Source organism: Pseudogracilibacillus auburnensis (genome assembly GCF_003201975.1).
Taxonomy (GTDB): Bacteria; Bacillota; Bacilli; order Bacillales; family Amphibacillaceae; genus Pseudogracilibacillus; species Pseudogracilibacillus auburnensis.
This window is the reverse complement of record NZ_QJJQ01000004.1, coordinates 264,684-316,629: the sequence shown is the minus strand read 5'-3', so window position 1 is coordinate 316,629 and position 51,946 is coordinate 264,684. Positions and strand designations below refer to the sequence as shown.

Genomic DNA, 51,946 nt, shown 5'->3' with positions numbered 1-51,946 from the left:
TGTAGCTCTGTTTTGGTAGTTTGATTTTTTAATATTATTACCAAATTAATCTACGTTGTTACGAAGATGGGGCTAGTTTCGTTCATGATAACTCCAGTGGGAAAAGCACGAGTCTGAAGACCCCACAGCGGTGGTCTTCCGCGAGGAGGCTGAAGCCGTGCCCACGGAAAGCGAAGTATTCTACCGAAGCGATTTTTCAGTACTAAATTTAAAAAGAATGAGAAGGTAATCTCTTATTAATCTTATTGACCAGTCTATATCTTATATGTAAAAAACAATAAATGCTATTTGGTAGAAGAATTCGCAGTCCCAATCTTTTGGAAAACTGTTTATCTACCAAGGTTGTCAAGATATCATTCGAAGCATCCTAAAGCTTAACCAAGCGAACTGTTTGAACGCCTTTTATTGGTCCGAAAATTGAGTTATTTACTTAAAAAACTGATGCTATACTCACTTCATTCTAATAAGAAAATGAAGTCACTTTTTAAACCTTTAATCTTTTAGGCTCTCGACATCAATTTGTTCCTTGGCAAGTTTTACAGGAGGCTTGCCATCAGCTAATAAATTACTTTTTATTTCCTCCATCAATCTCATTCGTTTTTCGGTAGTGACATCTTCTCGTTCGTTTTCTTTCAACTCAAATGGATGGGTGGATAATGTTGCCAACTCACTCAATTTTGTTCTCTTTTTATTAACATTAAAATCATTTTGTTGTAGAGTGAATGAACCAATTGCTGCTTTTCCAACCTTTTCATTATTCCTCACAAAATAAGCAGGTGGAACTACTGATAATAGACCCCATCCCACTGTTTCGAGCCATTCATTAACATGTAATTTTTCTCCTGTGAAAGGATTTTTTCCACCGCAAGCATGATAGAGTTCATTCAAACCGGTTATATTTACATTTGTAGCAGTGGTGTCCATCGTTGCTTTTTTTACTTTTGTTGTACGATTAAAAGGTTGAATCTCCCGAATAGCCCGATTACGTTCAGGAATATTTTGTTCACGTATAAACTGTTGAATATTAAAAATCGCTTCTTCATAAGGATGAACTGGTTTTGTTCGTAACAAAACATCATGTACATGTGGCATTTTTTTATGAAGAAATTCATTTCCCTTTACTTCTACTTCTTTAAGCTCAAACTGTAATGCGGTAAGGTCTTCTAAAGCAAGAAGGTCATGGATGTCATCAATGAAGGATAAATGTTCCGTAATCGTTTCCTCTTGATTTTCATAATGTTTATATACTTTTTTTAAATAACTTTCAACCTCATCCGTATGAACTGTAATTTTCAAAAACTTGCCACCCTTTCCAGACTTGTAAATTACATCCCATATTCCTTCTATTTTTGCTTCTTTTCTAAAAAATGATCACTTGTTAATTCCGTACATTGATGCCAGTGATTGATCAGTCGTAGAAAATTCTTGTGCAATTTTCATTGCATTTTCTTGCAGTGTAACCATATTACTAGATAGTATTTCCATTACACTTATTAAAGAATCTAAAAAAAGATATACTTGTTCCAAACTGCTAGATTCAAATTGTTGCTCCCTGATTGTTTCTTTAAACTGGGTAAGCACATTCATCATTTCTTCGACACTATTTTGCTCTTTTGACATAACCTTATATAACTCTTCTATTGTATTAAAGTCGATTTTTATATCACTCACTACGATCACTCCTAACAGCAGGACCTTCTGTCACTAATTATTCGTAAACATCTTTTCACTCTTTCTATCCGCTTCAATAATTTCTGTATCGACAAGGTGGATCAATTGAATAAATGTTTTTATAGATGTTTCAGCTAATTTGGCACTTTGGAAATAGTCACGTACTACTTTTTCATACTGTTGGATCGTTTCACCAGATAATTCACTAAATACATGTTGAAACTGGGAAGTTAAATGTTCCGTTGAATAGATAAAATCTTGGAGTTGTTTCTCTACTTGGGCGATACCTTCTAGCGTTCTTTGTGAATCATACTTAATCATTATTCCAGTACCCACTCTGCTATCATTCATATACTATTCACCTCACGTTAACATCTTTCTAACACTTGGGTCAATATTTGCATCCTTTAAATAATTCAGTCGTTCCTCTTCTGATAAACCAAATAACTCTCTACTGTAGTAATGATACAACTCCATTTTCAACTTTTCTAATTGTTGTTTACGCTGTTGTAATGTGTGTAAAAGTTCATCATATGCCGATTGATATCTTACTAATAATTGATCCATTTCAGCAAAAAATGCTTCAGACGCAACTTTCGCCTTACTATTTTCCCAAAATACATTTTCCAATGATTGCGGAGAATTTTTAGCAATAGAACTAGCATTAGTCATCCATTGAATGGCTGTTTCTAAACGACTAATGCGTGCATCATAATCCATATATATCCCTCTTTTCCCTCTTAACAATTATTCAATCAAAAACTTTTGATTAATTTGTCCTTTTGGAATCGGGGTTCGTTTCTCCCATTCTGTAATGAAACTAAGTAGTTCGGCATCTTCTTTATACCCTTTGAAACAGATCGTCTCAATATCTTCCTCATTAAAGAAAAACATTTCCTCATTTACCATGCCTACCGGATATAAACAAGCCATATAATCCATATAAACATTTTCATTCTGATGATTTTTTACGATCGGTTTCCTCCCTGTTATCATTAATTTCTCGTCCCCATCTTTTAACAAAACAACACTTCCAATTGGTAACACAAAAACTCACCTCATATTTTCTTCTCTCTATTTATAAATATGTCTAAGCTTGTATTGTATAACTTTATTCGATTCCATTAGAAAACTTGGCATTCACTAGTTCTTTACTCGAATGCCTTAGTAGACGCTTACGACGCACAATGATTATGCCGACAAGTAATCGCATTCGCAAAAGCTTCTCAATAAAACGAGCGAAGACACAATCCCAGGATGTCGCGCTTAGCAGAAAATATGGATTAATATTTTCTTCTCTGCTAAAAATTTGTGATTACTTTTTATCCATTTCCTTAGCCCTATTGAAGTTATTGGTAGTCACACTAATGTAACGCTACTTTAATCAAACTTTTTTAAATTGTAAAGTCATTTTAATACTATTTTTTATAAATGATTATAATTACCCATCTTCAGATTGCCTCACCAACCTTTATACCTGAATATTTTATTGAATAAATCATTATTTATAAGTTATTTTTACGATGACTAAAGACCTTATGAAACAGTCTCTTTGAACTTGGAAATCATCGTATAAGTGTGATTTACATCACTGATTTTCTAATTAAAGATAATTACATTAAAGATAATGAAGAATGAAGTGAGCCGATTGAACAAAAACTTATTTATTGAACTGGATGTTCGGGACGATTTGCGACTTAAAAAGGAACCTTTTGATTAAATTATGAGCACTGTTAAACAGTTAAAAAAAGGACAGGCATTAATTTTACATGCTCCTTTTAATCCCATCCCCCTTCATAAAGTAATGAAAAGAAAAGGTTTCACATATGAAGCGGTAAAATTGAAACGAAGACATTGGAAAGTCATTTACGAAAAGGGGGATGAATAATGAAAGTGTTAGAATTTGAGAATCAGAATCACCAATGATGCGAACATTAAAAGTCACTTGGTTGTACTTTTCGTTCATATAATCGGATTAGATGATCCATGTTTTGGAGTTGGCTCATCTTCCTTTATATTAGTTTTAGGATACTTATATAAAATTGTCCCATTTCTTCGGTGGACATATCAATATTCTGGTCGAATTGGGAACATCTTACCAAATTAAAGGCTTTGCACTACATTATTTCATGCAAAGCCTTCCAATATTATTTTTGATTATACGCCCCATGCATTACTGGACCGACGTATTCATTTAATTTCCATCCATATTGAATAGCTGCAGTAACAAAGTCTTTAGCCGCAGTAACAGCTTGTTCCACTGTTTTTCCTAAAACAATATTTGCCGTTATTGCTGCCGCAAAAGTACAACCGGCACCATGATTATATGTGGTTGAAATTTTATTTGCTTCTAGCAAGGTAAAGTTTTCGCCATCATAAAAAAGATCAACTGCTTTTTCATGTTCCAGCGCTTTTCCACCTTTAATAACGATGTTTTTAGCACCTAGCTCATTAATTTTGACTGCCGCTTCCTTCATATCATCAATTGTTTTAAGAGATCCCATTTTTGCTAGTTGTCCCGCTTCAAATAAGTTCGGTGTGGTAATTGTAGCCCGTGGGATCAGTAAATCACGTAAGGCATCTGTATTTTCAGGTTGTAATACTTCATCTTCCCCTTTACATACCATCACAGGATCAATCACCACTGTTTTTAGATTAAATTCATCGATCTTTTTAGCCCCAAGTTCAATGATATCTACGGAACCGAGCATGCCTGTTTTCATCCCATCAATACCAACAGATAAAATAGTATCTAACTGCTTTTCCACGATATCTACATCTATAGGAAATACGCCATGGCTCCACTGATTATTTGGATCCATTGTAACGATCGATGTTAATGATGTCATTCCATAAACATCATGTTCCTGAAAAGTTTTTAAATCTGCCTGAATTCCAGCTCCTCCACTTGAATCAGAGCCAGCAAGTGTTAATGCTTTTTTCATTATTACCCAACCTTCTTTGTCGTATTTGTTCACATTACAAGAATAATAAATTTTACAGTAAATGAAAAGTATAATAGCTTGAACCTCTCATGACTAAAGTCATGAGAATCTTGGGAACAGAGCATACTTGAGGGAGGCGGTATACACTACCCACAGTGGTTTCTCTTTTACCCCAAGCTATCTCCGTAGTTCCTACGGTTCTTGATTATTTTTCTTTTTACGTTAGGGATGGGTTTCCTGCTTTTGGCGAATGTTACATGCCCAATTTTAGAAAATTTCAGGAGGTTACCATCAATAGAGATATTTTGATTAACGTATTTTGTTGTGTAGGACTGAAGGGCAATGCCATCAACTTCTTTTAACCACTCCATTTCTTCTACCCTTTTCATTTTAGGAACCATGGCCAAACATTGATTGTACGATAATCCCTTTCCAATCTCAGAGTATGCCATATGCCATAGACAAAGGAGATGATGATACACAAATCTTGCACAACCCATTGTGTAGTCATTTGCTTTTAGTGGGATAGACCGAAATTTATAGGCCTTGTGTTGCATTAATGATCGACCTCGTTTTTATTTCTTATTATATACTACAGTGTTTGTAAGTGGATTTATGATTAGATTACAGCTACAGACGTCGATTCATCCCACGATTGAAATCGCGAGTGTTCCAGACTATTTTTATAAAAAAGGAAAAGAGTTATTCAAATATTAATAGATCGTTCAATAACGATCCTTCGTTTTAAAGCTTCTTGACTTCTAGATGAAGGTGAATTATACTGTCTCTAATACGTCTTGTGGATTGTCGACATCCGAATGTATACCAAAATAAGGAAGGGATTATATAAGAATTTTTTTATTTACTCGCATTCATATTTTTATAAAAATAATGTAAACGGCTGAAATTATGGCCTTTTTTAATTGTCTACAATCGCAAACGCTTACAAATTTGTCATTTTATGAAACGGAGGAAATTGAATGTTAGAAACGATTGTGAAAATTTCAGATTGGATTTGGGGCCCACCAATGATTATTTTATTATTTTTAAGTGGGATCTTTTTAACCTTTCGCTTAGGATTTTTTCATATAAAACATGCAGGATATATTTTTAAACAGACTGTTGGTGGTATTTTCAAAAAACAAGATCCACTAGCGAAAGCAGAGGGTACAATCTCCCCATTCCAGGCTTTAACTTCGGCACTAGCTTGTACGATAGGTGCTGGTAATATCGTTGGGGTGCCTGTTGCCATTATGCTCGGTGGTCCTGGTGCAATTTTTTGGATGTGGGTAATTGCTTTACTCGCTGGCTGTATTAAGTTTTCAGAAGTTGTTCTTGCCGTTAAATATCGTGAGAAAAACGCAAAAGGAGAATATGTTGGTGGTCCAATGTATTACATAACAAAAGGCCTGAACATGAAATGGCTCGGTGTTTGGTTTGCAGCTGCTCTTATGTTTGAAGTTGCTGCCAGTAATATGGTACAAGCTAACTCGCTTGCATTATCGGTTAAAGAAACGTTTAATATAAATCCTGCTATTACTGGAATTATTGCAATGATTTTAGTCGGAGCGGTAATTATTGGTGGAATTAAGCGGATTGGTAGTTTCACAGAAAAGTTTGTTCCTATTATGGTGTTTATCTATTTAGCTGGTGCATTCATTATTGTTATTTCGAATATTAATATGATTGGAGAAGTCTTTGGATTAATTTTCACGTACGCATTTAAACCAATGGCGGCAGTTGGTGGATTTGGAGGTGCAGTCATTGCTCAGGCGATTAGACACGGATTTGCTCGTGGAGTCTATTCGAACGAAGCAGGGGTTGGTACCGCACCAATCGCTCATGCAACAGCAACAACAGATCACCCAGTTCGTCAGGGTTTATGGGGACTTGCAGAGGTAGTGATTGATACATTAGTAGTTTGTACTGCAACGGCATTTGTTATTTTATCTACTGGAGTATGGAAAGCAGAAGGTGCGGGTAATGATCCGTCAGCACTTACTTCCGTTGCTTTTGCTGAGGGCTTAGGTACTGTTGGCGGCTATATTGTAACCGTTTCTCTTTTGTTTTTTGTCGTTTCGACTGTTATCGTATTATCTTTTTACGGAGAAAAACAAGCAGAATTTCTCTTTGGTCACAAAGCAGTTTGGGTTGTCAAGGTCATCTACGTTCTTTCCATCTTTGTTGGTGCAATTGGTGGAGCAAGAGTCATGTGGAGTTTACTAGATATTAGTTTAGCAGCAATGGCAATTCCAAATATTATTGCATTACTATTATTAAGTAAAGAAGTGGTCCGGTTGAAGAACGAATACTTCTCTTCACCTGAATTTTATTTGAAAGATATCGGGAAAGGAAAATAATTGCTTTCTTTTACTAAAGTTAGTATAACTTGAATCGTAATGCAGTCGCTGACAAAGTTTTTGTCAGCGACTTTTTATGGGTAATGATAGGATAGAATTGTAAAGAACAGTCACTCGACTTATTGCAAAAATCGGTTGATCATTGAGATATGTTTTAAAAATTGCTCATTCTGATATCCCATTATTTATCACACCAATTAAACTTGTATGATAATGTGTTGGTAACATTGGTGTTCGGTATTGTACATACTGGCAATACCCTGATAAGTAATGTTCTACATCATCAATTCTTACACGAAACGAATGATGGCGAATGAAAAATCCATTTTCAATTAATCCCGGCTCCTTCATATACATGGCAAGCTCTGGATAAAAAAAGCCTACACGCTGGTATTCTGCTCGATGATCGATTGTCGCCTTCAAAAACTCCTCATCAATGTAATCTAATAAATAGTCTTTTTGCAATTCTTTTATTTTATTGGTCATTTTATAAGTTGCCATTGTCAACTCGAGGAATGTAGGGAATGTTGTATCCCGGTGATAAATAAACTCTAACTTCTCTTGGCAATTTTTTAAGCCAAAAATAAAATATTTATCTTCAGGTTCATAAATGGTTAGTTCATTCGTTGCATAGCTTAACCAATGATCATGATGCTTCCAATAATCGTTCTCGATAAAATAGTCAAATGATTTCTTTACTTCATCTAACCATCTATCTTGTTGATCCATCGCATACAATCGTAATAAACTAAAAATCGCTTCTCCCTCATAATAAATGATGCGATGCAAATCTTTTATTTCATATGTTGGATAGGTTAGCACATGCATAAACCCGCCACTTGGTGTCTTCATTTGCAATATTCCTCTTGCAAGTGCTTGGGCAAGTTGGAGATACTTGTTACTTCTCGTTACTTCCATATATTTTGTCAATGCTAAAATAGCTGTTGCATTGGAGCCTAACTTTATTTCCTTTTCATTGGCATGATCAACAACAAAGGCTATTTCCTCTTCTGGACCTTCTTTAAAGACAATTGCTTCTCGTATCAAATATTCAATTCCTTTTTCAACTGCTTTTATTATTTTTTCATCTTGAATCAATTCATACCCTTCCGCCATCGAATAAAGGGAACTTGAATGTCGCAATATGTTATACGTTCCGATACGTTTGGCAAAAGCAGAGAAATAACCATAAATAAATTTTCCATCGTCCTGTACTTGATTCATTAAAAAATAAGTAGCTTTTTTAATCAAGTGCCGCGATTCCGTTTCAATATTATCTATCTTTCGTATTCCATTGGACAAATCTCCATGATAAAGATCTACTATTTCCTGATTTTCACGATCTGAAAAAGAACTGACTGTTTTGAATAAAAATACTTGCTTATTTCTATAACGGTTTTTAACAAAAGGAAAACGAAAATTACTCACATTATATTTTAAGTAATGATTAATATTTTTTTCATTTAGTTGAATTGGACTTTTATTCAGACTACGTAACATTGCGTTTCCATTCAGTTCTTGTTCTAAAAAAGCTAGTCTAAACTCTGGATCAAAAGAAATTCCGTAACGAAAGTAGTTTCTTCTCGTTTTAGCAATTAAGTTTTCAAGTTGGTCAAAAGAAATCTTTTCTGCTTCCGAAACGACATCTATTTTAATCCATTTAGGATCAAGGTGATGTTTCCGAAAGAGTTCAATTGCTTTTCGGTGGAGATTTTGTAAAGCTTGTAGAAAGTTTGGGGAGGTTTCTTTGAATACACGTGCTCGGATAGTTGGATTACCAATCGATAGAAATACGATATACGTTAATTCATTTTCAATTTCAACTTTTTTAAGTTCTTTTCTTTCTATTTTTCCTTGAAAGTGATTGGCAAAGTCATTAAATACATTATTTATATAGCTCAATGATGTCATTTATATACCTCTCCTTTACTTTTTAATCAATCAAGCCTATATTCCCGAAGAAATATAGGCTGATTATTATGTTCATTTAAATGATATGTTTACTACTAATTGTTTTACTTAGACTCGTTTTCTTTTCTACGGGTAAAGAAACCAACGAGTCCAGCAATGAATGCCATAAAGCCACCCATTATCCAGTTAAATGTTGATGTCGCAGTTTTCGGTAGCACATCTCCGGAACCAGCACCTTTTTTAGTACCATCTCCACTTCCACCATCTGTAACAACTACTTTTACATCATCTGGGTCTTCTTCGTCATTATCATTATCAGCATCAGCGTCAGCATCAGCATCAGCGTCGGCATCAGCGTCAGCATCAGCGTCAGCGTCGGCATCAGCATCAGCGTCAGCATCGGCGTCAGCATCGGCATCAGCATCAGCGTCAGCATCGGCATCGGCATCAGCATCGGCATCAGCATCGGCATCAGCATCGGCATCGGCATCAGCATCAGCATCGGCATCAGCATCAGCGTCAGCATCGGCATCAGCATCGGCGTCGGCATCGGCGTCAGCGTCGGCGTCAGCATCGGCATCGGCATCAGCGTCGGCATCAGCGTCAGCATCAGCGTCGGCATCGGCGTCGGCATCGGCGTCGGCGTCAGCATCGGCATCAGCGTCGGCATCGGCATCAGCGTCGGCATCGGCATCAGCATCGGCATCAGCGTCAGCATCAGCGTCGGCATCGGCGTCAGTATCATCTTCTTCGTCAAAAACAATGGAAGTTTCATCTGCTAAACTTGACAGTAATTGAACATCAATTACTGAAGTACTTACACCCGCCGCATAAATAGGAACTTCTCCCGTTACTCCTGCAGGTTTTTCAACCGTTACATTTGCTGTGACCGATGTTTGACCTATTACTTGTACACCTGCCAAATCATTTGCCAGATCAATCGATCCATCAGCAAGCTCATTAAGAATTGGATTAGCCGTATTAACAACTGCAGATTTTAATGGATTCACAATAGGGTTAATAATTAAATTATTTAATAACCCACTTAAAAGCCCTGTTGGATCTCCTCCGAGTAACGTAATTTCCAACCCATCAATTGCGTCTAACAGATCAGTTATCGTAGCTGTCACTACATCTTTAACTGCTGTTTCTAAATGGTTTCCTATTCCATCCGAAAAATTAACAACAACAGAGCCATCAGGATTTACGACAACATCGACTTGGTCTTCATATACTAAAAGATCTGCAAGTGCTTGATCTATATTGTTCAAATTATCAATGGCTGTATTTAATTCATCAAGACCTTCCACTTTAACTAATCCTGCTAGTGGCGTATTGTTAATGGCATCATCAATACCAGATGTTAATCCAGCCAACAGATCAGTTGTGGCTCCGGTCAAATTACCTATTAAACCATTTATTACTGGTAAATCATCCATCGTGATCGGCAAAATTTCCACACGTACATTTGCTGGATCATTAGCTTGCATCTTTCCAGCTAAGTCGGGTATGTAAAATACCGCCACCCGCTCAGGTGTTAGTAGTTCCGCATCAGCTAATCCTGTTCCTGTCATATTTAGGGCGAGATCGTAGTAATCAGTCTGATCAATTAAGTCTGCTCCGACTGTGATATCCGTTAATAATTGAACTTCTGTAAGACTACTAGCAGAAACGTAAGGAGTGCTCAATACATTTCTAAAACTACTTTCTGTATGCTGATTAGCGCCTACTGGAATTGTACTAAATACGAGAGCAGAAGCAATTGCAGAAGTAGCGATTATTTTTTTCGTTTGATTCATTCTTCTTACTTGATTATGTTTAACCTTCTTCTTAAAATCGTAGTTTTTCAAAAGTATCCTCCTAACCTAATGATTTTGCAAATTTACTTTGAAGCTGAAACTGCTTACAAACCGATCTATGAACTCCTCCCTTTTGATTAGTTGTATAGAATTGGTATGCCAAGAAAAGCGTATTGTCTACTATCGCCAACATTTGCAGAAGATACTGATTATTATAAATGCAAAATAATCCAAATCTTCCCTTAAGTCTTTCTTTTCCGACATTTTCAATTCCTAATCTAAATGATAGGGAAGTTTTCATCCCAAAACAACCGCGTAAATTCCTATTTTTCCCACCGTAAAAACGACGATTTTATGTTTTTTTACCATTTACTTACTATTTCATATACCTAGGTATGAAACAAATGGTTAAAAGTTTTTCTTAATGACTTTTCAAATATTCCAATGCTAAAGAATTTACAAATTAACTTGGTAAACAAGAATAATAACTACTAAGTCAATTTCATCACTCGATTAAGCAAGGATGAATCCGAACAATAAAAAATCATCAAAAAACTGTTGCTTTTCTTCTACAAGGAGAATGCTTTCCTAAGGTGTGCTTGAGCCTCCGACGTACAATGTTTTTGAAACGGGTAATCGCAGTCCCATACGCGTTCCCACAAATGGTTTTGGATCGGATGAGCGAAAGGGCGGTCCCTGTACATGGCGTACTTAGTCTGCATTTCCCCTCTTGCTTTTCCCGTAGGAGTCGTCGTCTTTCACTCCAAACCACTGATTTAGCGTATTTACGGACACTCAAATATAAAGTGAGTGTTATCGTTCGGATAAATCACCCATTATGCTTTTTATGAAATTGAGTCCACTAGTAATACGATGAAAAGGGGGGCACTAAATAGCAAAGGGGAATTCGAACTGAATTCCCCTTTAAGCATTAGATAAAATTATCATTAATCTGTGGTAGATTTTTGTTTTCAAGTTGTACCCAACCATTGCGAAATGCTAGTACGACTGCATTTGTCCGATCATTTACATGCATTTTTCCTAATATGTTTCGTACATGATTTTTAACAGTTGACTCCGTAATACATAACTCATTTGCAATATCCTGGTTACTCTTTCCTTTTACTAACAACTCTAAAACTTCACATTCTCTCAACGTAAATAAATGTAAAGGTCTTTGAAACTCATTCTCTCGTTTAACCGTTTTTTCCTGAATAAATGTAATTAGTCTATGATAATCTTTAGCTAAATAATGACTTACATTTGGATGTAACCAAACCATACCACTGTAGATAGATTTGATGGCGCTAATAAATAAATCTACATTCATTTCTTTAAATAAATATCCTTGTACTCCTCTTTTTAAAGCAAGCGTTACACGTTGATGATTTAATTCTTGTTCAGATAAAATGACTATCCTAGTGTTAGGAGAATGTTTTGATAGTGTTTTTATTTCCAACATACTATTTGATTCAATTGCATTAATATCCAATAAGATCATATCTGGTCTATATTTTTTTACAAGCTTTAAAGCATCATGTCTAGTTTCTCCCTCTGCTACTACAAAAAATAAAGGATTATCTTCAAATATTCGTCTCATTCCTTCACGAAACAATTGATAATTATCAATTAAAACTATTTTAATTGGATTATTATTCATCATATCACCCTCTATTTTGTCATCATCAGGGGAAATTCATGTTAGTTTCCTTTACTTGGATGATGTACATTTTGTTTATTAGCTTACTCATGTTTCGCACTTAAACGTTCCATAAAGTAAAAAAAGAGGATTTACATACTAATATAAAATGACCATTTTATTTTATTGTAAAACGCACCATCTAAACAAAATTTCTGAATGAATAACTGGGAAGTCCCTCACTTTTAATATATGATTAATAAGATAATATTCTCTTTGTTGATTCATCTTCCCTATACTTAACACCTATATATAAATATATTATTTGATTACAAAGCTTCTAAAAATACTCAAAATATTTACCCCACTCTACCTCCTTTTATTACCTTCATATAGCATTTTCTATCGTTTGGAATTCTCCTAGCTCCCCGTTTGTCCTTCTGTTTAGATTCCAACTTCACATATTAGCTTCTCTTTTGTAACTTCATCTCGACTGTAAGAGTAATGGAACAATCGTGCAATATGTTCTTACACAATCATTAAATTTTTTTGTTTCTTGTTATGAATCTATCTTAGTAAAATTAAATGGTCAAAGCTAAAAACTTTATAAGTGAGGATAGACAATTTTAGCAATAACTAAAAATGACTATTATGTAAAATGACTATAATTATTAATTAAGTATATACTTAATTTATGTGATTGAAATCACCCCTATTAACTATTGATTACAAAATAATTACTATTCGACAAAATATGCAAGTTATTCCAGTAACATTCTTGTAAAAGAAAACGTATTGGACCAATAATGTGTGTGATTATTCACAAACTAAGTTTGCCGTAATATTTTTGTAAAAATAATTACTTTGGTTATTTAAATTTTCAATTTATTTGCAATAAAATAAACATATTGACCTGATTATTTAGTCTAGTATAAGGAGAATCCTTTATGCAAAACAGTCTATAAGAACTAAACAATTGATTACACTCTTAAATGACACGTTTGATATTTCCTTTTAAAATGGGAACATATTCTCTTAAGAAAGTTCTAATCATTTGGAAAGTTTCCGCTAATAAAATACTTACTCTAATAGTTCATCTGGTACAATAATCTGATGTACCGTTCCACGAACCACAAAAGCTAGTGTAAGGAGTGCTCCATCAGGAATAACCATTTTATAGACACATGATACAATTGCTACTTAATTACTGTCGAAAAAATTGGCATTAATGTGTTAAAAAACGGACTTTCCTTATTAATCTTCTCTATCCAAGACCTAAAAAATTAGTCGTTTATCCCGTTTTTTTTTTTGCCCTATCGTTTTCTGGTAGCATCCTAAACATTAGTAAGTAGATAATTGCACTTATTAAAGCACATAACATAATGAAGCTAAAAATTAACATTGGCGGCAGTGATACGGAAAGAATAACTGTTAGTGGTGCTATAAACCTCCCTAAGGAATACTGTAAATCAGATGCTCCCATATATTGACCTCTAGCATTCTTTGGTGCATATTTGCTCACAAAGTTTTGTACTACAGGGCCATGGATGATCTCACCTATTGTAAGAATTACGATAATTCCAAATAATAACCAAGCACTTTTTGTCAATCCAACTAAGAACATGCCAAATCCGGATAGAAAAGCGGCAAGTATTAACGAATTTCTGTCGCTCCAACCCTCAAACATTTTGGTTACTGGAATTACACATAATACAAACAATAGTCCATTTAAGCCAATCATCCACCCAAATACTTCCTCACTACTGAGCGAAATTGACCATTCCCCTATTGAGAACAGCTCCTGGGCTGGGACAAAATTTCGTACATATACAGCTAAATAAAGATCCAATTGCATAATAGAAATTGTGATGAAGATACCCCCAAGAATATATAGGAAGAACACTCTATCTTTTAATATAACAAAATAGTTGATACATTGCTTTTTTATAACCAATAATAGTGTCTTACTTTGGTCATCCTCTTGATCTTTTACCGGCATTGTTTCTCGAATAATAAATAATATTGCTACAGAATAAAATAATGTAACTGTTGCACAAGCCCACAGCAATTCACTACGGTATTGAAAAAATAATACTGCACCTATAACTGGACCGAATATAGCTCCTAAATTATTTGCGGATGCAAAAGTGGCAAAAACACTACGTCTTTCTTCATCGGGAACAAGGTCAGCCACCATGGCAGAACTAGCAGGTCTATAAAATGATTTACCAAGACTAACTCCAATAAATGCTAGATAATCCAACCAAGGAGAAAAGGAAAGTGCAAACAAAGCAAAAAAAATAGCTTGCATAAACGAACCGATAAGCATTATCTTACGTCTTCCAAGTTGATCAGTTACATAGCCTCCAATCATTCCACCAAAAATACTAATAATTGAAGGTGCAGTCATCATGATACCTGCTTCAACCATTCCTATTACATCACTAAAATAAATTGTAAGAAACGGAAAGTACATCCAAAACAACATGTTAAACAGTGTTTCACCTATAAGCCTTATTTTCAAATTAATATCCCATGAAAGCCACTTCAATATCATTAACTCCCCTCGGCTGGTATTTTTAGCTGGGTACTCTTTACAAAAAAATAAATTACAAAGGAAACATTTAGAAACGTTCAATTATAAATGTATAATAAGAAACAGTTCTATTGAATTGTCTTATAATTGGTATATTGGTACTAGTAACTGAATTTAGGAAAGACCTCTTTTTGAGATGGGTATTCAGTACAAAATAAATAAAAAAACACTTATAATTGTTGTCATGTCAACATTTATAAGTGTTTACCTGTATTTTAATCTATGTCAAATTAAATATATCTCGATATACCAGTGGTCGGTCTCGAACCGACACTCCTGTGAAGGAACGGGATTTTGAGTCCCGCGCGTCTGCCAATTCCGCCACACTGGCAATAAATCTATTGATTGGAGGCGGCAACCGGATTTGAACCGGTGATAAAGGTTTTGCAGACCTCTGCCTTACCACTTGGCTATGCCGCCAAAACATAAGCGGAAGACGGGATTCGAACCCGCGACCCTCACCTTGGCAAGGTGATATTCTACCACTGAACTACTTCCGCACAAACAAGCTGGGCTACTAGGATTCGAACCTAGGAATGACGGGACCAAAACCCGTTGCCTTACCGCTTGGCTATAGCCCAATGAGATAATAAATGGGGCGACCGGAGGGATTTGAACCCTCGAGTGCCGGAGCCACAATCCGGTGCGTTAACCACTTCGCCACGACCGCCATAATCATTAGGTCAAACAAATTAAATTTTATTGGCAGGGGTAGTAGGAATCGAACCCACATCAAAGGTTTTGGAGACCTTCGTTTTACCATTAAACTATACCCCTAAAACGTTAATGGTGGAGGGGGGCAGATTCGAACTGCCGAACCCGATGGGAGCGGATTTACAGTCCGCCGCGTTTAGCCACTTCGCTACCCCTCCATTATATCAATAATAGATCTAATATTTCATTAAATGTGGCTCGAGACGGAATCGAACCGCCGACACAAGGATTTTCAGTCCTTTGCTCTACCGACTGAGCTATCGAGCCGTTATCAAATTATAGTGGCGATCCGGACGGGACTCGAACCCGCGACCTCCAGCGTGACAGGCTGGCATTCTAACCAACTGAACTACCGGACCATCCTGAAATCAAAGCTTTCCAATAATAAAATACCATTTATAGTTGGTATTCGTCAAATTTAAAAAATATACTTTATCCCAAACCAAAGTTAGCTCATTCGTGTCAACACATTTCATTATTGCATAAGGACAAGTGTTGGTTACGCTAAAATACACCTGATTAAATATTTTTGGTTGCGGGGGCAAGATTTGAACTTGCGACCTTTGGGTTATGAGCCCAACGAGCTGCCAGACTGCTCCACCCCGCGATATGAATTAATGATCAATTATTTATGCATGCTCTTCTTTTGATATTAATAATAAGGACGGCCTCGTCGTGTTTCCACTCCTCGCATGTAAAACATGCTCCACCCCGCGATATGAATTAATAATCAATATTTAAATTACATGGTGGAGGATGCAGGGCTCGAACCTGCGACCCCTTGCTTGTAAGGCAAGTGCTCTCCCAGCTGAGCTAATCCTCCATCTTACTACTAGTATATCATGGTCTTAAATTTTATAAATGGTGACCCGTACGGGATTCGAACCCGTGTTACCGCCGTGAAAGGGCGGTGTCTTAACCACTTGACCAACGGGCCAGTTTTTTATGCTGGCGGAGAGCAAGGGATTTGAACCCTTGAGACCGCGTTAACGGTCTACACGATTTCCAATCGTGCTCCTTCGACCAACTCGGACAGCTCTCCGATTGGCTCCACAGGTAGGATTCGAACCTACGACCGATCGGTTAACAGCCGATTGCTCTACCACTGAGCTACTGTGGAATAAAAAAAAATTAGTTAAATATTTTAAAAAGAGGTTTGAAACTTTAAAGCTCGTCATGCATTCGCATTCCTCGCAGACCTTTTCATGTTAACTGAAATAATAATCTCATTTTGTGCCGGTCTGCTCTACCACTGAGCTACTGTGGAATAAAATTAAATTAGTTATAATATTTTAAAAAGACGTTTGTAACTTTAAAGCTCGTCATGCATTCGCATTCCTCGCAGACCTTTTCAAGTTATATGTTTTTTTAAAAAAACTATGTACTTGCTACTTTAACTAAAAAGTTATCAGTGCTTTTTAGAACCACCAAATTTTAGCGACAATTTATATTATATCTGTTTCTAGAAATAATGCAAGCATATTTAATAAAAACTTTTAAAAAAGATTAAAAATCATATTTGCTCTTCAAAATTGCATCCCCCAATTAGGGAGATGCTTATCAATTATAATATTAAAGAATCAATTTTTTCAACTAAAGTAACTATTTCTGGTTTACTCACTTGTGCACTAGCGCCAACTGTTTCTCCTTTGTGGAACAAATCTTTTGTAATTAAAGATGAAAAAACAATGACAGGAATGTTTTTTAAACGAGAGGCCTTTTTAACCCGATCGGTTAAATGGTGCCCATCCATTTGTGGCATCTCAATGTCAGTAATAATTAAGTTCACTTCTTCTTGCGGTTCCAGGGATTGATCATTAGATAAATCTTCTAAATAATTCCATGCTTCTTTTCCATTTTCAAAAAACTGCAAATTTTCATAGCCTGCCTCTGTTAAAGTGTCTTTCAATAGATGGCGTAAAATAGCCGAGTCTTCTGCTACAATTATTTTTTTCGTCGTTCGAGTACGTGGACCTAATGTTTGTAAGCTTTCAACATTGACTCCCGCTCTTGGATCGATTTCAACAACTACTTTTTCAAAATCTAGTAAAATAGACATTTGATCCGCTAATTTAATAATACCAATCGCATGAGCTTGTTCACCGGCAGATAATTCAGAAGGTTTTTCAATTTGCTCCCATGAAATCCGATGAATTCGTGAAACATGATGCACACGAAACGCAATTTTTAACTGGTTTAGTTCAGCTATAATAAATTTATCTCGCTCAGGATTTGTTGATTCAGGTACTTCTAATACTTTTGCCAAATTTACAACTGGTAAAACCTCTTCACGTAAACGAATAATCCCCTCAACATTCGGGTGTGAGTTAGGAATAGTCGTGACTTCTACCGCATTTATGATCTCCCTTACCTTCAATACATTAATACCAAAAACACCTGAACCAATTTCAAACATAACTACTTCCAATTCGTTCGTACCACTTTCCAATAATATATCTGTTTGTGATGAGCTCATTATCTTATGCCCCCATTTGTCATCTTTATAATTAATATTAATCACTATACATTCATACTAAAGTACTAGCACTATTATATCAGAAATAGAAAGGAAGACCAATATAAAATATAAGGATTGATTTCGGTTAAGACATACCTTTTCACTAACAGGTTTCTTATCTTCGCTCCATTAGAACTTATTTCTTCATATGAAGTCTAACTCTCCTCATACTAAAGCATAATTTTACTATTCTCATGGAAAAATAAGCATCATATTATTTGTTAATCCTTAGTGTTAGTTTATCATTACTTGCTTCTTAATCAGGAGGTGTATGAATGCCAAGGAAAGGACGAAATAGTCATAGGAAAACGACTCCTCATTCGGATGGACTAAAAGAAGGGGTGCTTAATGATCCTACTGGAATACAGTATGGTATTGAAGTGGGCCATGATAAGGTGATTAATCCTGCAGACATTTCAAAAATGGTAAACGAGAAATCAGTACGAAATCAGAAAAAATAGCATTTAAAAAAGATGTCTTCTCAATAGAAGAAACATCTTTTTTAAATTTACCAAAAGTTAGATGTAGCCAATCAAGCTACACATTCCTTATTACACGATATTTATGCGGCTAGCTCCATTTATCTTCACCTTTTGGTTTCTAGCTAATCCAATAACATTTAATTTTATCTCCTTATATAAAGGATCATATTCCCCTTGCTCATTTACTACCGTTACTTCTACTCCATGTTCTGAACAAGTAACCTCTAATTCCAATTTTAAATAAGCTCCATTTTCATACGCAAAAGTTTCCCCATCATCATCATAAAAAATAAAACGATAAGATTCATTAAGCGCTCCTGCGAAGACATGCATACTCATATTTTCAGGTGACTTTTTCACATTGGACATCCACTCTGTTTGCATGATTGCAGTTCCTCTTTTCACAAAAATCGGCAACACATCAAGCTCAGCATGAATTAAATGCGTTTGTTCACCTGCATAGGTTTTGCCTGTTTCAATCTCTACCCATTCTCCTTTAGGCATGTAAACTGCACGGTCTGTAACAGAAGGCGCTAAAATTGGTGCAATCATTACATTGTCCCCGATCATAAATTGATCATTTAAATTGTATGTCTTCTTATCGTTGGGAAACTCAAGTAATAGTGGACGCATGACAGGTAATCCTTTTGTACTTGCCTCATGAAATAGTGAATATATTTGCGGCATCCAAATATAACGCATTTGAATATATTTTCTCATTATTTCTTCATGTTTCCCACCGAATTGCCATGGTTCTTGATATACAGTACCAATTGCAGAGTGATTACGAAAATATGGTGTAAATGCACCAACTTGTGTCCATCTCACAATTAGCTCTCCGTTCGTATCATGCGCAAAACCACCTACATCTGGGCCAGTAAATGGAATACCTGATAATCCGAGGTTCATCACCATCGGTAAAGACATTTGCAAATGTTCCCAAAAGCTGCGATTATCTCCAGTCCAAACAGCCGCATATCTTTGTACACCTGCAAAGCCAGCCCTCGTTAGTAAAAAAGGTCGCTTTCCATTAAGTTGCTCTTTTAATCCTTCATATGTCGCCTTCCCCATTAAAAATCCGTACACATTATGAAGCTCGCGATGAGTTGTCTGCTCTCCATCATTTCGATGCATGACAGTAACATCCATCGTTTTCGTCTCATTAAATACAGCTGGTTCATTCATATCATTCCAAATTCCTTCTATACCTATATCTGTGTAAAATGTATGTTGTTCTCCCCACCATTTACGCACTTTCTGATCAGTGAAATCAGGAAATGCACTCGTTCCAGGCCATACGTCGCCATAAAAAATTTCACCTTCAATATATTTACAGAACAGATCTTTCAAAACACCCTCTCGATATGTTTTGTATTCCACATCTTTCTTTACGCCAGGATCAACAATAGGCACAACGCGGATACCCATATCATGCAGCTCTTTTATTAATTGTTCTGGATTTGGAAATTTATCATGATCAAATGTAAACACACGATATCCGTCCATATAATGAATGTCTAAATGAATAACATCAAGAGGAATATCTTTTTCAATAAATGTAGTTGCCAGTTGACGAACTTCCTTCTCCGTTTCATAACTATAACGGGATTGATGATATCCGATTGCCCATTTCGGTGGAAGAGGCATTTTCCCTGTCAGATATGTATATTGTTCAATAACCGCTTTCGGCTCAGGTCCCGCCAAAATATAATAATCAAGCTGCCCACCTTCAGCTGAAAAAGTATAGTAGCTGTCTGATTTTTTTAAATCAAAAACTGTTCTAAATGTATTATCAAAAAAGACCCCGTGTGCCTTCCCTTGACGTAAAGTCATAAAATAAGGAATTGATTCATATAATGGATCTGTTTCTGGGTTGTGCGGTGCATACACATCCGTATTCCACATTTCATATCGCTCACCACGTTTATTTAAATGCCCTGTTTTTTCTCCAAACCCGTAAAAATGGTCATCTTTATCCATCTCTTTCCACACAGCAACTTCTCCATTTTCACGGAAAGCCATTCCGCGCGCTCCTTCAACTAAGAGGTTTCGTCCCCTCCTATCTGTTACCTTTAGACGGAACGGCGCTTTTTGTACATGAAGTTTTATTCTGTTCGTTTTTAACATGATCGTATCATTTATTATTTGTTCTTTAATCAATAGTTGTTCAGGATTTGCCACGACCACTTTTGACTTATCAAGTTGTGGTTCCCCCTTTGGGTTCATCACAATTCTAACTATTGAATTTGTATAAAAAAGAATGGCTACTTGAGCATTTTCACATATAAAAAGAAAACCATTGCCGGTCCTCTTATATTGTTTGACTTTTCCAACATCTTGATAGATTAGTGCCTTTTGGTTCTGCTTTTCTTTTCCTGGATGAATTGCAAAACTAGTATCTTGAAGCATTCTAAAACCTCCTGTATTTGACAAGAAAACGTTTGCACAACTTATTGAAGTTCATTATACCGTTTTTAAATACAATTACAATGGGTTTTAAATTTTTTTTGAATACCATTTAACAATATTTCTTTAAAAAGCAAAATCAATAGTGCAAACGATTGTACTAGTGAGATAGTATAAGGGTATCGGTGATTTCGTTCGATTATAATTATTGTTGCTCGGCGAATGAATTTATTCGACAAGCATTTGAATATTTGGCTCAGATTGTACACGACCTTGACGTTGCCATTAAACAAAGTGAGGTAGATGAAACAGTTCGGACCGCTTTTATGAACGAAGACAATTGTCTAACACGGGAAGAGTTATCAAAGATGAATAGGAAAGAAAACGGTGTAATATAGAAGAAGCGGGAAAAACAAAATGGCTTTTTCGATTAGATACTAAAAATAATGTTTTGCACACTCTTTCACCCTTTGTAGCGACGTACAATTGGTGTCTTTTATTTTTTCACAGATAATTGGAAAAAGAAACGATCTTATGAATGTTATATACCTTTAAGAGCAGTTCTTATGATCGATTACAACCTTTTTTACAAAATAGATAGGAAAAATTGTCGAATCATTACCCGGGAAATGACATAAAAATGAAAGGGTCCATTCATGATGCTGTTGTTTGGAAGTTGTCGAGAGAAAAGGTATATGGGATGACAAAGCAATAGACGATCATTTTTGTAGGAAATTAGAAAAGTTTTATGGATGTCTTATATTTTTAGAAAGAGAAGAGATTATTTCAAAAATAGGTAAGTAAGTTTTAAAGCAGGTTTTTTATACTTACAATATGCAATTAAGACGAGTTCTCATATATGATATTTCGCTTTCCATTTGGTGCAAAAACTGCAAATTGTCGGAGATCATCATCAAACATTATAATTGGGAAGATATCAAGTAAAAAAGTAACCATCCTTTCAACCCAAAACAAGGATGATTACCTTATTAGAATATGGGATTAAAAGTATAAGAAAAGGATAAAGAGGAATATTTTTTATTTATCTCTTCGTTTATTTATTTGCATATTATTTACATGCGTTTGATAAAATAATTTTTGGAGAACAGATTCATGGGTATCAGTTCGATCCTCAACATGCTTAAAGTAACTTCTACTTTCGGTTGCAAGGTTATCAATTTTTAATTCGAGTGTATCGAATCGCTCGTTAACACGTTGCTCAAAACTTCTAATACGTTGATCTACTGCATCAGAGCGTGTATCTACTCGATCAAAACGTTCATCTACTGACTCAAAACGTGTATCTACTTGATCAAAACGCTCATCTATCGACTCAAAACGAGTATCTACTTGGTCAAAACGTTCATCTACTGACTCAAAGCGTTGATTCATTTCGGTTGATAGACCATCTACTCTAGAAGTTAGAGTGTCTACTGTCGTGGATAAATTACTTACCTCATTTGTCAAAATTTTTATCATTTCAAACATAGCGTCTATTTTTTCTTCTACCATTATTTCACCTCCTTAAGTTACTATTCTACCATATACCAGAAGACAAAAGCACTAGATTCATTCCATTATCAATCTGTCAACTTCTATGTTGGATCGAATAATTCTTTTCTGTAATTCCTTTCCATCTTTAGTAGTTTAAAAAAGTCATCAAACCCTAAAATTACTTTCTTTGGTTCCCTTTTATGTATCTTTTTCGCTTCTTCCGTGTAGGGAATGATCACACCAAATTCTTTATCTGTAATATTTCCAACATCATCAATAACGATGATTTGTATCGTTGGTCAATTCAATTACATTGAAACTCGTTTTCCACTTCTACAGTTAGTAGATTATCCTGTAAATTTCTAACCTTAATCATCCTTCAATTGTTCCAAAAGAAGCCCATAGTTCTTCCGCATTCAATTTATTTTCACCCTCCTATTTTTATTTAGTGTACTATGAATATAATGACTAAGAAAGGTAAAAAAGTTCGTATTTTAAGAGGAGCAATATCACTAAAAAGGAGGAGTTTTCTTATGAAAGCTGTTATTATTTATTCACGTGGAGAGGCATGGCTAGAAGGGAAGCCTCATTGGGAACAACAATTAGTCCCACATCGCCAATATTTAGTCGATACATTACAAGATAAACTTGTTTCTGCTGGACCATTTATGGATCATACAGGTGGTTTAGTCATTATTGATGTTGAAAATATCGAAGAAGCGGTCAAAGTGGCAAAAAATGATCCAGCAGTAGTTGATAAGAAATTTGATTTTGCAGTGCATCCTTGGGAACCATTGGAAGGTCTTTTTGTAAAGAAAAAATAGGTTGTATAGATTCCGAATTGCCGATCAAACTAAAGTCGATAGCGATCACCATCAATAATCGACGGCAAGTATGTAAACATGTACTTTGATGTCCAACAAGACTATTGGTAATGTACAAATTTAACATTCCTTATGCTAACTCATAAAGAAAGCAGCATAATCACGAAGATCTATGCCGCTTTATTATTTACTTTTTTAATTGATGTTCTTGAATGAAATCATGTAAAATTTCTGTTAAGTTCGGACTGCCAACCTCATCTAAATCATAATGTACCCGAGTGCACGGTTTATTAATGTCGATAATTCTTGATAAATCAATAGGAGTTCCGATGATAACTGCATCACATTCCGTTTTATTGATTGTTTCTTCTAAATCTTTTAATTGTTGTTTTCCATAGCCCATCGCTGGAAGGACATTTTCGATATGAGTATATTTTTCAAATGTGTCTGTCAATGTTCCGACTGCAAATGGACGTGGATCAACAATTTCTGCCGCTCCAAAACGATCAGCCGCAACTGTTCCAGCCCCCATTTTCATTTCGCCGTGCGTTAATGTAGGACCATCTTCAACGATCAATACTTTTTTACCTTTAATAATTTCAGGATTGTCAATCGTAATAGTTGATTCAGCTTTAATGATTGTACTATCTGGACTTACATTTTTAATATTGTTTTCAACAGTTTGCACCGCATCTGTTGATGCACTATCCACTTTATTAATAATATTTACGTCTGATGATCTTAAGTTCACTTCACCAGGATAATATTTCAATTCATGTCCGGGGCGATGTGGATCTAAAACTGTTACTGCAAGATCTGGTTTATAGAATGGAAAATCATTATTTCCACCATCCCAAAGAATTACATCACAACCATCAGGATCATTTTCCGCAGCGCGAATAATATCCTCATAGTCTACACCTGCATAAACAATATTTCCTCTTTCGACATGTGGTTCATATTCTTCCATTTCTTCAATTGTACACTGATGTTTCTTTAAATCTTCCACAGTCGCAAAACGTTGAACCCGCTGTGCAGCTAAATCCCCGTATGGCATTGGATGTCTAATCGCAATTACTTTCAAGTCTTGTTCTAGTAACACTTCAATAATTTTACGTGATGTTTGGCTTTTTCCAGTTCCAGTACGAACCGCACAAACAGAAATGACTGGCTTATTACTTTTAAGCATCGTTTGTTTTGGTCCTAGGAGTGTGAAATTAGCACCAGCGGCATTCACGATCGCACTAACCCCCATTACTTCTTCATAGTGAACATCACTATAAGCAAAGACACATTCATCTACATGAAGTTCTTTAATAAGAGTTGATAATTCATCTTGTGCATATATTGGAATCCCTTCAGGATATAATTCACCAGCAAGTTCATTTGGGTATTTTCGTCCATCTATATCAGGTATTTGAGCGGCTGTAAAAGCTACAACATTATACTCCTCTTTGTTACGGTAATACGTATTAAAATTATGAAAATCTCTTCCTGCAGCACCAATAATGATTATCTTTTTTCTTTCCACAGCAATCTCTCCTACCTTTTTTCAATTCGATAGTATTTATTATACATAATAATGTATAAAAATACAATGAGAAAATGTCCATTACTAAAATATTTTATGCACAACTAATGTATTGGAATGAAACGCTAGCATATTACAAGTTAATTTTTGTGTATAATTGGATTTTTATCCTGTATCAGTCCGCCCCTCCTATAATGGAATCGAAGGACTATACTTTCACTGTATTTTATCAAAAAAAACTATATAATTATATGGTGATGATATGCAATTTGTTGAGATTGAACTTGATCCACAAGAAACCGTTATTGCAGAAGCAGGTAGTCTTATGATGATGGACGAAGAAATCCGGATGGAAACGATTTTTGGCGATGGTTCTTCCAAACAAAATGGACTCATGGACAAGCTTCTCGGTGCTGGTAAACGAGTACTTACAGGTGAAAGTTTATTCATGACAACATTTACAAACGAAGGTATTGGAAAAAAACATGTATCGTTTGCCTCACCGTATCCTGGAAAAATCATTCCTGTCGATTTGAGCAAGATGGACGGAAAACTTATTTGTCAAAAAGACGCGTTTCTTGCTGCAGCAAAAGGTGTATCTGTCGGTATCGAATTCCAACGAAAGATTGGGACAGGATTTTTTGGGGGTGAAGGATTTATTATGCAAAAGCTCCAAGGCGATGGCATGACCTTTATCCATGCGGGTGGAACAATTCATAAAAAAGAACTTGCTGCTGGTGATGCATTACGTGTTGATACAGGTTGTCTAGTTGCCATGACAGGTAGTGTTGACTATGATATTCAGTTTGTCGGCGGTATTAAAACAGCACTATTTGGTGGAGAAGGACTATTTTTCGCCACATTGCGTGGTCCCGGAACCGTATGGATTCAATCACTTCCTTTTAGCAGACTTGCAAGCCGAGTATTTGCGGCGGCTCCTCAAAAAGGTGGATCAAAAGACGAAGGAAGTATCGCTAAAGGATTGTTTGATCTATTAGGTGGGGATCGGAAGTAAGGATAAAAAGATTATTTATTGTTTAAACAATAGAGCTTTCGAAATAAACTGTTCAAGTACCATGTATCGACTCCTTCTGAAGAAAGAGTCGTTTTTTCGCTTTCTTCAACATCTATCCTATCGAAAACGAACCACATGGTAAATGACTTGAATTCGCTACTTGTTCACCTCTGTAAACGATCTAAAACATATCTCTTCTTCCCGAAGTAGAAAGTGAAACTTAATCATCCGAAACCTCCAAAGAGTTTCAATAATTTATACAACCTATGAATCAGAATACCACTTTGGAACTATCCGCTCAAAATGGTCATGATCCCGTACAACATCCATGGAGTAGGTCAGCATTTTTTCATATATTCCCATCCTCTTCCCCCATACAAGCGCAGAAACTATGTGAATGGCACTATATAACAGATACAATTCCCAAAAAGAATCCCCCAAGCTTGAATCAGAATGATAGCCATCGACGATGCCTCTTGTAAAAGGAACACTAATCCGGCTGGAGAAAAAACCCAATTTATGTAAATCATGAATTGGATCTCCCCAATCCATACGCTGGAAATCGATAATCCCGGCAAATTTTTGACGATGAATCAATAGATTAGCCGGATGAAAATCATCATGTTGGAACGTATTCGGTCGACCTTTCATTAGCATTTCATTTTCTCTAATGCATGATGTAAGCATCTTTTTAAGACTTTTTTCGACATTTATAAGTTCTAATTCCTCTAAATACTTTTCCGTTTTTTGCTTCTTATGTTCATACCATGGAGGAGTATCCTCTGGCGCGATAAGTTCATGTAATTTTTTCAATTCATTCCCCGCCGTAAAACCGGCTTTATATTGCGCTCCTTCGGTCAACTCCTTTAGCGAAGTTTCCCCATCCTCCCCAGGAAAATAAGTGAGTATCATGTAAGATTGTTCCATATTGGATAATGTACCAAAATCAATTGCTTCAGGCACATAGTCGGAAAACCTGTTCAATTTTTGGATGATATGGAATTCTTCTTGCCGACATGATTTATTTTCACTTGAGAAAACTCTGATCAAATATTTGTCGTCGATAACATATTTTTGATCATTTGAAAATCCCTTGTTAATCTTGGTAATACTTGAAACACTTTTAAGCATTGGTATGTTTTCTTTTAAATAATTCATACTATCCCCCTAACAAATGACGTATTGGCGGGCTTACCTGGACACCATGGACATTAATAACCGTTATTCCAGAGATGGTTCGGAATTGAGCGCGAGATCCGTTTCCACGCATACATGCTACTTTGAAATGAACCTAGTTTCCCGCCCCTTGAACCTCCTTCTCATTCATTTCATTTTTCCTAAATTTGTCTAGGAAAGCTGGTCCTTCTAATAGATTTTTTAACACATCATTATCACCCAGTTTATAAGTCTCTATACTATTTCCGTTCATATATAGTTGTACCTCTATCAATAATTGTATGGTTAATAGAGTATTAAAAATCATGAATGTTCATCGCTAGTCTCCACATTTTCCTTTACATTATTTTACCACACAGCAAGAGACTGTATTACTTATAACTGACCGTAACTTAACCACTTTTGAGACAAAAACATCCCTAACGACTGTCAGGGATAAACTTTCAGTTAATATTTTTACTCTGCGAAAGCTGAATGATAATTCCAGCGACTACGTTCAAGATTTTCCTCGTTCCCTTAAGATTATCCTTAAATAATTTTGTGACACTTTCCTAAAGTTCTTAGGGGATTAGTACCCTACTTTTATGAATAGCGACTAAATTTTCACCTTATTAGCATCCAAAAAACGTTCTACCTTTTTAATATCTTCAGGTCGATCTACCGCAATTGAATCGTATTTTGTTTCAGTCATTTTAACTTTATAACCGAGATCAATTATTCTAAGGATTTCTATATCTTCAAACTGTTCATTTCTAGTTTTTTTACTGTTACTATAAATATCTAAAGCCTCTTTCGAAAAACCATATACACAAACTTGTTTATTGAAAGTAACATGGCCCTCCGATTTATTAAATGGAACTGGTAATCTTGACATATAAACTAATTCATTCTGTTCGTTTGTTATTGTTTTAATAATTGTATCAGAATCAATTTCTTCGCCACTATTTATTTCTTTAAATAAATTATAAGCTATATATTTCTTACCGTGGGTATTAATTTCGTTAATAATTAAATCAATATTTTCGGGAGATATAATAGGTTCATCTCCTTGTATGTTAATATAATAATCATAATCGTAAAGTTTTGACACCTCGGCAATTCTATCTGTTCCCGTTAAACAACTAGTAGAGGTCATGACAACCGGTATATTTTTACTTTCACAAAATGATTTGATTCGTTTGTCATCTGTTGCAACCACTAAGCTGTCAAGTGCTTTCGATTTTTTAGCCTGTAAATAAGTCCGTTCAATCATTGGTATTCCATCGATTAATGCGAGCGGCTTTCCTTCAAAACGAGTTGATTTATATCTTGCGGGAATTACACCCATATACTTTTTAGGTGAACTTGATTCAAAAAGAGAGGGTGTAAGAAATCGGATTGATATTTTTTTAACAAAACTATTAAATTGTTCGAGTAATTTATCATTTTGTTCTTTTAATTCCTCAATATCAAACACCCGGTTATATTCCTCATAACTGTAGTTATTTACCTTATTAATATCATAACCATCTATACCTGCTAAGGTTACACTTTTAACCCCAGATGCTATTAGAAAATTTATAAAATGTACAGCAACATTATCAACAATTGCTTTTTGGGATACTAAATTTAGGTCTACCACTTTTATTGAATCTAAATTGGTTTCAATATTAGATGTAATAATTATTTTTTCTTTGTCAGTTATTTTGTGAGAGTACTCGTTAAACCTTTTTTGATTAGAAAAGAAATAATAATTAGGATTAACGGTATTAGGTAAAAAATTAAGTGCTACTACTAATGGATTATGTTCTTTCATAAAGTTATTTATTTCTTCAGAATACATATTGATCGTATTTCCAGACGCCAAGGCTAAAACTTTTTGCCTTTTGAATAAAGTTCCATCAAAGTTATTCGGCTGTTTTCTTTTGGATAAATAAGAAAAGTATTTTTCTTCAATGATCGCTTTATTATATAATATTTTTTCGCCATCATTTAATGATGTTAATATTTTATTTATTGCTTTGATTGTCAATGTTTTCTTATTCATTAAATAAGATGAATAGTTTGGGTGACATCTATGCACTGCTGACAAATAGTGGCTAGCGGAAAAACCCCAATGCATTTCTTTACTAATTGCCTCAATAAAATTATCCATTACTTCTAATAATGGAATTATCTTATAAGACTTTCCTTTATATTTGTTTAAATACTCCGAGATTATCTCTGTATTTAAATTTCCCGCTCCTCTTCCCATTCCCGATATAGAAGAGTCTATCATCACTTTTCTAGATTGATTCTGTTTTAAAAATTCAATTGAATTAGCAAAAGCAAGTTGCATATTGTTATGGGTATGTAATCCAATTCTTATTCGAGGATTTAAATTATTTTCAACTAGATAAAATAGTCTCTTTACCTCATGTTGATCCATGGACCCAAAGCTATCTACAATGTAAAATGAATATATTTCTAATTTGTTAGCAAGCTGTAATAAATGTATCAATTCTTTATCGGAATACGATGATGTATTCATTGGTTGTAAACATATTTTATATCCTTGATTAATTAACTCTTGAGCAAAGGGTAGAACACTTACATAATCATTTTTATGAAAAGCAATTCGAATACCATCCAACAGATTACCTTCCATTGAAAAAACCGGTAGATTTAACTCTATATTAGGATGATAGTCAATCATCAAGAAAAGGTTTGTATTTCTAGTAGTGTTAAATTCCTTTGCTAATTTATTAAAATCGCTAACATTCCTAAAACGTGTACTGTTCTTCGAATACTTATTGTTTGGATCAAGATAACCACATTCAATGTTTTCAATGTTTGCTTTTACTAATGAATTAACGATAGAAATAATATGCAAATCATCAAAATTCCAATTATTAACGTATCCGCCATCTCTTAAGGTACAATCTAATAATTTTATCTCTTTTTGTATCATTTTTAATCATTCCTTATCATGGTGATGAATTAAATAGCACTTAAAACTTCCTCTAATTCCTTGGTACCTTGTTTACAATGTTCTATAAAATTTGTAAACACTTTCTCCATTTCTTTCCCTCTAACAAAAACATCTGTTTCTTTATTTAACATCTTTAATTCATTTTCTAATAGATTAGCATTCACTCTAATAAAGAAAGCTAAAAAGTTCATATAATATTGATTCTTTATAAGTTTATTGTAATCGTAGTCAAAGTTATTTAATTCGGTAATTAGTTGTAATTTTCTCCTTGTTTTTGTATAAATAGAAATAGAATTTATCGAATTAGTCAACTTAGAAATAATTTTTTCGTATTCTTTTCTACTCTCTAGTAAAGTGGTTTTTAGAGGTTGAATATGTTTTTCATCATAACTATTATCTTTTTTCCACCAATCCAATTTCTGAATTGGTTTAATGAATTGATTGTTAATGACTTCCTCAATTGTTTGAAAAGGAACTCCTTTGATTTCTGCCCCACCTTTAGTAGTATTGATAAAAGTTTTCCTTTCGTAAAGTGGAACAAAGCTTTCAAGGTTTTCTCGCATGTTATTAAATGTTTGATTCGTCTTAATTTCATTTCCATAAACATCTTTTGTCGTAAGGGCTTTTTCTAACTTTTTCTCATTAATAGCTGACTGGGCAATATCATACTCAATTCCTTTAGAATAATGACGGCCATGTAAATAGCCCAAGTTCTGACCAGCAAAAACAATCGGATCTGCGCCTAATTTGTTTAAAATTTGAAACGTCATGACTGCAATAGAGGGTGAATCTAAAATTAAATCATGTTCCAAATTCAGTTGCTCTTTTAGAAAATAAAGAGACGTTCTATCTTGAGATGTAATGAAATGCACTTTAGGTCCTTGATAATTTTCAATTGTTTCATATCCAACACTTGAGCCGAATACCATTGGAATATGGTCAATATTTTGCGAAATCATCTTGTCAAAAACGATTTTATTCTTAACCCTCGGATCATATGTGAACACTGCATCTGGTAATACATCATATTCAATTAAACTATTAATCGCTGAACCAACTGAAAAAATATATGCGAGATTATTATTTTTAATATAACGAATATGTTCGATATCTTCAGCAAGTGATGGCCCAGCAGAAACAATTAGTGCAGGTTTACCTTCAAACTGTGATCGGTCAATATCTTTTAACATATTTGGTGTGTTCAACACTGTTTCAAAGTTAATCAGACTATTCATTACCCATAACTTTTGAAAACTTGCATCTGTATGTAAATTAGTCTGACGATTTATTATAGTATCTTTAATATTTTGATGAAATTGTTCGTACTTTTCTTTGATGATGTTTTTATAACTTGGTAATACAATCAAGTGAATATTTCGATTACTAGTAGTAAATTCATCTAAATAATCAAACATTTCTACGTTGTGCCTATCGACATACACATTTTGTGTATTTTTATTGATGATGTTTCCTAACTCTCGATTCTTACTCATTTCAAGAAACATTTCAGGAATAGGCTCATAAAGTGAATAGGATTGATTTGGAAACATTTCAATGAACTTTTCGACATGATATCCGAATCCAACACCATAAAAAAAGACATGTGTTTTCTCCGTTATTTTTTCTGCATGTGAAGCGATTATCCTTTCTGCTTCACGAACCGGATCATACATACTATGAACCATTAATGGCTTCTCATTATTCGGCTCATAACGAATTGTTTCCGAACCTGCTCTCGATTCTAATGTTTTAAATTGCTCTAATGTTAAATCACCTTCATGCTCGGAAAAATAAGTTCGTAACGCTGGATATCGTTCCCGTAATAGAAGGATATTATCAACTAACATGGCTTAAAAACTCCTTGTCTTGAAGCATCTTTTCAATATTTACCATAATGGTTTCATAAGCAGGCATAATTTCATAAGCCAGTATATCCAATATAAGGACTGTATCTTGGGCCTCGATTGCTTCTAAAAGCTGTGCAAATTGTTTTTCACCTGCTTCGAAGCTCTTCTCGAATTCATCCCAATTCGCTGGTTTTTCAGGAGCAGCTTTCGTAAATGTTTTAAACTGAAGCATCCACTCCATACCTTCAGACAACTGCCCTATTCCTTTCCATGTTTCCTCAGCAAAATTCTCGTAACTTCCTTCAACCAACTCAGTTAAAGCAGGAATAGCACGCTCTAAATATTCACGGATTGATTCCATCGTTTCCCATATCATTTCATTCGTCGAACGTGTAACAATCTCAATTCGCATGATGGTGTTTATTTTTTCATTTATATATGCTTCATGATTTTCGTAGACATCTTCATCATCAATAATTAAATGGCTAAAAACAGTATCTTTTTGTTCAATCAATTCAGTTACTTTTTCAAAAATTGCCGTTAGTGCAGATTTATTTCGCACTAGTTCAATTTGTTCATCTTTATATATTAATTGCATAATAACCTCCAAGTACGACTTTAATATTAGTTCTTCTATCTATATTATCGGTTGGGTTATCTGTTTTTTCAAGGCGTGGTATGATTATATACAAGCCATACAAAAAAGAACCAGAATTTATTTATCTGATTCTTTAATAAGCTAAGATTAACGTTTTTTCATTATTATTCTACCAAGAAAAGGATCTTCCTCTTTATAAATAGAAAATCCTGTACCTTTTGTAAAATGGAGCTTCTCAAAAGAATATGTATACTGAAGTTTTTCAATTAATTCTTCTGCTACAATATATCTTCTATAATGATTATTATAAATTTTCGAACGATTTTTATCTTCAATTGTTCTAAATTCTGCAGCAATGTAACTTTTTTCTTTCAGACTATTAGACAAGATTGATAACAACTTTTCTTCTGTAGTTTCGTCAATAGAATGTAATAAAAATCTAAGATAAATAATAAGAGGTATGCTTTCTTTTTCGGCTCTTTCTTGTAAAGGATTAATAATGTTTGCCAAATCAATCTCTTGTTTTAAATCAACTTGATAAAAATGAACATTTTGATTTAATCTACTGTTTTCCTTATTTTTATTTATTGCCTCGATTGATCTATCGATTCCAAATACTTCATGTCCTTGGCTTGCAAAATAAAATGAATCTCTTCCAGATCCGCATCCTACATCTAATATTAAAGATTTTTTATCTATCCACTTATTAACAAACTGCGAAAAAGTTGACTCACCTAATTTGGGAAATTGAGTTTGATAAAATTGATTCCAATAAGCTTCACTGTCCGTTTTTTGATTGACTTTTAACAAAAACAACAACTCCTACTATCCTTAAATAATCATATTTGTACTTTACTCTTCCCATCTCAACATGTTTTTCATATGATTAAAAACATACTGATCATATTGATGTTTCTTGCTAACCCATTTATCTGTTATATCTTTCTCTGTAAAATGATCAACAATTTTAGAAGTGAACCCTTTCATATTAACCGTTAAGTCGGGGAATACATTATGTTTCGTTTCTAAGTAATAACTAATTCCCTTCTCCTTTATACGTACCTTATACGTTTGATTAGGGTGAATTATTTGAGAAAATGTAAATTCCCTTTCCTCTTTTCCACCAAATGATACAGGCAATCTTCCATTAATATCATTTGGAATATCTAGTTTACTTTGATGTAATATTGTTGGAAATATATCGATCGTTTCCATTAATTCATCTGTAATATCAGGCTTTATATCTTTTCCCCTTACCATAAAAGGTACTCTGACTCTTTGATCGCCTAGTAAATTAAACGTATCACTTAAAAAAGATTGTCCATGATCAGAATGTAAGATTATAACTATATCATCCATCTTATAGTTATTTAATAAAAAATTATATAAAACTTCTAATAGGTTATCGATCCTTTTTATTTCCTGTAAATATTTGCTCACTTTATTTTTATCAAATTTCGTTTGAACGGAAGTAGTTCCCCGTTTCTTTTCGTTAATTTTTTCTGTCATATCTGTATGAACCTGACTATACAAATGGTTTTCAATTTCATCAGCTACGTTATGCAAATCAAGTAATGATAGAGTGAGAAAGTTATTAGTATGTGAAAAGGACGATAGATGTTCAATAGCCTCCATTAATATTTCTTTTGCCCCAAATGCACCCATAAAATTTTGATAAATCATGCGATCATATCCCCGATAATATCCAAAAGATGGCGTAGTTCTCCAATTACCTGATATATTTGCACAATAATAACCTTCATTCTTAAAATACTCAGCAAGCATCTTATGGGATTCAGATAGAGTATATGGATATTCAGGTTGTAACATCTTATGATAGTTTGAATATTTCCCCGTATTGATTCCAGCTTTACTAGGGTAAGTCCATTCATTGGTCGTTTGACAATTTGTAGTGATCATTCCTTCTTTAAAAAAATGATACGTATTTGGCATAGCTTCTTCCAAACCTACGTCCTCAAGAAATTGATAGGATAACCCATCCACAAATATTTTCAATACTAGTTTAACAGGTTTTTCTTTAGGCTCTAATTCAATAGGATGACCAACAAAAATTTCCTCATCAGCTGAAATGATGATTCGACCTTCGTCTGAAATTCGAATATAATTATATTGATTTATTGGCAAATGATCTTTCGTTAAGGTATATTTCTTTTCATTTACCTTAATATGAACATCCTTTGAATCGTTGGTTTTAGATATTGGAATCACTACCGGTCCCTTTGTCGACCATTCCCGTTCACCTTTTAATGTATTCCCTTTCACTAGTTCACTTTTAAATAACATTCGAGTTTTTAAATCAACATCTTCAATGCCATAGGTTTTGTACATATTAACCATATATTCATTCGGGGTGCCTTGATGCTGCGGTTTTCTAATCATACTTACCCCATTAATATTTACTGGATATACCCTTTCATCATGTTGATTTAATATCTTCTCTAGCTCTTTCATTCTTTTTTGTATGAAAGAAGTTGTGTATACCTTCTCTTCCATAGCAAGCTTAGATACTTCTTGAAAACCTTTTAGCGCATTTTCTCTTTCTTCATTCGTTACACTATACTTTATCGCATAGATGTAATTTTCAAATGATTCCTCAAACTTTTGCGTTACACCATAAATAAACGCTAAATTAAAATGCAAGCTAAAATTAAATGGATGTTCTTTAACCCCATTTTCAAGTACATTAATTGCTTCCTCAGGATTTCCTTCTTGAAAATGAATAATGGCTTGAAATGAATAGGTTTTACTATTTTGAATTTCCGCCGCATACTCTTTTAATAATGTCTTCGCTTTATCTATATTATTTTCATTAATACTGTGTTCAATTTCTACTGATAAAGATGTATATTTGTCAATTTGTTCTTGCACTGTCTCTACTGTTTGCATTGTTTTCATCCTTTATTTGATTCTAAAGACCTACCATATATATCGGAAAGATGAGAGGATTTTTCAAATGTAATTTGGTGGAAAAGAAAATAGTTTCAAGACATGATCATTTGCGTGGGTTGGAACCTATATGTTAAGGAAATTTAGTTGCAATAGATTGGATATAGTATGACCATCTGAAGATTAATGTAAATAAACTTACATTTCCTTTTTACAGCTTCTAGTAGTCAAACGTAAGATTTAGTGGATCTTTTATGCGTAATAATGCAAACGTTTCTGTTTCAACATTTGAACCGGATTTATCAAAGCTGGCCTTCTTGAAAAAAATACGGGACTACCATTAATCTAATTAACTTATATATGTTCTTGCTAAAGATACAATGTAAGTTGAAGTTTCTGTATTTTATTAGATTACTTAACTCCATTTATCAGGTGTATAGAACCGTAATTTCTCATATACATGGACTTTGACTTGAATTGGAGTCTCATCCGCCTATAAAGCCTTTGTATCAGATTTCTGTTCGTCGGACCAAGATTTTGGTACACGCTTCCTTCAGCTTTTGTCTCACGACAAACACCTTGCGTTTCCCTAGTGGTTGGATGATGTGTTCCCCCACAGTGGACTTTCACCACCTAGATAAATGCCATGCCTGGCACACAACGTAAAAGGACTCTAGCATTGCTAGAGTCCTTTCCAAGTAATTCATATTAACGTAATAACTGTAATACTCCCTGTGGAGTTTGGTTAGCTTGAGCTAACATTGCTTGTGCCGCTTGAGTTAAGATGTTGTTCTTAGTGAAATCCATCATCTCTTTCGCCATATCAACGTCACGGATACGTGATTCTGCAGCTGTTAAGTTTTCAGCTGATGCTCCAAGGTTATTGATTGTGTGCTCTAAACGATTTTGTACTGCTCCAAGAGCTGAACGTTGTGTTGAAACTTGTTTAGTAGCAGCATCAATTGCAGCTAATTGAGCATCATATCCACCAGAAGCATCCGCTGCAATATCTGCAAAATCAGTTACATCAATATTTGTCATCTTGATATCTTCAGAGCCTAGTGCAGTTGCACTCATATCTTCAATATGGACGCTAAGTTGCTGTCCACCATTAGCCCCAATTTGGAACGTTAATGACTTTGCAACTGTACCGGATGCTGCTCCTGAAGCTACCGTAGCTGAAAATGTACCATTTAATAAGTTTTTCCCGTTAAACTCTGTACGATCAGTGATACCCTTACTAGTTCCACTTCCCGTAACGCCACCAAGTTCTTCTACCAAAGCATTAATTTCATCTTGAATTGCCTGTAGGTCATCTGTGTCTTGTGTACCAGTGTTTCCAGCTTGAACAACTAATTCACGCATTCTTTGTAAAATTGCATGAGTCTCGTTAAGTGCTCCTTCTGCCGTTTGGATTAATGAAATCCCATCTTGCGCATTTTTAGAAGCCATTTCAAGGCCACGAATTTGTCCACGCATTTTTTCAGAGATCGCTAGACCAGCTGCGTCATCTCCTGCACGGTTGATTTTTAATCCAGAAGAAAGTTTTTCTAATGAACTAGATACCGCATTGTTGTTCGCATTTAACTGACGATGTGTGTTAAGTGCTGAAATATTGTGATTGATGATCATAATCAATCTACCTCCATGTATATTTATTTTAGGTCACATCCTTGTGTCCCTATTACTTATATCGGAGGCTTAAGAAAAAGCTTAAGCTTTTTTAAGGGAAAAATTTAGAAAAATTATTTTCTATGTCGTTTTATGAAAGAAATGTGACAACAGATACATTTGTTTACCATTAAATATGAGGAAAGAAGCCGCCACCTTCCCGGCACTGGCTCCTCTAAAACAACTCCAACTGCTTCATTTCCTTTGGCTCATGATCCTCGAAATAAGCATAGTGCAAGGATTTCGTTTTCGTCATCACTTGTTTCGACTCATCCCTCGATGCGCGTAGTTTTAAACTATACATAATCGGGAAGTAGTCTTACAAAAATTTCCCGTTACATGAGCTGTAAAAGCGATCATTTGAAAGTCGAGTTGTCCGGCGATGAAAAATACTGGATGTCACACGTGATCGCTCGATGCTTTTATGTTTAGATTAGTTTATTATACTAATTCCTCCAATTCATAAAAGCTCAAAATTTTGTCTTTTACATCTTTTACCAACCAGCGTACTTCCTTACTTCATCCATATTGATTTTTCCATCCTTTAAATCCGTGAATGCTTGATCTAACATAGCGATGGCTTGATTGATTTCTTCTTTCGTTATAATTAATGGCGGAGTTATTTCGATCACGTTTCCATGTATACCGACATAAAAGACTAATAACCCAAGCTCATACGCACGGTAACAAATCGCCGCAGTTTGCTCGGCAGCCGGTTCCTTTGTTACTTGGTCTTCAACAAGTTCAACCCCTAAGACAAGACCTTTCCCTCGTACATCTCCGATCATATCATGTTTTTTCTTTAATTCTTCTAGTTGCTCTTTAAAATAGTTCCCTTTCTCGGTAACATCCTCCATACGAATATCATGTTCAATAATTTCTATGTTTGTTAAAGCAGCACGGGAGCTAATCGGATTACCGCTTGCTGTGAATAGATGTAGCGCATGGCCACAGTCTAAAATTTCCTTTCTCGCTACGACAGCGCTAATCGGTACTCCTCCCCCTAAAGGCTTTGCGATGGAAACGGCGTCTGCTTCAATATTAGCATGTTCATATGCAAACCATTTACCAGTTCTCCCCATACCAACATTTACTTCATCAAGAATTAAATAAATTCCAAAACGATCACACAACTTTCTAAGTTCTGGCAAAAGTCATCTGGAGGTATAATGACCCCTCCATCACTTTGAATGGCTTCGACAATAATGCCAGCAGTATCATCGGGTGGGCAAATTGTTGTAAATACTTCGTGTTCAATAAAATCGATTATTTGTTTTGTTACATTTTCACCTGATCCAAAGAGTGGTCTGTATGGGTTAGAAAAAGGCACTTTCACGACATTTGCCCCACTAATAAAACGTGCTTGTGCCGTATGACCTGAAAGTGATAAAGAGCCCATTGTCTGTCCATGATATGCTCCCATGAAGGAGAGCATTCTTGGACGTTTTTTACTGTACGGTACTAATTTAGCTATGCAGTCATTTGCATCAGAGCCTGACATCCCATACCACACTTTTTTCTCAAAGGAGCCGGGGACGATTTCGGTTAATTTCTTTGATAGAGTAATCATTTGTTCATCCGGTATCGTAATATTTGATGAAAAAGAAAGTTTTTCATACTGTTCTTTTAACCTTTTAGCCATTTTCTCATTTCCATAGCCAATGTTTGCAACCGCCCATCCAGCAGAAATATCGAGGAATTCTCGACCGTCAAAATCGACTACTTTTGACCCTTTACCTTCTTGAATGGCAACTGGGTAAAACCTAATTTTTAACGAATCAGCCACATATTGATCATCTTTTTGTAACCATTTATCGTTTTGCATCCTTACCCTCCTTATTAAGATCCGTTTCTGATGAATGACGTGAAACTTTCTTAAAACACATTTCCTAAAAGCGTGTGCTTAGCATTCTTCTTTCCCATTCCGTTACAATTCGGGAGTATTTTTTAGCTTCTGATCGTTTTACGTTAATAAACTCTCTCCAAATTGGACCTAACACTTCAGCCATTAATTCATCCGCTTCTAATACATCCATCGCCTCTTCAAGGGAGCTAGGCACAAGTTCAATATTTTTTTCTTTCATTTGCTCCTCACTTATTGTTCCGACATCAAAGTCGACTGGCTCACCCGGTTTGATTTTATTTTTCACCCCATCAATTCCGGCTGCTACTAATGCAGTTGCCAACATATATGGATTACATGTACCATCTGCACCACGGAATTCAAAGCGACTACCTCTTCTTTTCTCTGTAACTCGAATTAATACAGAGCGGTTGCCAATTCCATAACTCACATGGGACGGTGCATAAGAACCAGGATATAACCGTTTATACGAATTGATGCTAGGCGCACCGATCGAAACTAATGACCTTGCACGTTTCATCATTCCACCAATAAAATAATACGCTTGTTCTGTTAAACCTAACGGGTCTTCTGCCTTTTCAAACACATTATTCCCTTGTTCATCAGTCATACTAATGTGGACATGTAACCCACTTCCAGATAAATGATCAAAAGGCTTCGGTATTAACGTTCCGATCAGATGATTTTTTAAAGCAATTTGCTTAAATAACTGCATAAATATAAGTTGTTCATCAGCAGCCCTGAGCGCAGGTTTATGCCGTAAATTGATTTCGTATTGACCAGGGCCATACTCGCTTGATATTTTCTCAATATCAACCCCGCTCATCTCCATCGCCTCTACAAATTCGTGCAAGAAGTTCTCTTGCATTTGTAAACCTTCTATGGAAAAGCAGTGGGTATCATCCGCTGTTACAAGCTCTCCATCCACTTCTCTCATTAAGTAAGCTTCCTGTTCAAATGCCATATGCATTTTTCCACCTAAAATATCTTCTGCTTCTTTTAAGACCTTTTTTAATACTTGTCTTGGACATCCATCCCAAGGATTTCCGTGTTCATCAATTAAATCACAGTACATCCTCGCCGTATTTTTCCGGTGAGGTAAAATAGCAAAAGTAGATGGGTCCGGAATCGCAAAGAAGTCACCTGCTTCAATTCCATACATAGGATTTTCAATTTTTTCATCAAAACCATTAAAACTCATCATTCCACCGTAAAAATTTAATCCGCTTGTAAATAGACTCTCTAACTGGTCAACACGAACTGTACGTACTCTTGATAATGAAGCATAGTCCATATACCCCACGTCAATATATTCAATATGATGTTTCTCGATTAATTCGAACACTTTCTCTTTTGTTAACATGAATGTCCCTCCGAATTTTCTGTTGCTTTTACCGCAATATATGCAAATGTCGCAGCTCCTATGGATAGTAACGTATCATCAAAGCTGAACTTAGGATGATGCAAGCTATAAACTGCTTCATCCTCTTTTTTAATACCTAAACGAAAATAAGTGCTCGGCACCTCAAGCGAAAATTCACCAAAATCATCTGCACCTAATGAAGGTTGGGGTAATTCTACTACCCTATCTTCACCCCATAGTTCTGTTGCCGCCTCTCCAACAAGGGATGTCACATCGACATCATTGATGACGGGTGCGTTCCCTTCTGTATAATGTATTTCCGCTGTCGCGTTAAATGTTTCTGCTACTTCTTTTGAGATCCGTTCGATTTCTTCCTTTATTTTTGTTCTGCTATCTAATGTTAAAGCACGTGATGTCCCTTCCAAAATGACTTTTTCTGCGATAATATTTCTAGCAGAACCACCCGTTATTTTCCCTATATGGACGACAATCGGATCAAGAGGATTATTCATTTTTATTACAAGATGTTCAATTGCTTGCATAATGCGCATGGACACATCGATTGCATCGACACCCTCATGAGGTCTAGCGCTATGTCCGGATTTCCCGTTAATTGTAATGGTAAAGTCATCACAAGAAGCCGTCATACTGCCACTTCGAATTCCAATTGAACCAAAAGGAATATATGGCCACAAATGCAAAGCGATCATCCAATCTACTTTTGGATTTTCTAAAACGCCAAGACGAATCATTTCTTTAGCAGCTCCATCTGCTTCCTCACCAGGTTGAAAGACACAGACCACTTTCCCGCTAAAATTTTTTCTGTTTTTATATAATAGATGTGCAGCCCCTAATAGAATCGCTGTGTGCCCGTCATGCCCACACGCATGCATAACTCCTTTATTGTTGGAGGAAAAATCAAACCCTGTTTCCTCTTGTATAGGTAATGCGTCTATATCTGCACGAAGCGCAACTACAAAGTCACTTGATGAACCTTCTTTTTCACCTACTATCCAAGCTTTTATTCCTGTCGCCCCTACCTTTTCATAAGGAAGTCCAATTTCTCTTAATTTCTCTTCAATATATTTACTTGTTTTATATTCTTGAAAAGAGAGCTCAGGATACTGATGCAAATGCCTCCTTATTGTCATCAATTCTTCTTCCATCTCTTTAGATTCTTTTGCAAAAATTCCACTAAGCTGTCGTAGATACATAGGATTACTCCTTTATTATTTCAAGTTTTTTTATTAGTTCGCCTTCTTTATTTTTTCCTCTACTACCCTTTTTTCACTATAGAGCTTATAGAAAATAAATAATGCGACCATCCATACTAGCCCTCTAATTAGGGTCATCGGAGTATTTAGAAATGTACCGTAGAAAATAATTACCATACCGATTAATCCTAATATAGGAAATAAAGGATAGAACCACTGTTTCCACGGCAATGCCATTACTTCTTCTTTCGCATGTTTTCTATATAACATGGCTGCAATAACTGCTAGCGTCCAAGATACAACCCACGCTAATGTCAACTGTAAAGAGAATTCAACGTAAATTAAATTTGGACTGAATGCACCTATGATAATAAAAATGACTGAACATGCCCAAATGAATATGATCCCATAGACTGGTGTACGTGTTTTGGGATGTAAATAACCGAAAAACTTAGGCAAATAACCTCTTCTTGCTTGTGCATAAAAGATTCGGGAAGCAGTATAAAATGTACCCATTAAAATACATGTAGCAGCAGCGATCCACGCAACAAAGTTAATAATAAAAGCACCCGCATAGCCAAAAACTACATTTGCAGCTTCTGTAAATGGAGAGCTGTCCATCGTTACTTCATTCCACGGAATAATTCCTTGTAAAACTACTTGAGCTGCTGAGTAGATTAAAATAAAAGTGACACTAGACCAGATTAAAGCTTTCGGTAGATCTTTCCTATTTACTGTTTCTGCTCCAGCTGTAACGATTGAAATCGCACCTAGATAAGCGTAAGTACCCATCGGAATCGCACTGAAGAACCCTGAAGCTCCATGTGGAAACCATTCACTGAAGTTAGCCGGATGAACATCTTTCACACCAATTATTGCAAATAATGACATACCAACCGTTAGAATCAATACTAAATAAAGCTGTGTTCTCGCAGCTATGGCAGTTCCTAAAATATTCAATAACGCGAAAGCGGTTACAAAGATAATAGCAAAAAGAGTTGTCCATATACCACTAGTTAGTTGTGGAAAATACCAAGAAGTGATGGTACCTAATGCCATACTAATACCTCCGCCTCCTATTACCCAACCGGCTGCAAAAGCAAATCCTGAAAGAAATCCCCACCATTTACCCATAAACCGTTCAACCCATACAGCCATTCCGCCAGCACTCGGCATTCCTATCGCAAGTTCTGCCAGAGCCATCATTAAGAAAAACTGAAACAAACCTGCAATGATATATGCAATGATCGCACTCGGACCTGCAACAGCAATACCTTCACCAATTAATAAGAAAATACCATCTCCAATAACAGCCCCTACACCAAGTGCCCATAAGTGACGAAACTTTAAATTTCGTATTGGTTCAATTTCAAGTAATTGGGTTCTCGACATTTGTTCATACTCCCCTTTATTGATCCTAAACGGATGTTTTTATTTTACTTTCAAAATTATCCAACAACTTAAATAAAAAATTTTTCGCACCTTTCACATTGCTATCCATTCCTAAAAATTCGTTTGGTAATTGTATATAGTCCCCTGATTCGATTTCATCTCCGTGTTGCAGTACGATTTCTTTTAATTTCTTGTCACTGAATTCTGGATGAAATTGTAACCCTACAACGTTTTCTTTATAGATGAAAGCTTGATTTCTTGTTGCTTCACTTTCTGCCAGCCGAGTCGCACTTTCGGGTAAGTCAAATGTATCCCCGTGATATTGGAAAAAAGGTAGCTTCTGCGGTAACCCCTCAAATAGTTTATAATCCTTTGCTTTATCTAAAAAGTGAACCGACCACCAACCAATTTCTTGATGAGAATGTGGATAAACCGTCCCACCAAGTACTTCGGCAATTAGCTGAGCGCCGAGACAAATACCTAATATTGCTTTGTTATTTTTTATTGCTTCGGAAATAAATTTTTTTTCCAATCGTAACCATGGATTTTCTTCCTCTTCATAAGCCCCCATAACACCTCCAAGAACGATTAATAAATCAAAATCATCCATTCCAGGTAATTCACTAGTTTCATAGACAGCAGTTGTAGTAACGGTGTGACCTCTATTTACTGTCCATTCATTAATCATACCTAGATCAGCAATGGAGTAATTAATGAACGCATGAATCCTCAAATTTTTCACCACCATCTCATTTTTATGAAAATACATTACTTTAGAATGTCATCACCTCCCTAAAAGATCATTATTAACATTAGTTAATACATATCTGAATAAAGCTTTAACTCATTATCTGTCACATACTGACAAAATTTGTTCCATTCATTTCGCTTAACCTTAATAAACTCCGTCCAAATTTCACGGCCAATAGTATCTGCCAAAATCGTGTCTTCAGCCAAACTATCAAGAGCATCACTCAATGTCCGAGGAACCCATTCGATTCCTTTTTCCTTCCGTTCAAATTCATCCATTTGACTAACGTCTTCTAAAATAGGATCACCCGGATCAATTTTATTTTGAATTCCATCCAATCCCGCCGCAATCAGACAAGTACTTAATAAATAGGGATTACAAGTTCCATCAGCTCCTCTAAATTCGAACCTTCTTTCCCTTCTTTTTTCTAGAATTCTCACCAACACAGATCTATTTGCTGTACCGTAACAAATATGGGCGGGAGCCCATGATCCGGGGAGCATTCTTTTATAGGAATTATAGCTAGGTGCTCCTATTGCAATTAAAGACTTGCCATGTTTCAACAGACCACCTATGAAGTAGTACGCCTCTTCCGACATATCCAAACCTTTTTGATCAGTTATTTCCTTAAACAAGTTCTCACCATGTTCATTAAACAAACTGATATGAGTGTGTAATCCGCTTCCAGCCAAATGACTAAAAGGCTTAGGCATTAATGTACCGATCATGTCGTGATCTCGAGCAATTTGCTTAAATGTATGAGCAAATGTCACTTGATCATCTGTTGCCTTTAGCGCATTTGTATATTTCAAATTAATTTCCAGCTGACCCGGGCCATATTCACTGGATATCTGTTCTGTCGTCACTCCCATTTCTTCTAAAGTAAAAACGAAATCTTGAACAAACCTTTCTTGAATATCGACACCTACGCTTGAAAAACAATGACTGTTGTCAGCTGTCACTCTATTGCCATCAACTTCTTTTAACAAATATGCCTCCTGCTCATACGCCATATGTAATGTACCACCAAGAACTTGTTCTACTTTATTTAATAATCTTTTTAATGCACCCCTTGGACAACCTTTCCAAAGGTTCCCATTCTCATCTACTAAATCACAAAGCATTCGTGCGGTGTTTTTCCGGTGAGGCAAAATGGCAAATGTCTGTGGATCTGGCAATGCAAAAAAGTCACCGTCTTCCGCCCCGTACATTGGATCTGGGATATAAGTATCGAAAACATCAAAACTCATAATAGCTGTACTGAAATTAACACCTTTTTCCATCGCCTCTCTTAAATTGCTTTTCCGGATTGTTCTTCCTCTTGTCACATTCGAATAATCCAAGAATTCTACTCGGATAAACTCAATATTATTTTCTTCTACTAATTTTAGAATGTTCTCTATCTCTAGGCACCTTGTTGTATCCATAAGCATCTCCCTTTACAAGCTATCTTTATATAGTTCTTCAAAATTTTTATATAAGACTAACTCAGCAATCGTTTTTGCTCTCTTTCTACTCATATAATCTTTTTCTACCCAAGATTGTAAAACTTCCTCGAAACACTCTTTAAATAATTTCACACCTAACCAGTTCATTTCCGGAATTGTAAATGCATCAGATCCATACATGACCTTGTTAAATGGAGCAAATTCAAAGACTTGTGAAATAATCCGTTTCACCCCGTGTCCTGCAAAAGGATTTTGTAAAGAAAGATCCATATATACATTCGGAAACACACTACACATAAATGCTGCTTCTTCCATCCACGGATAACCTCCGTGAACTAAATGAACAATTGTATTTGCATATTTCTTTTCTCTTAGCATCGTTACTAACAGATTCGGGCTCGCTTTGTGTAGTAGCACCTCACCATCACCGACCCCAGTATGAATATGCATTGCTTTTTTAGCCCTTGTACACTCTTCCATCGCAATATGTAAACAATAATCTCGTAATTCCTTGACCGTTTCTCTCTTATTCTCTTTATAAAAATCAAATTGACTAGTTGCCTTCTTTTCATCCATGGACACAATCTCTAAACCACTACGGTAAGCAATAATAGACTTAAGCCCCAAAACTCCTTTTCTTCCTAAAGCGCTTCTTAGATCGGCACGATACCCCTCAATAAACGTTGAAAAACTGTCATGTTCTTCCCTAAGCCGATCCATCACCGGCTCAATACGATATACTTCCCAAGTCCGAAATCCGACAACCTTTTCAAATTGTTGATTCGGAATAGCCGGTGTCGGATACCCGTAGTCTACTAATAATCCCTCTAATTGGACGTCTTCAAATAAATTCTTCGTATATTCAGAAAAATTTCTTGCGCTTACATTTCTTTTTTCTACAACTGCTTCAATTGTAGGCTCACATGAAAAATATTTTGCCAGGCGTTGAATCGTAATTTGCATATACATATTTAAACCTGAATACATGGAATCTGTTTTGGTTTTTATCTTTGTAGCAAACATACCTGGCCTAACAGATAAAGATAACTCCTCCAAAAATTCACTTTCCATGTAAGGCCTTTCATTTTGTAAAAACGGATGACAGTGAACATCAATTATTTTTACTCCCTCTAAATCTATCACCATTCTAAATCCTCCCAGTCGTAAAATTTCTAGAAAAAAATATGATTTTAAAAGTACTTTTGTGTTCACTAAATTAATAGTGCAAGAAGCATACCAACTTATCATTTGAGAAAAACATGCCAATAATAAGACATTTTCTTAATTGGTCGATGAGAAAACTTGCATTCCCCAAGCATTTTCTGCAAATGTCTTAGCCCACGCTTATGTAGCAAAGGATTAATCCTTTCTTATCTGTTAAAAAAGAAAAAAATTTTTCTATGAAAAATATTTTTCGAAAAATTTATTTCCTTTCCCTATTTATGTTATACTGAAAAAAATAAATTGTAGTAAGGGGGAAAAGGGAGTTGGATAGCGTATTGTTAACCCAAGTATGGGATGTTTTTTTTGAAAGCATGATATTAACGAACAAAGAGGGAGACATTATTAAGGTAAATAATGCCGCAAAACGATTGTTTGCTTTAAATACCTCACGATACAAAAACACGTCTGTTTTTGAGTTATTCCCTAACAAGTTAAATAAATATTTTGCCCTTCCTGATAAATCTACGGGAATCTCACTTTCTTATGGAACGAATGAACTCTTACTAACGATCACACCAATCCATGACCTGTATCTGCTAATCTTTAAAAACATGACGAATAAACAAAAAATTAAATACGAATTGGAAGATTTAAAAGAACAGGTTACATTATACGATGCAATTTTAGATTATTTAGACGAGGGTGTTTGTCTTGTAAATGAAGATAAAAAGATTCTTTTTTATAATAAAAAAATCGGCGAGATCAATGCGCGCGAACCTGACACAATTAAAAACAAATCAATCTTCGAAGCATTTCCTCATCTCGAAGAAGAAAATAGTAAACTATTAAAAACACTGCGGTTAGGAAAATCGCTTAATCATAGGGAAACGCATTTTACAGAAACCGGAAAAGAAAAAACAATATTGTCTGAAACTTACCCTTTATTTATAGGCAACAGGAAAATGGGAGCAGTAGAAATTTTAAAAGATATTACAAAGCAAAAACAACTTGAGGAAACAATCCGATCTATCCAAAATGATCATGACTTACCTATCCCTACTAGACAGAGTTCAAATAATACCCGCTATACATTCAATAACGTTATCTTTAAAAGCAGAGAGATGGGGAGAATTGTTGAACAAGCCAAAAAAATATCCCGCTTTTCATCCAATGTTCTGATCATTGGTGAAACAGGAACTGGAAAAGAAATATTCGCTCAAAGCATTCATAATGAGAGTCCTAGAAAAAAAGAAAAGTTTGTTGCTCAAAATTGTGCTGCAATACCTGAAAACCTTTTGGAAGGATTACTTTTCGGCACAACAACAGGTAGCTTTACAGGCGCTGTAAACCGAGCAGGAATTTTTGAACAAGCCCATAAAGGTACCCTATTATTGGATGAAATTAATTCCATCAGCTTAAACCTACAAGCAAAATTATTAAGAGTGCTCCAGGAAATGAAAGTCAGAAGATTAGGTTCGGATAAAGAAATTGACTTTGATGTACGGGTAATTTCAACAATGAATGAAGATCCCATAGAAGCTATTAGGAATGGAAGGCTACGGGAAGATTTATATTATCGCTTAAGTGTAGTTAATTTACATATCAAACCATTACGAAAAAGAAAAATTGATATTGCTGCACTTGTGGATCACTTTATTGATAAACACTCCACAGCCTTAGGAATCGATGCAGAAAGTGTAGAAGATAATGTAATGGATTTCTTTTTAAATTACACATGGCCAGGCAACGCCAGACAACTTGAGCATACAATTGAAGGCGCCTTAAATTTAATGTATGAAGAAAAAAAGATAACATTTGACCATTTATCCGATACATTTCAACAGCATATGATGGAAGAATACAAAAATAAACGGATAACACCTCCTATATCTCAGCAAACAAAATCACATTTCTCATTAAATGAACGATTGGAACGATTGGAGATTCAATACATTAAAGAAGCGATGGATTCAGCTAATGGAAAAGTTACGGAGGCGAGTAAGATACTCGGGATATCCAGGCAAAACTTAAACTACAAATTAAAAAAGTATGCGATCTCTTCTGAACCATTCAAGAACGAACTTATCGATTAATTTTATTCTATATTTAACCCTTTCTATGTCTAAAAATATACTTGTTGAGCAAAAAAGCCTCGCCGGTACCTGTAGATAGTACCAGCAAGGCTTCATTTCTTTATTAACATCAAACTTCCTTACATTTAAAATGGGAACTCTTACGTTTCCTCTATCACCGTTTTCCTGGAGCAATCAACATCCTCCACCCCATTTTATTCCTTCAACTGCTATCCTCGAAAATGCGCTTCCTTCCCACAACACCATGCCCTACCACCATATACACAACCGGTAGAACACTGGCAATCATTATGATCCCAAACCAGCCCATGCGCTCCCAAATCGGTGCAAAAACGGTACTTCCCATCGACACGCCAACATAATAGGAAGCTAAGTAAAGACTTGATGCACTACCTTTATGATGTGTTGCAATCATATTAACAGATGTTGCGGTTAATGAATGAGCAGTAAAAAAAGCCTAAACAAGCGAGACACAGTCCAATAATAACAAAAAAAATCGACTTACCGACTGTTAGTACTATCCCAATAGACATGATGCCGTAAACGAACAGCACTTCCAAAGCACTTAACCAGTCGATTAGTCATTCCAAGCCCTTCTGGATCAAAATCACCCGCATAATACAAAACAGATCCAGCTTTCACCAATAATTCTATAACATCAATGTACCCAGTGGGAATAGCCGATGAAATAAATTGCCGTCGAATAAATATCAATGGTCTAGACAAAGGATGGATACGTGGAAAATCTCTTTGGAAATGCATGTAAAAAAAGGGAGAGCTTTTCAAACAAAATAGGGAATGAAAGACGGGTCACCCTGCCTTTTTCTTTGGTAGATAAGAAAGGATCAATCCTTTCTTGGAACATAAACGTAACTAAGGCATTCGCAGTAAATGTGGCGAATGCCGAGTCTTCAATCTATTTTTACTAATTAATATCTTGAGCTATATGACACATACGACCTCACCATTAGTCATTTCTACTAATTCATCAGGAGTCAATGGAAATACGGCTTTTGGATGTCCAGCTGCTGCCCATATCTTTCCGTATTGAAATAAATCTTCATCAATCAAGGTTATTATTTGCTCTTTATGTCCTAGAGGGGGAACACCGCCAATCACATATCCGGTCTGTTCGCGTACAAAATCAGCATCCGCTTTTCCTAATGTATCATTTAAATGGGCTTCGATTTGTTTTTCATTAATTCTATTTGCTCCACATGCTACGACTAGTAAAGGTTTGTCCACTCGTTTCAATCGAAAAATAATTGATTTCGCAATATGATTAACTTCACATCCTATCGCTTCGGCTGCTTCCTTAGCTGTCCTTGTACTGTTAGGTAATTCAATGACCTTATTTGAGTAACCGAGCTCTATTAATTTATGTTGAAATTGCTGGGCACTTTCTTTAAGTTTTGTCAAAACCCTCACTCCTTATTTTTTACTTCAGATTATATCACTTATCACCTTATTGTCCGAATAAATAGACAATAAGAGAATGAGTAGAGCGATGTATGTTTTTCAATAAATTTCGCAAAAGCCTTTTAATAGGTGGGTAGATATGTAAACCCCTAACAAAAATTACACACTCTTTTTCTAAAGTCGCTCCACAATACCTCAAGTTCTCTTATAGGTTAAAAGATCCTAGGGCTCTGCTTTCACTCATCACATTGAAAAGCATTGTCACAGTTATAGTACATTGTACTAGCACGTCCCACATTTCGAAGCTAGACTTGACTAATTTCACAATTTTACGTCCAAGAATACTCAAATATAGTTGTAGCGATGATCAAAAAGGAGAATAGAAAACGTTTGCTTCGATTCCTTTGAAATTACACGACAATTATAATAGTATAAATAGACTAGTACTTTTTAAGAAAGGAAAGGTGAAATGACGATTATTCCCCATAATAAACCTATGCCCCCTAAGGAACTTCAAATTCTTACTAGTTTGCACCCTAGAATGAAATTATCCACTACTGAAAAACAAAACTATGAAAATTTGCATAAAGGATTTCTTGGTGAACTGAAATTTTACGATTTATTATGTAATCACCCTTCTACCAATCAGATCACACTATTTGATTTATTGTTAGAAAGTAACAACACAGAGTTTCAAATTGATAGTTTGATTATTAATCAAAACACGATTTTTTCCTTGGAAATTAAAAACTTTGAAGGTGATTTTTATTTAGAAGGGGATAAATGGTATGTCGTTGGTTCAGGTAAAGAAATTCGAAGTCCCTTATTACAACTGCAGCGAACCGAATATTTATTTAAACAAATCTTGCAAAAGTTACATGTAAACATGACAATAAAACCATACATAATCTTCATCAATGATGACTTTACATTGTATCAAGCTCCAATTGCCCTACCAGCAATTTTTCCAACACAAGTAAAACGTTTTATCAATAAATTAAATGCCAATTCTCGAAAATTAACAGCCCATCATACAAAATTAGCTAAAAAATTAATTTCGATGCACCTCGAAGAATCTGCGCATAGTCGCTTGCCAAGCTATGAGTATCATCAATTACAAAAAGGAATTACGTGTAGAACTTGCTCCGAATTTTTATCTCCAATCAACAAAATCAAATTAAAGTGTCAGGGATGCGGTTACGAAGAAGCAGTAGATTATGGAGTAATGCGAAGTGTAGCTGAATTTAATTTACTATTTCCTAATAAAAAAATAACGACAAGCCAAATACACGAATGGTGTGTAGTCATTAGCTCCAAAAGAAGAATAAGAGAAATATTATTAAGACATATGACGCTTATCCGCAACGGAAGATATTCATACTATGTTTTCAAGAAAATTTAAATTGCAACATAAGCCATTTAATATGTATTTCCGATATTTCATTCCTAGGGGGCGATGTGACTGGGTACTTCTTATCTGTTTCCGAAAAATCATGCACGAGGGAAGATGCCGCGGGGCACTTCTCACACGTTTTCGGAAAGTTCATGCACGAGGGAAGTTGCCACGGGGCACTTCTCACAAGTTTTCGGAAAGTTCATGCACGAAGGAAGATGCTGCGGGGCACTTCTCATCCGTTTTCGGAAAGTTCATGCACGAGGGAAGGTGCTGCGGGGCACTTCTCATCCGTTTTCGGAAAGTTCATGTACGAGGGAAGATGCCACGGGGCACTTCTCATCCGTTTTCGGAAAGTTCATGCACGAGGGAAGATGCTGCGGGGCACTTCTCATCCGTTTTCGGAAAGTTCATGCACGAGGGAAGATGCTGCGGGGCACTTCTCACACGTTTTAGGAAAGTTCATGCACGAGGGAAGACGCCGCGGGGCACTTCTCACAAGTTTTCGGAAAGTTCATGCACGAGGGAAGATGCCGCGGGGCACTTCTCATCCGTTTTCGGAAAGTTCATGCACGAAGGAAGATGCAGCGGGGCACTTCTCATCCGTTTTCGGAAAGTTCATGCACGAGGGAAGGTGCTGCGGGGCACTTCTCATCCGTTTTCGGAAAGTTCATGTACGAGGGAAGATGCCACGGGGCACTTCTCATCCGTTTTCGGAAAGTTCATGCACGAGGGAAGATGCTGCGGGGCACTTCTCATCCGTTTTCGGAAAGTTCATGCACGAGGGAAGA

General features: G+C 35.5%; 37 protein-coding genes, 14 tRNA genes and 1 pseudogene. 8 read left to right on the top strand and 44 right to left on the bottom strand.

The genetic code is table 11. The features are described from left to right. Positions 1–492: 492 nt before the first annotated feature. The 5 genes from DFR56_RS08240 to DFR56_RS08220 form a co-directional block, all read right to left on the bottom strand. Positions 493–1,296 (bottom strand): hypothetical protein, encoded by an 804-nt coding sequence (locus DFR56_RS08240; RefSeq protein ID WP_110394946.1) that lies wholly within the window; start codon positions 1,294–1,296, stop codon positions 493–495. Positions 1,297–1,371: 75 nt separating this feature from the next. Then, the gene (locus DFR56_RS08235; RefSeq protein WP_110394945.1) at positions 1,372–1,671 is read right to left on the bottom strand and encodes a hypothetical protein; all 300 of its coding nucleotides are present in this window, start codon (positions 1,669–1,671) and stop codon (positions 1,372–1,374) included. Between the two features lie 33 nt (positions 1,672–1,704). Next, a complete protein-coding gene (locus DFR56_RS08230) occupies positions 1,705–2,022 on the bottom strand; it encodes a hypothetical protein (protein ID WP_110394944.1) in 318 nt (105 codons plus the stop codon). 12 nt (positions 2,023–2,034) lie between these two features. Beyond that, positions 2,035–2,391: a hypothetical protein gene (locus DFR56_RS08225; RefSeq protein ID WP_110394943.1), complete on the bottom strand. Its 357-nt coding sequence runs from the start codon at positions 2,389–2,391 to the stop codon at positions 2,035–2,037. Between the two features lie 27 nt (positions 2,392–2,418). After that, positions 2,419–2,718, bottom strand: coding sequence for a DUF4176 domain-containing protein (locus DFR56_RS08220; protein WP_110394942.1), 300 nt, complete (start codon positions 2,716–2,718; stop codon positions 2,419–2,421). Between the two features lie 676 nt (positions 2,719–3,394). Here DFR56_RS08220 and DFR56_RS23815 point away from each other — a divergent pair. Further along, positions 3,395–3,559: a DUF2249 domain-containing protein gene (locus tag DFR56_RS23815; protein ID WP_307787018.1), complete on the top strand. Its 165-nt coding sequence runs from the start codon at positions 3,395–3,397 to the stop codon at positions 3,557–3,559. A 259-nt stretch (positions 3,560–3,818) separates the two neighbouring features. Here DFR56_RS23815 and pdxK read toward each other — a convergent pair whose 3' ends face one another. Next, entirely contained in the window at positions 3,819–4,616 is a 798-nt protein-coding gene (gene pdxK, locus DFR56_RS08205; RefSeq protein ID WP_110394940.1) for a pyridoxine/pyridoxal/pyridoxamine kinase, read from the bottom strand. A 980-nt stretch (positions 4,617–5,596) separates the two neighbouring features. On the opposite strand from pdxK, the gene DFR56_RS08195 reads away from it, so the two are divergent. Further along, positions 5,597–6,976, top strand: coding sequence for an alanine/glycine:cation symporter family protein (locus tag DFR56_RS08195; RefSeq protein ID WP_110394938.1), 1,380 nt, complete (start codon positions 5,597–5,599; stop codon positions 6,974–6,976). Positions 6,977–7,141: 165 nt separating this feature from the next. On the opposite strand, the gene DFR56_RS08190 is transcribed toward DFR56_RS08195, so the two are convergent. The 19 genes from DFR56_RS08190 to DFR56_RS08095 all read right to left on the bottom strand — a co-directional run bounded on the left by DFR56_RS08190 (position 7,142) and on the right by DFR56_RS08095 (position 18,111). Further along, the gene (locus DFR56_RS08190; protein WP_110394937.1) at positions 7,142–8,887 is read right to left on the bottom strand and encodes a glycoside hydrolase family 88 protein; all 1,746 of its coding nucleotides are present in this window, start codon (positions 8,885–8,887) and stop codon (positions 7,142–7,144) included. 104 nt (positions 8,888–8,991) lie between these two features. Further along, entirely contained in the window at positions 8,992–10,737 is a 1,746-nt protein-coding gene (locus DFR56_RS23305) for an adhesive domain-containing protein (RefSeq protein WP_211320618.1), read from the bottom strand. An 880-nt stretch (positions 10,738–11,617) separates the two neighbouring features. Further along, a complete protein-coding gene (locus DFR56_RS08175) occupies positions 11,618–12,346 on the bottom strand; it encodes a LuxR C-terminal-related transcriptional regulator (RefSeq protein ID WP_207521026.1) in 729 nt (242 codons plus the stop codon). A gap of 1,270 nt (positions 12,347–13,616) precedes the next feature. Further along, a complete protein-coding gene (locus DFR56_RS08170) occupies positions 13,617–14,876 on the bottom strand; it encodes an MDR family MFS transporter (RefSeq protein WP_110394934.1) in 1,260 nt (419 codons plus the stop codon). 292 nt (positions 14,877–15,168) lie between these two features. Beyond that, a tRNA-Leu gene (locus DFR56_RS08165) sits at positions 15,169–15,252 on the bottom strand. A gap of 15 nt (positions 15,253–15,267) precedes the next feature. Continuing rightward, positions 15,268–15,341, bottom strand: a tRNA-Cys gene (locus DFR56_RS08160). A gap of 8 nt (positions 15,342–15,349) precedes the next feature. Then, a tRNA-Gly gene (locus DFR56_RS08155) sits at positions 15,350–15,421 on the bottom strand. Between the two features lie 9 nt (positions 15,422–15,430). Continuing rightward, a tRNA-Gln gene (locus DFR56_RS08150) sits at positions 15,431–15,502 on the bottom strand. Positions 15,503–15,515: 13 nt separating this feature from the next. Further along, positions 15,516–15,591: transfer RNA gene (locus DFR56_RS08145), tRNA-His, on the bottom strand. Between the two features lie 33 nt (positions 15,592–15,624). Then, positions 15,625–15,698, bottom strand: a tRNA-Trp gene (locus DFR56_RS08140). A 10-nt stretch (positions 15,699–15,708) separates the two neighbouring features. Continuing rightward, a tRNA-Tyr gene (locus DFR56_RS08135) sits at positions 15,709–15,793 on the bottom strand. A gap of 36 nt (positions 15,794–15,829) precedes the next feature. Beyond that, positions 15,830–15,902 (bottom strand) — tRNA-Phe (locus DFR56_RS08130). A gap of 15 nt (positions 15,903–15,917) precedes the next feature. Beyond that, positions 15,918–15,994 (bottom strand) — tRNA-Asp (locus DFR56_RS08125). 171 nt (positions 15,995–16,165) lie between these two features. Next, positions 16,166–16,242, bottom strand: a tRNA-Met gene (locus DFR56_RS08120). Between the two features lie 140 nt (positions 16,243–16,382). Beyond that, positions 16,383–16,458 (bottom strand) — tRNA-Val (locus DFR56_RS08115). A gap of 39 nt (positions 16,459–16,497) precedes the next feature. After that, positions 16,498–16,572: transfer RNA gene (locus DFR56_RS08110), tRNA-Glu, on the bottom strand. A gap of 12 nt (positions 16,573–16,584) precedes the next feature. Further along, positions 16,585–16,677: transfer RNA gene (locus tag DFR56_RS08105), tRNA-Ser, on the bottom strand. Between the two features lie 3 nt (positions 16,678–16,680). Continuing rightward, a tRNA-Asn gene (locus DFR56_RS08100) sits at positions 16,681–16,755 on the bottom strand. 444 nt (positions 16,756–17,199) lie between these two features. Further along, a complete protein-coding gene (locus DFR56_RS08095; protein ID WP_110394933.1) occupies positions 17,200–18,111 on the bottom strand; it encodes a chemotaxis protein in 912 nt (303 codons plus the stop codon). Between the two features lie 317 nt (positions 18,112–18,428). On the opposite strand from DFR56_RS08095, the gene DFR56_RS08090 reads away from it, so the two are divergent. Next, on the top strand, positions 18,429–18,614 hold the full coding sequence (locus DFR56_RS08090; protein WP_110394932.1) for a hypothetical protein: 186 nt from the start codon (positions 18,429–18,431) through the stop codon (positions 18,612–18,614). A 90-nt stretch (positions 18,615–18,704) separates the two neighbouring features. Here the strand turns inward: DFR56_RS08090 and DFR56_RS08085 are convergent, their stop codons facing one another. Then, positions 18,705–21,044 (bottom strand): glycoside hydrolase family 31 protein, encoded by a 2,340-nt coding sequence (locus DFR56_RS08085; protein WP_110394931.1) that lies wholly within the window; start codon positions 21,042–21,044, stop codon positions 18,705–18,707. Positions 21,045–21,226: 182 nt separating this feature from the next. Between DFR56_RS08085 and DFR56_RS08080 the strand changes: the two genes are divergently transcribed. Further along, positions 21,227–21,439: a hypothetical protein gene (locus tag DFR56_RS08080; RefSeq protein ID WP_110394930.1), complete on the top strand. Its 213-nt coding sequence runs from the start codon at positions 21,227–21,229 to the stop codon at positions 21,437–21,439. A 640-nt stretch (positions 21,440–22,079) separates the two neighbouring features. On the opposite strand, the gene DFR56_RS08075 is transcribed toward DFR56_RS08080, so the two are convergent. Next, positions 22,080–22,553 carry a hypothetical protein gene (locus tag DFR56_RS08075; RefSeq protein ID WP_110394929.1) on the bottom strand — a complete coding sequence of 158 codons (474 nt, stop codon included), beginning with the start codon at positions 22,551–22,553 and terminating at the stop codon, positions 22,080–22,082. A gap of 515 nt (positions 22,554–23,068) precedes the next feature. On the opposite strand from DFR56_RS08075, the gene DFR56_RS08070 reads away from it, so the two are divergent. After that, positions 23,069–23,359: a YciI family protein gene (locus tag DFR56_RS08070; RefSeq protein ID WP_110394928.1), complete on the top strand. Its 291-nt coding sequence runs from the start codon at positions 23,069–23,071 to the stop codon at positions 23,357–23,359. A gap of 187 nt (positions 23,360–23,546) precedes the next feature. Here the strand turns inward: DFR56_RS08070 and DFR56_RS08065 are convergent, their stop codons facing one another. After that, complete coding sequence (locus DFR56_RS08065) at positions 23,547–24,890, bottom strand: cyclic 2,3-diphosphoglycerate synthase (protein ID WP_110394927.1); 1,344 nt, start codon at positions 24,888–24,890, stop codon at positions 23,547–23,549. 262 nt (positions 24,891–25,152) lie between these two features. Between DFR56_RS08065 and DFR56_RS08060 the strand changes: the two genes are divergently transcribed. After that, positions 25,153–25,905 carry a TIGR00266 family protein gene (locus DFR56_RS08060; protein ID WP_110394926.1) on the top strand — a complete coding sequence of 251 codons (753 nt, stop codon included), beginning with the start codon at positions 25,153–25,155 and terminating at the stop codon, positions 25,903–25,905. 264 nt (positions 25,906–26,169) lie between these two features. Here DFR56_RS08060 and DFR56_RS08055 read toward each other — a convergent pair whose 3' ends face one another. The 14 genes and pseudogenes from DFR56_RS08055 to DFR56_RS07985 all read right to left on the bottom strand — a co-directional run bounded on the left by DFR56_RS08055 (position 26,170) and on the right by DFR56_RS07985 (position 46,232). Continuing rightward, a complete protein-coding gene (locus DFR56_RS08055; protein ID WP_110394925.1) occupies positions 26,170–27,063 on the bottom strand; it encodes an aminoglycoside phosphotransferase family protein in 894 nt (297 codons plus the stop codon). Positions 27,064–27,676: 613 nt separating this feature from the next. Next, positions 27,677–30,010, bottom strand: coding sequence for a 3-deoxy-manno-octulosonate cytidylyltransferase (locus DFR56_RS08045; protein ID WP_110394923.1), 2,334 nt, complete (start codon positions 30,008–30,010; stop codon positions 27,677–27,679). Between the two features lie 29 nt (positions 30,011–30,039). Then, positions 30,040–31,878, bottom strand: a complete 1,839-nt coding sequence (locus DFR56_RS08040) for a motility associated factor glycosyltransferase family protein (RefSeq protein ID WP_110394922.1) — start codon at positions 31,876–31,878, stop codon at positions 30,040–30,042. Continuing rightward, positions 31,868–32,476, bottom strand: coding sequence for a hypothetical protein (locus DFR56_RS08035; RefSeq protein ID WP_110394921.1), 609 nt, complete (start codon positions 32,474–32,476; stop codon positions 31,868–31,870). Before DFR56_RS08035 ends, DFR56_RS08040 begins: the two co-directional genes overlap by 11 nt. A 147-nt stretch (positions 32,477–32,623) precedes the next feature. Further along, complete coding sequence (locus DFR56_RS08030; RefSeq protein ID WP_158525566.1) at positions 32,624–33,286, bottom strand: class I SAM-dependent methyltransferase; 663 nt, start codon at positions 33,284–33,286, stop codon at positions 32,624–32,626. 42 nt (positions 33,287–33,328) lie between these two features. Next, positions 33,329–35,383 (bottom strand): sulfatase-like hydrolase/transferase, encoded by a 2,055-nt coding sequence (locus DFR56_RS08025; protein WP_158525564.1) that lies wholly within the window; start codon positions 35,381–35,383, stop codon positions 33,329–33,331. A 708-nt stretch (positions 35,384–36,091) separates the two neighbouring features. Then, on the bottom strand, positions 36,092–37,015 hold the full coding sequence (gene hag / locus DFR56_RS08020; RefSeq protein WP_110394918.1) for a flagellin Hag: 924 nt from the start codon (positions 37,013–37,015) through the stop codon (positions 36,092–36,094). Between the two features lie 533 nt (positions 37,016–37,548). Further along, positions 37,549–38,879: pseudogene (locus DFR56_RS08015) on the bottom strand (aspartate aminotransferase family protein). A 64-nt stretch (positions 38,880–38,943) separates the two neighbouring features. Next, a complete protein-coding gene (locus DFR56_RS08010) occupies positions 38,944–40,281 on the bottom strand; it encodes a glutamine synthetase family protein (RefSeq protein ID WP_110394917.1) in 1,338 nt (445 codons plus the stop codon). Beyond that, positions 40,275–41,495 (bottom strand): M20 metallopeptidase family protein, encoded by a 1,221-nt coding sequence (locus DFR56_RS08005; RefSeq protein WP_242694886.1) that lies wholly within the window; start codon positions 41,493–41,495, stop codon positions 40,275–40,277. Before DFR56_RS08005 ends, DFR56_RS08010 begins: the two co-directional genes overlap by 7 nt. A 33-nt stretch (positions 41,496–41,528) precedes the next feature. Beyond that, a complete protein-coding gene (locus tag DFR56_RS08000) occupies positions 41,529–42,887 on the bottom strand; it encodes an APC family permease (RefSeq protein ID WP_110394916.1) in 1,359 nt (452 codons plus the stop codon). Between the two features lie 25 nt (positions 42,888–42,912). After that, positions 42,913–43,620, bottom strand: a complete 708-nt coding sequence (locus DFR56_RS07995) for a type 1 glutamine amidotransferase (RefSeq protein ID WP_207521038.1) — start codon at positions 43,618–43,620, stop codon at positions 42,913–42,915. 83 nt (positions 43,621–43,703) lie between these two features. Further along, the gene (locus tag DFR56_RS07990) at positions 43,704–45,065 is read right to left on the bottom strand and encodes a glutamine synthetase family protein (RefSeq protein ID WP_110394914.1); all 1,362 of its coding nucleotides are present in this window, start codon (positions 45,063–45,065) and stop codon (positions 43,704–43,706) included. 12 nt (positions 45,066–45,077) lie between these two features. Further along, positions 45,078–46,232: an amidohydrolase family protein gene (locus DFR56_RS07985; RefSeq protein WP_110394913.1), complete on the bottom strand. Its 1,155-nt coding sequence runs from the start codon at positions 46,230–46,232 to the stop codon at positions 45,078–45,080. 341 nt (positions 46,233–46,573) lie between these two features. On the opposite strand from DFR56_RS07985, the gene DFR56_RS07980 reads away from it, so the two are divergent. Beyond that, positions 46,574–48,343, top strand: coding sequence for a sigma 54-interacting transcriptional regulator (locus DFR56_RS07980; RefSeq protein WP_110394912.1), 1,770 nt, complete (start codon positions 46,574–46,576; stop codon positions 48,341–48,343). A 501-nt stretch (positions 48,344–48,844) separates the two neighbouring features. Here DFR56_RS07980 and DFR56_RS07975 read toward each other — a convergent pair. Together DFR56_RS07975 and DFR56_RS07970 are read right to left on the bottom strand one after the other, a co-directional pair. Next, positions 48,845–49,105, bottom strand: a complete 261-nt coding sequence (locus tag DFR56_RS07975; protein ID WP_110394961.1) for a DUF2399 domain-containing protein — start codon at positions 49,103–49,105, stop codon at positions 48,845–48,847. A gap of 180 nt (positions 49,106–49,285) precedes the next feature. Then, the gene (locus DFR56_RS07970) at positions 49,286–49,762 is read right to left on the bottom strand and encodes a YbaK/EbsC family protein (protein WP_110394911.1); all 477 of its coding nucleotides are present in this window, start codon (positions 49,760–49,762) and stop codon (positions 49,286–49,288) included. Between the two features lie 469 nt (positions 49,763–50,231). Between DFR56_RS07970 and DFR56_RS07965 the strand changes: the two genes are divergently transcribed. After that, on the top strand, positions 50,232–51,164 hold the full coding sequence (locus tag DFR56_RS07965; RefSeq protein ID WP_110394910.1) for a nuclease-related domain-containing protein: 933 nt from the start codon (positions 50,232–50,234) through the stop codon (positions 51,162–51,164). Positions 51,165–51,946: the final 782 nt, after the last annotated feature.

Bases quoted from the DNA above. Each gene is read 5' to 3' on its own strand.
- DFR56_RS08230 (WP_110394944.1), bottom strand. From the start codon at position 2,022: ATGAATGATAGCAGAGTGGGTACTGGAATAATGATTAAGTATGATTCA.
- DFR56_RS08225 (WP_110394943.1), bottom strand. From the start codon at position 2,391: ATGGATTATGATGCACGCATTAGTCGTTTAGAAACAGCCATTCAATGG.
- DFR56_RS23815 (WP_307787018.1), top strand. From the start codon at position 3,395: ATGAGCACTGTTAAACAGTTAAAAAAAGGACAGGCATTAATTTTACAT.
- pdxK (WP_110394940.1), bottom strand. From the start codon at position 4,616: ATGAAAAAAGCATTAACACTTGCTGGCTCTGATTCAAGTGGAGGAGCT.
- DFR56_RS08195 (WP_110394938.1), top strand. From the start codon at position 5,597: ATGTTAGAAACGATTGTGAAAATTTCAGATTGGATTTGGGGCCCACCA.
- DFR56_RS08190 (WP_110394937.1), bottom strand. From the start codon at position 8,887: ATGACATCATTGAGCTATATAAATAATGTATTTAATGACTTTGCCAAT.
- DFR56_RS08175 (WP_207521026.1), bottom strand. From the start codon at position 12,346: ATGAATAATAATCCAATTAAAATAGTTTTAATTGATAATTATCAATTG.
- DFR56_RS08095 (WP_110394933.1), bottom strand. From the start codon at position 18,111: ATGAGCTCATCACAAACAGATATATTATTGGAAAGTGGTACGAACGAA.
- DFR56_RS08090 (WP_110394932.1), top strand. From the start codon at position 18,429: ATGCCAAGGAAAGGACGAAATAGTCATAGGAAAACGACTCCTCATTCG.
- DFR56_RS08085 (WP_110394931.1), bottom strand. From the start codon at position 21,044: ATGCTTCAAGATACTAGTTTTGCAATTCATCCAGGAAAAGAAAAGCAG.
- DFR56_RS08075 (WP_110394929.1), bottom strand. From the start codon at position 22,553: ATGGTAGAAGAAAAAATAGACGCTATGTTTGAAATGATAAAAATTTTG.
- DFR56_RS08070 (WP_110394928.1), top strand. From the start codon at position 23,069: ATGAAAGCTGTTATTATTTATTCACGTGGAGAGGCATGGCTAGAAGGG.
- DFR56_RS08060 (WP_110394926.1), top strand. From the start codon at position 25,153: ATGCAATTTGTTGAGATTGAACTTGATCCACAAGAAACCGTTATTGCA.
- DFR56_RS08055 (WP_110394925.1), bottom strand. From the start codon at position 27,063: ATGAATTATTTAAAAGAAAACATACCAATGCTTAAAAGTGTTTCAAGT.
- DFR56_RS08045 (WP_110394923.1), bottom strand. From the start codon at position 30,010: ATGATACAAAAAGAGATAAAATTATTAGATTGTACCTTAAGAGATGGC.
- DFR56_RS08040 (WP_110394922.1), bottom strand. From the start codon at position 31,878: ATGTTAGTTGATAATATCCTTCTATTACGGGAACGATATCCAGCGTTA.
- DFR56_RS08035 (WP_110394921.1), bottom strand. From the start codon at position 32,476: ATGCAATTAATATATAAAGATGAACAAATTGAACTAGTGCGAAATAAA.
- DFR56_RS08025 (WP_158525564.1), bottom strand. From the start codon at position 35,383: ATGCAAACAGTAGAGACAGTGCAAGAACAAATTGACAAATATACATCT.
- hag (WP_110394918.1), bottom strand. From the start codon at position 37,015: ATGATCATCAATCACAATATTTCAGCACTTAACACACATCGTCAGTTA.
- DFR56_RS08010 (WP_110394917.1), bottom strand. From the start codon at position 40,281: ATGTTAACAAAAGAGAAAGTGTTCGAATTAATCGAGAAACATCATATT.
- DFR56_RS08005 (WP_242694886.1), bottom strand. From the start codon at position 41,495: ATGTATCTACGACAGCTTAGTGGAATTTTTGCAAAAGAATCTAAAGAG.
- DFR56_RS08000 (WP_110394916.1), bottom strand. From the start codon at position 42,887: ATGTCGAGAACCCAATTACTTGAAATTGAACCAATACGAAATTTAAAG.
- DFR56_RS07990 (WP_110394914.1), bottom strand. From the start codon at position 45,065: ATGGATACAACAAGGTGCCTAGAGATAGAGAACATTCTAAAATTAGTA.
- DFR56_RS07985 (WP_110394913.1), bottom strand. From the start codon at position 46,232: ATGGTGATAGATTTAGAGGGAGTAAAAATAATTGATGTTCACTGTCAT.
- DFR56_RS07975 (WP_110394961.1), bottom strand. From the start codon at position 49,105: ATGCATTTCCAAAGAGATTTTCCACGTATCCATCCTTTGTCTAGACCA.
- DFR56_RS07965 (WP_110394910.1), top strand. From the start codon at position 50,232: ATGACGATTATTCCCCATAATAAACCTATGCCCCCTAAGGAACTTCAA.